This window comes from Streptomyces sp. NPDC018026 (assembly GCF_044327745.1).
GTDB lineage: Bacteria > Actinomycetota > Actinomycetes > Streptomycetales > Streptomycetaceae > Streptomyces > Streptomyces rubrogriseus.
Window position 1 is genome coordinate 111777 of record NZ_JBIRFY010000016.1, and the last position, 54849, is coordinate 166625.

Below are 54849 nucleotides of genomic sequence, written 5' to 3' on the forward strand. Positions count from 1 at the left end.
TCGTGGGTCATGATCAGGACGTGGGTGCCGGGCGGCAGCTCGGCCAGCACCTCCTCCGGCAGCAGCGGCGTGTGGTGCGTGTGCACCTGCGCCACCGAGTCCGCCAGCACGCCGAGCCGCTCCTCGGCCAGGAGCTCGGCGCGGCTGTCGATCAGGTGGAGGTCGAGGTCCTGACGGGCCAGGATGCGCGCCAGTTCCAGACCGACGTGCCCGACGCCGAAGACCGCCACCGCCCGGACCACCGGCAGCGGTTCGAGCAGCACGGCGACGGTGCCGCCGCAGCACTGCACGCCGTGCCGGTTGGTCACCTTGTCGTTGAGGGCGAAGTCCAGCATCTCCGGCTCCGGTGCGGCGGCGGCGATCATCTCCCGGGCCCGGTCGACGGCGACGGCCTCGACGTTGCCGCCGCCGATCGAGCCCCAGGTCCCGGTCCGCCCCACGACGAGTTTGGCACCGGCGTCCCGGGGGGCGTGGCCGCGCACGGTCGCGACGGTCACCAGCACGCCGGGCTCCCGGCGGGCCCGCAACCGCGCGACCGCGGCGATCCAGGTCATGTCAGGCACCGCTCAGCGCTTCCACGCCGGTGCGGACCGCGCCGTCGTCGTCGGATGCCGCCGCGCCGTGAGTGCGGCCGTTCCCCGCGGTGCCGCCCTGGCGGGCCGACTCGATCGCCCAGTACACCGCCTCCGGTGTGGCGGGCGAGGCCAGCTCGACGGCCGTCCCCCTCGGCCCGAACGCGGCGGCCGCCTGCCGCAGCGCCTCGCGCACCGAGAACGCCAGCATCAGCGGGGGTTCACCCACCGCCTTGGAGCCGAACACCGCCCCTTCCTCGGTGGCGTTCTCCAGGAGGGTGACGTTGAACTCCTCGGGCATCTCCGAGAAGCTCGGCAGCTTGTACGTGCTGGCGGCCTGGGTCAGCAGCCGGCCCCGGTGCGGGCCGTCACCGGTGTCCCAGCGCAGGTCCTCCAGGGTCAGCCAGCCCGCGCCCTGCACGAAACCGCCCTCGACCTGGCCGATGTCGATCAGCGGGGACAGGCTGTCGCCGACGTCGTGCACGATGTCCACCCGGCGGATGCGGTAGGCGCCGGTGAAGCCGTCCACCTCCACCTCGGTCGCGGCGGCGCCGATGGCGAAGTACTTGAACGGCGACCCCCGGAACGTCTGGGCGTCCCAGTGCAGCCCCTCGGTCCGGTAGTAGCCGGCCGCGGAGAGCTGGACCCGCTGGAAGTACGCGGTGCGCACCAGGTCGTCCCAGGCCAGCTCCCGGTCGCTGCCCAGGGTGCGCGCGACGCCCTCGACGATGCGCACGTCGGAGGCGTTCGTGCCGAGCTGCGAGGCGGCCACCCGCAGCAGCCGTTCGCGCAGTTGCTCGCAGGCGTTCTTCACCGCCCCGCCGTTCAGGTCGGCCCCGGAACTGGCCGCGGTGGCGGAGGTGTTGGGCACCTTGTCGGTCCGGGTCGGGGCGAGGCGCACCTTGTGCAGCGGGATGCCCAGCGTGGTCGCGGCCACCTGGAGCATCTTGGTGTGCAGGCCCTGGCCCATCTCGGTGCCGCCGTGGTTGATCAGGACGGAGCCGTCCTTGTAGATCAGCACCAGCGCGCCGCCCTGGTTGAAGGCGGTGAGGTTGAACGAGATGCCGAACTTCACGCCGGTGATCGCGAGGGCCCGTTTGGTGTGCGGGTGCGCGGCGTTGAAGGCGGCGATCTCGCGCTCGCGGTCGGCGAAGCCCGCCTTGTCCTGGACCTGCTGCCAGACGGCGGCGATCCGCTCGGGCTGGGTGACCGGCTGACCGTACGGGGTCGTCTGGCCCTGGCCCGGCCGGTAGAAGTTGCGTTCCCGCAGCTCCTTGGCGTCCACGCCGAGCCGGGGCGCGCAGCGGCCCAGGATGTCCTCGATCACCAGCATGCCCTGGGGTCCGCCGAAGCCGCGGAAGGCGGTGTTGGAGACCGTGTTGGTCTTCGCGATGCGCCCGGCGACACGGGCGTTGGGGATCCAGTAGGTGTTGTCGATGTGGCACAGTGCCCGGGCGAGCACCGGCTCGGACAGGTCCAGGCTCCAGCCGCCGTCCGCGGTGAGCGTGGCGTCGAGGGCCTGGATGCGGCCCTCGGCGTCGAAGCCGATCCGCCAGGTGGCGTGGAACCCGTGCCGCTTGCCGGACATGGTCAGGTCCTGGGTGCGGTTCAGCCGGAACCGCACCGGGCGGCCGGTCAGCCTGGCCCCGAGCGCGGCGACGGCAGCGAACCCGTGCGGCTGCATCTCCTTGCCGCCGAAGCCGCCGCCCATCCGCAGACACTGCACGGTCACCTCGTGGGCGGGCACCCCGAGCACGTGCGAGACGATCTCCTGGGTCTCGGACGGGTGCTGGGTGCTGCTCTGGATGAACACCTGCCCGTTCTCGTCGACCTGGGCGAGGGCCGCGTGGGTCTCCAGGTAGAAGTGCTCCTGGCCGGAGAACTGGAACTCGCCGGTGAACACGTGGGCCGAGTCGGCGAAGCCCGCGTCGACGTCGCCGTGCGTCATGACCGGCCGGGCGCCGTGGTAGCTGTCCGCCGCGATGGCGTCCTGGAGCGTGATCAGGGAGGGCAGTTCCTCGATGTCCACCTCCACGGCCGCCGCGCCGGTCCTGGCCGCCTCCAGCGTCTCGCCGAGCACCCAGGCGACCGCGTGGCCGTGGAACATGACCTCGTCGGGGAAGAGCGGTTCGTCGTGCTTCATGCCGGCGTCGTTGACGCCGGGCACGTCGGCGCCGGTCAGCACCCGTACGACGCCGGGCACCGCGAGAGCGGCCTCGGTGCGTACCGCGGTGACCCGGCCGTGGGCCTTCATCACCTGGACGGGGTAGGCGTGCAGCACGTCCTTGGTGCGCTGGACCAGGTCGTCGGTGTACAGCGCGGCACCGGTGACGTGCTGGACGGCACTCTCGTGCGGCATGGAGAGGCCGACGACGGGCTTCTCGGGACGCTCGGACAGGTGGCTCATGACGGCACCGCCTCGGTGGTCTGTGCGTGCAGCTTCAGCAGGCTCTGGCCGAGCATCGCGGCCCGGTAGCCGGCGCTGGCCCGGTGGTCGCTCATCGGCGTGCCCTCGCCCCGCAGCACCTCGGCCGCGGCCTCGGCGGTCCCGGTGGTCCAGGGCCGGCCCTCCAGGGCGGCCTCGGTGGCGAGCGCGCGGACCGGGGTGGCGGCCACGCCGCCGAGCCCGATGCGGGCCTTGCGGACGGTACCGCCCTCGACGTCGAGCGCGAAGGCGACCGCCACGCTGGAGATGTCGTCGAAGCGCCGCTTGGCGATCTTGTGGAAGGCGGTGACCGGCGACAGCGGCAGCGGCAGGCGCACGGCGCGGATCAGCTCGCCGGGACGGCGCACGCTCTGCCGGTAGCCGGTGAAGTAGTCGGCCAGCGGGACCTCGCGCTCCCCGTCGGCGTCGGCGAGCACCAGCGACGCCTCCAGCGCGAGCAGCACCGGCGGGCTGTCGCCGATGGGCGAGCCGGTGCCCAGGTTGCCGCCGAGGGTCGCGCCGTTTCGGATCAGCCGGGACGCGAACTGCGGGAACAGCTGCGCCAGCAGCGGGACGCTGCCGTCCAGGCGGCGTTCGATCTCGGTGAGCGTGAGCGCCGCCCCGATCTCGACATGGTCGGACTCCACCCGCAGCTCGCGCAGTTCGGGCAGCCAGTCGACGGCGACCACGCAATCGGCCCGCCGGGAGCGGATGTTGACCTCGACGCCCCAGTCGGTGCTGCCCGCGACCACCACCGCGTCGGGCCGCTCGCGCAGCAGCCGCAGGGTCTCGGCCAGGGTGCCGCGGCGCAGGAAGGCGCTGTCGTCCTGGCGGTATTCGGTGGCGACCGGCGCGGGCGGGTCCTGCTCGCGGCGCCGGGCCAGCGGGTCCTCGTCGGTGGGCGTGCCGACGGCGAAGGCGGCGTCGCGGATCGGCCGGTAGCCGGTGCAGCGGCACAGGTTGCCGCTGAGCGCGTGCAGGTCGAAGCCGTTCGGACCGTGCTCGGCGTCGCCGCCGCCGCGGCTGTCGCCGTTGTCGCCGCCGTCGGCACCGCTCGGGTTCGCGCCCCGGTCCCCGTGGGCGCAGCGGTCGGGCCGGTAGTACTCGGCCGCCATGCTGCAGACGAAGCCCGGCGTGCAGTAGCCGCACTGGGAGCCGCCGCGGACCGCCATCTCCTCCTGCACCGGGTGCAGGACGGGCGGCGTGCCGGGGGCCTCGACGGTGGCGAGGCCCTCGGAGGTGACGACCTCCTGTCCGTCGAGCGCCGCGACCGGGACCAGGCAGGCGTTGACCGGCACCCAGTCGGTGGGCTTGTTCACCCCCGGGCGGGCCACCAGGACCGAACAGGCGCCGCACTCGCCCTCCGCGCAGCCCTCCTTGGTGCCGGTGAGGCCGCGCTCGCGCAGGAAGTCGAGCACCGTGGTGTGCGGGGCGGCCGGTGCGATCGGTGCTTCTTTTCCATTGACGGTGATCCGTGCCGTCACCATGACAGACCTTCATTTCGACGCGGGGCGGGTCGATTCGGAACAGGTCGATTCATCATGTTCGCCAATTTCGGGCAGCCTTCTGTGTTCGGGCGCGCCGCGCAAGAAATAGCCGGCGCAGATCGGCACGCGACAGGGCATGCCGTGACGTGGTGAAAGTGAGGGAGAAACCCGGAATGTGCCGCGCGAGGGCACAGTGGAACGGCGTGTCAGCAGCCGTGCGCGACCCGACCCGAAACCCACACCGTGCGGCGGGCGAGGCGGCTCAGGTCAGAGTTGGTGTACATCTGCCGGTCGCCTCCTGTCGGTAGTCATGGGTCTGCTTCCCTCGCAAATTAGTGGGTGGGGCACCGGGGGTCAAGAGCGGAATTCGTCGTTTTCTCGGGCCGGTGCGAATCAGCCCTCCCCAGGTTCTCCTCGTCGCAGGACACTTGACCCACGCACAACCGGGGAAGGACCCGGGGACGGGCCGGAAGGCCCCTGGGACGCTTGGGGCCACCGGGGCGCCCGGGGCGACCCGGCAGGACACCGATGCCGCCGGAGGGGGCGCGACATGCGGGACAGTCATCGGGCGGAGGCCGAAGGGCTGCTCAAGCGGGCCGTGGAGGAGGAGGTACGGCGCTCGGGCGGACGCACGGACGGGAACGTCCTGCTCTCCCGGGCCCGCGCGGCGCTGGACGCGATGGCGGGGACGGCCGGCGAGGAGTACTCGGCCTACACGCACGCCCTCGACGAGGCGGCGGCCGGGCAGCTCACCTTCCGCCAGCGCTACGCCCGTGAGGGCGCCGGCACTCCCCTGCTGGTGGCCGCCGTGGCCGCGGTCGCCGCGGCGGTGGCCGACATGGCGCTGGGCACCGGCACCGGCACCGCGGTGGGCGCGGGCGTGACGGTCGGGGTCGTCGGCGCGGCGGCGACCGTGGTCAAGGTGGTCGGGGCGCATGTGCCGGCCGCCCACCACCGGGCCGGGGCGGTCAGCCAGCCCGGCGGGCCCGAGCAGCTGCGGCTGCAGTGGCTCACCGCGCTGGAGGTGCGCGGCATCCGGCCGTTCCTGGACCAGCAGCGGATGCTCGCCGCGTCCACCGGGCCGGCCAAGACCGGGCCGAAGCTGCGGGGTGCGGACAAGAGCGCGGCCGCCCGGGGACGCAGCGCGCTGGAGCAGTCTTTCGGCCAACTGCCCGAACCGGAGGGCGCGTTCGCGGGCCGTCGGGCGGAGATGGGACGGCTGCGGCAGTGGGTGCAGGCGGCCCGCGCGAGCACGGAGACCAAACCGACGGTGGTGGTGCTGCACGGGGCGCCCGGCAGCGGCCGTACGACGCTCGCGGTCCGGGCCGTCCACGAGCTGCGGGACTACTTCCGCGGGGCCTGCCTGGTCGACCTGCGCGGGGCCGGGTCCGGGTCCGCGGCGGGCGGCGGCGGGGCGGGCGGCGCGGGAGCCGGCGGACCGGGGTCGGCCGGATCCGTGGAGGGCGGGGAGTCGCCGCTGAGCACCCGGGACGCCCTGCTGCACCTGCTGAATCGGCTCGGGGCGCCGCGCGAGCAGCTGCTGTTCCGGGAGCGCTCCTCCGCGGACCAGCAGGTCAAGCGGCTCAGCGAGCTGTACCACCAGCATCTGACGGGCGTCCCGGTCACCGTCGTCCTCGACGACGCCTCGGACCCCGAGCAGGTGCGCACGCTGGTGCCGGAGCGGTCGGACAGCCTGGTGCTGGTCACCGCGCGCCAGGCGCTGCGGCTCCCGCCCGACCTGCCCGCCCGGGTGTACGACCTGCCCGTGGAGGCGCTGGACGCGGCGGGCGCGGAGGAGCTGCTGGGCTCCGCCGCCGAGGACGCGTCGGGGCCGTACGACGCCGAGTCCAGCGAGCAGATCCGGCAGCTGTGCGGCGGGCTGCCGCTGGCGCTGCGGATCGCCGGGTCGTCGCTGGGCCCGCGCTCGCCGCGCGCGCTGGCGACCGACCTGGCCGCCTACGGCCCGGTGGAGCCGGTCGAGCGGGCGCTGTGGCTGCGCTACACCGACCAGTCGGAGCCCGCCCGGCGGCTGCTGCGCCGGCTGGCGCTGGCGGGGCGCACCTCGCTGGGTGCCGCGGCCGCGGCCGCGCTGCTGGCCACGGACGAGACGGAGGCGAACCGGCAGCTCGCGGCGCTGTCGCGGGCGGGACTGATCGACCATGTCCGGGGCAGTCGCTACCGCCTGCACGACGTGGTGCGCGCCTTCGCCCGTGCCCGCCTCGCCGACGAGGAGGAGCCCGGCGAGCGGACGGCCGCGCAGGAACGGCTCATCGCCAACTACGCCGAGCTGGCCGACTCCGTGCTGCGCCTGGTCGACGGCAACATGTCGACCCGCTCCAACCAGTTCGGGCAGTACGGCTTCACATCCGTGGACGAGGCGCTGCGCTGGCTGGACGACGAGTCGAGCTTCATCACGGCGGCGCTCAGGCACGCGGAGGGCGTCGACCAGGGCGCGGTGCTGAACCTGCTGGGCGCGCTGTGCGACTACTGCCTGCTGCGGGGCGACCTGTACCGGCTGGGTGAGATCAGCGAGCTGGCGCAGTCCGTGGACCAGGGGCTGCTGGTGCGCTCGGTGCAGTGGCGCACCGGTATCGCGGCGCGGCAGCTGGGCGACCTGGACAAGGCGCGCACGACGCTGGCGTCCGTGGTCGACCTGTACCGGGACGCCCACCACGACGCCGGTGCGGCGCGGGCCCTGTGCTCGCTGGGGATCACACTGCACCACCAGGGCAACCTGACCGACGCGGCGGCCAAGCTCCAGGAGGCGCTGGACCTCCAGGCCGCGCCGGAGCTGGCCACGGACCGGGCGTGGACGCTGCACGCGCTGGCGGCGGTGCAGCGCGACCGGGCCCGGCTGGCCGAGGCGCTGGAGCTGCTCACCGAGTCACTGGTGCTGCACCGCGCGGGTGAGTCGGTGCACGGCCAGGCGTGGGCCCACTTCCAGCTCGGCCAGCTGCACCTGCGCATGGGTGACGTGCCGGGGGCGGAGACGGACCTGCGGGTGGCCCTCGACCTGTACGGCCGTACCCAGGACGCCCGCGGCGAGGCCTGGGCGCTGACCCAGCTGGCGCGGGCCCGGCTGGTGGACGGGGACGTGTCCGCGGCGGTGGAGGGGCTGCGACGGGCGGAGACCCGGCACCGGGAGAACGCGGACGCGCGCGGCAAGGCGTGGAGCATCTACTACCTGGGCCAGGCGCTGGAGGAGACGGGCGCCCTGGACCAGTCGGTGCGCGCACTGGAACGCTCGCGCACGATGTTCTCCCGGATGCGGGACGTGTACGGCTTGGCCTGCGCCCGGCACCACTCGGCGCGGGTCACCCGGGACCAGCGGGCCGCCCAGACCGGCTCGCTGCGCAACTCCGGCTTCGCCCGGCAGCTCCTGGTCGACGCGCGCGCCGACTTCCAGCGCATCGGCGTCGGGCACGGCGAGGCGTGGACGTGCCTGGAGCTGGCGGTCGTGGACGCGGGCAACGCCCGTACGCCGCAGGCGCTGGCCCTGTGCGACGAGGCCGCCGCGCTGTTCGCCGGGTACGGCGACCGGCGGGGCGAGGACTGGGCCCGCTTCCTGCGCTGCACGCTGCTGCCCTACGCCGCCCCGGGCGGGGTGGAGATCGGCACGGCGGTGGCGCAGGAGGAGCTGGCCCAGCTGTCCCGCGCCCGCCATCCCGCCCGTGACACCAAGCTGGACGACTACGTGGACGCCTACCAGCTCCTGCTGGAGCGCGGCGTACAGCTGGAGGCGGGCTGGCAGGCCTGGCGCCTGGGCATGGTCCCGGGCCGCCAGGCGCGGGAGGTGATGGGCGTGGCGGTCACGGCCTGAGGCCGGGGCCGCCCGCCCTTGGGCCGTGCCCGCCCTCGGGCCGGCCGACCGGGGTCAGCCCCGCTGGGGCTTCGCCTCGGGGCCGCCGGCGGCGTCCTGCTCCGCCGGCTCCTTGAAGTCCACCTTGCCCATGTGCCGGTTCATGGACTTCATCAGACCCCACACCGCCAGGGCCATCACCGCGAAGACGATGAAGCCGAGGACACCGGGGGTGACCTTGTCCTCGTCGAGCTCGGCGAGGGTGACGAGGTGCGTCATTGCCAGGCTTGCGCTTGCACTCATGTCAGGCATTGTCCCGGATGCCCGCGAAGAGGTCGTCCTCGGGGAGGGAGGTTGCCACGAGGGACTTGGCCAGCTCGTACTCCTCGGTCGGCCAGACCTCCTTCTGGATCTCCATCGGCACCCGGAACCAGCCCCCCTCGGGGTCGATCTGCGTGGCGTGCGCGATCAGCGCCTTGTCGCGGATCTCGAAGAAGTCCGCGCAGGGCACGTGCGTGGTGAGGGTGCGCTCCTTGCGCTCGAACTCCGACCAGCGCTTGAGCCAGTCCTCGTAGGGCGACTCCAGGCCGCGGTCCAGCAGCGCGTGGTGCAGCGCCTCGGTGCGGGGCCGGTTGAAGCCCTGGTTGTAGTAGACCTTCAGCGGCTGGTACGCCGTCCCGTACTCGGCCTCCGGGTACTTCTCGGTGTCCGCCGCGCCCTCGAACGCCACCATCGTGATCTTGTGGGTCATGATGTGGTCGGGGTGCGGGTAGCCGCCGTTCTCGTCGTAGGTGGTGATCACCTGGGGCCGGAAGGAGCGGATCTTCCGCACCAGCTCACCGGCCGCCTTGTCGACGTCCTCCAGGGCGAAGCAGCCCTCCGGCAGCGGCGGCAGCGGGTCGCCCTCGGGCAGCCCGGAGTCGACGAAGCCGAGCCACTCCTGCCCCACGCCCAGGATCTCCCGGGCCTCGTCCATCTCCTTCTTGCGCACCTCGTGGATGTTCTCCTCGATGTACGCGTCCCCCTGGAGCTTCGGGTTGAGGATGGAGCCGCGCTCCCCGCCCGTGCAGGTCACCACCAGCACGTCCACCCCCTCGGACACGTACTTCGCCATGGTGGCCGCGCCCTTGCTCGACTCGTCGTCGGGGTGGGCGTGAACGGCCATCAGTCGCAGCTGGTCAGTCAAGACTCAATCCTCGGTCAGTCGGCGCCCCGGCGTGCAGCGGCGCAATCGCAGGCTTCTATAGTGACCGAATCGGGAGCGGAATAATTCCGGGGCCCGAGAACCCGGACCCGCTCCCGCGGAGAGGACGATCATGAGTACGGCGAGCACGCGGACTCCCCAGGGCCGCTACGGCCGCTCCTCGGACGAGCAGGCCGACCGCACGCTCAAGATCGTCGGCGCCGTGCTCGGCGCGCTCCTGCTCGCGCTGATCGGCTGGTTCGGCTACCACTACGTCGGTCAGAACAAGATCAGCGGCGAGCTGATCGGCTTCGAGCTCGCCGAGGACTCGGTGCAGGTGCACCTGGAGGTCCGCAAGGACTCCGGCGTCACCGGCTACTGCACGGTGCGCTCCCAGGCGGAGGACGGCGACGAGGTGGGCCGGGCCGACTTCCGCTTCGACGGGGACGACACCCGCATCGACAAGGTCGTCACGCTGCGGACCAAGGCCGCCGGGACGACGGCCGAGCTGCTCGGCTGCCATCCGGAGTGATCCGGCGAGCCCCGGGCGAGCCTCACCGGTGCCAATACCTGCCACCTGACCTGCGGTGACAGGAATCTGGCGGCTTATGTCCTCCCCCTTTGGCCACTGAATTGTTAGGCTCGTGGTTTCGCCCTTCCGTGAAGGAACATCCTTCTGGGTAGGGCGTTGATTTGTATTCCCAGTACCAACGAGGAGCACCCGTGACCCAGACCAGCGAGAACGTCACCTGGCTGACCCAGGAGGCGTACAACAAGCTCAAGGAGGAGCTTGAATACCTTACTGGTCCTGCGCGCACCGAGATCTCTGCCAAGATCGCCGCGGCTCGCGAGGAGGGGGACCTGCGTGAGAACGGCGGGTACCACGCGGCGAAGGAGGAGCAGGGCAAGCAGGAGCTCCGCGTGCGCCAGCTGACCCAGCTGCTGGAGAGCGCCAAGGTGGGCGAGGCCCCGGCCGCCGACGGCGTCGTGGCGCCCGGCATGGTCGTCACGATCGCCTTCGACGGCGACGAGGACGACACGCTGACCTTCCTGCTCGCCTCGCGCGAGTACGCGAGCTCGGACATCGAGACGTACTCGCCGCAGTCCCCGCTCGGCTCGGGCGTCCTCGGCCACAAGGTCGGCGACGACGCGCAGTACGAGCTGCCCAACGGCAAGCCGGCCTCGGTGAAGATCCTCAAGGCCGAGCCGTACAACGGCTGACCCGCAGCCCAGCGCCGACGAGCCCCCGGTGTCCCCGTGACGCCGGGGGCTCGTCGGCGTCCTGCCGTCTTGCCGACTGGCCGTCCCTCTCGACTTCGCCGTCAGCCGGCCGCTCTGCGGTACTTGCGCACCGCCAGAGTCCTGAAGATCAGGACGATCACGATCGAGTAGGTGAGCGTCGCCCAGACCGGGTGCTGCATGGGCCAGGCGTCCGACTGCACGACGCCCGGGTTCCCGAACAGCTCACGGCACGCCTGGACGACCGCGCTGAACGGGTTCCACTCGGCGACATGGCGGAGCCACGGCGTCATCTGGGTGGGGTCGACGAAGGCGTTGGACACGAAGGTGACGGGGAACAGCCAGATGATCCCTCCGGAGGTCGCCGCCTCCGGCGTCCGGACGGACAGGCCGATCAGGGCACCGATCCACGTGAAGGCGTACCCCAGGAGCAGAAGCAGCCCGAAGCCCGCGAGCACCCTCCCGATGTTGGTCGGCTCCGCCGACCCGGTACGCCAGCCCACGAGCAGCGCGACGATCGCCAGGACGAGCAGGGTGATCGACGTCTGCACCAGGTCCGCGACCGTCCGCCCGGTCAGCACCGCGCCTCGCGCCATCGGCAGGGACCGGAAGCGGTCGACGAGTCCCTTCTGCATGTCGTCGGCGATACCGGCCGCCGATCCGGCGGTGGCGAAGGTGACGGTCTGCGCGAAGATGCCCGCCATCAGGAAGTCCTTGTAGACGTCCGAGTCGGTGGTGCTGCCGACCTTGATGGAACCGCCGAAGACGTACGTGAAGAGGATGACGAACATCACCGGCTGGATGATCCCGAACAGGACCATCTCCGGGATCCGGGTCATCCGGATCAGGTTTCTGCGGGCGATGACCAGCGAGTCCCGGACGGACTGGCCGATGGGGTGGGTGGACGCCGCGACCGGCGCGGCGTCGGTGGCGGCGCTCACTTGGCGGTCTCCTTCTCCTGCTCGTGGTCGGCGTCGTCCGCCGAGCCGTTCGCCTCGTCCGCCACCTCGGCCACGTGGCCGGTGAGGGAGAGGAAGACGTCGTCGAGGGTGGGGCGGCGCAGGCCGATGTCGTCGATCTCGATACCGCGGACGTCGAGCTCGCGGATGACCTCGGCGAGCAGCTTCGCGCCGCCCGTGACGGGGACGGTCAGCTTGCGGGTGTGCTCCTCGACCGTGGTCGAGCCCTTGCCGAATCCGGCGAGCACCTCGGAGGCGGTCGCTATGCGGCCGCGGTCGTGCACCACGACCTCGACGCGCTCTCCCCCGGTGCGGGCCTTGAGCTGGTCGGAGGTGCCCCGGGCGATGACGCGGCCGTGGTCGACGACCGCGATGTCGTGCGCGAGGTGATCGGCCTCTTCCAGGTACTGCGTGGTGAGCAGGAGGGTCGTACCGCCCGCGACCAGCTGCTTGATGACCTCCCACAGCTCCTGCCGGTTGCGCGGGTCGAGGCCGGTCGTGGGTTCGTCCATGAACATGACGGGCGGGGAGACGACCAGGGCGGCCGCCAGGTCGAGCCGGCGCCGCATGCCTCCCGAGTACGTCTTGGTGGGGCGGTCGGCGGCGTCCGAGAGGTGGAACTGGTCGAGCAGCTCGGCGGCCCGCGCCTTCGCGGCCTTGCTCTTCATCTGGTAGAGCTGGCCGACCATGTGCAGGTTCTCGCGGCCGGTCAGGTACTCGTCGACCGCGGCGAACTGGCCGGAGAGGCCGATGGAACGGCGTACCTCGTTGGGCTGCCTGAGGACGTCGATGCCCGCGACGACCGCCTTGCCGCTGTCGGGGCGCAGCAGGGTCGTGAGGCAGCGGACGGCGGTGGTCTTGCCCGCGCCGTTCGGCCCGAGCAGGCCCAGGACCGTGCCCTCGGGAACGTCGAGGTCGACGCCGTCCAGAGCCCTTACGTCACCGAAGGTCTTCACCAGGCCTTCGGCATAGATGGCGCCTGGCATATGAGTCTCCACGTCGTCGGGGATTCTTCGGAAAGCCTAGGTTTGTACGTTTCGCCGCGCTCAGCGAGCGATTTACGACACACCATAACGCGATGTATCGCGTCTCACAATGCAGTTGCTCGAACGAGTGACGAAGTGGCTGCCGGCGCCCCGCCCGGGCTCAGGCGATGACGGTGTAACCCGCTTCCCGCAGCGCGCGGCCGACCTCGGTGCAGTGCTCGGGACCCTTCGTCTCCAGGTGCAGTTCGACCTCCGCCTCCGTGAGCCCGAGCCGCGGATGGGTTCGGACGTGGCTCACATCGAGGACGTTAGCGTCGACCACTGACAACACCCCGAGCAGCGTGGCCAGGGCGCCGGGCCGGTCCGTCAGCCGCAGCCGGACCGCCAGGTAGCGGCCCTGCGCGGCCATGCCGTGCCGCAGCACGCCCTGCATCAGCACCGGGTCCACGTTGCCGCCGGACAGGACCGCCACCACCGGACCCTCGAAGGAGCCCGGCGCGCTCAGCAGCGCCGCCACCGGGCTCGCCCCGGCCGGTTCCACGACCAGCTTGGCCCGCTCCAGACACAGCAGCAGAGCGGTGGACAGCTCGTCCTCGGAGACCGTGCGGACCTCGTCCACCAGCTCGCCGACGATCCCGAACGGCACGTCGCCGGGCCGCCCCACCTTGATCCCGTCGGCCATCGTCGCCGGGTTCTCGACGGCGACCGGGCGCCCGGCGGCCAGCGAGGGCGGGTAGGCGGCCGCGCCCTCCGCCTGCACGCCGACGATCCGCACGTCCGGCCGCAGCGCCTTCACCGCGACCGCGATCCCGGCCGCCAGCCCGCCCCCGCCGATGCCGACCACGACGGTCCGCACCTCGGGGCACTGCTCCAGGATCTCCAGCCCGACCGTGCCCTGGCCCGCGATGACGTCGGGGTGGTCGAAGGGGTGGATGAAGACCGCGCCGGTCCGCTCCGCGTACTCCTGCGCGGCGGCCAGCGTCTCGTCCACCACCTGGCCGTGCAGCCGCACCTCGGCGCCGTAGTCCCGGGTCGCGCTGATCTTCGGCAGCGGCGCCCCCTGCGGCATGAACACCGTCGAGCGCACACCGAGGAGCGACGAGGCCAGCGCGACGCCCTGCGCGTGGTTGCCCGCGCTCGCCGCGACCACGCCCGCGGCCCGCTGCTCGGGCAGCAGCCCGGCGATCCGCACATAGGCGCCGCGCAGCTTGAACGAGCCCGTCCGCTGGAGGTTCTCGCACTTGAGGTGCACCGGGGAGCCGACCAGCTGGGACAGGTGCCTGCTGCCCTCCATGGCCGTCACCCGCGCCACGCCCGAGAGCATCTTCTGGGCTCCGCGCACGTCGTCGAGGGTGACGGGAGCGACGCGGGGGGCAGTGCTGTAGCTCATAGCCTCCAGCATCGCAGTCCACGGGCGCCGTGCGCCGTTGTGACCAAGCTCCGAGACCCGCTTTGCCCAGCGCCGGTACGCCTTGCCGCCCGGCCGCGTACCCTGTCCCCCAATTAGCAGCCCTCCACGAAGTGAGCCCCCGGCCATGCCCACAACACCTGAAATGTCGATGGACATGACGACCGCCGGTGACACCGGTCTTCTCGAGACGCTCCAGCACGAGGTCGCGCTCTTCGCCCGACGCGCCGAACAGACCCGGCTCGGCGGGGTCGGACAGGTGCGCAACTCCATGGACCGCGCCGCCTACCTGCTGCTCAACCGCCTCGACAAAGAAGGCCCGATGGGCGTGAAGGCGCTCGCGGCGAGCATGGGGATCGACTCCTCGACGGTCACCCGGCAGGTGGCCCCGCTCGTCGACACCGGACTCGTCAAGCGGACCTCGCACCCCGAGGACGGACGCGCGGTGGTCCTCCAGCTGTCGCCGCGCGGCGTGACGCGGCTGGAGGAGGTCCGCTCCTCCCGGCGTCAGCTCATGGCCGAGCTGACCCACGACTGGGCGCCGCAGGAGCGCGAGACGTTCTGCGCGCTCCTCGCGCGCTTCAACGGCGCCCTGTCCGCCCGTATGGCCCCGTCCGGCGTGTCGCCCGGCGACGCGCCCTCGGGTTCCTGAACGGCCCTGCACGCCCTCTCCGGAGCGTTCGCCAGCTTTCCAGAACTTTCCGAAGCTTTCCGGAACGGGGTTGGCACCGAACCCTTGACCGGCGGCCCGCCCCTGGCCTGATATGAGACCTCAGGGGTCGTCGCCGTCTGGGCGGGAGGCGCGGTGCGAGAACGGCATGCGTCCCGAAATGCTCGCCGGGCCCGCGAGTTCGAGGCGTTCGTCGCGGGCGCGGCCGGGCGGCTTCTGCACGCCGCCACGCTGCTCACCGCCGAGGCCCCCGACGCCAACCCGCGCGCGCGGCGCCTGCTGGCGCTGAGCCTGGCCCACACGTACGCGGACTGGGACCACCTGCACGGGGAGGACCCGTACGACCGCGCCCGCCAGCACCTGGCCACGCGCTTCGCCCGGGAGGCCTGGCACCGGTACGGCGTTCTCGGCCGGACCCGTCGGCAACCCGCGGGCCCCCTGATCGGGCTCGCCCCGCAGGAACGCCTGCTCCTGGTGCTGAGGCTGTACGAGGGCGTCGCCGAGGAACAGACGGCCGCGCTGCTGGGCCTGCCCGTGGAGCGGGTACGGACGATCTGCGACCGGGCGACCGCCGCTCTGCTGCGCCCGCCGCCGTCGCCCGCCCGCCCGGTGGCGGCGGACGCGAAGGCGGCGACGCCGTGACGGACCCGACGACCGCCACGCGCGCGTGGCGCCCGGGGAGGTGCCGGTGAACCGCCCCCGGCGCGAGGCCGCCGCACGGCAGATCATGGAGCAGTCGCCGCCGCGGGTGCCGCCCGACCTCTACGCGGAGGCCGTCCGCCGAGGCGCCCGCATGCTGCGGCGCAGGACCGCCGCCCGCCGCCTGATGTGGCTGCTGTTGGGCGCCGCGGCCGTGGCGTTCACGGTGTGGGCGCTGACCGTGCAGCCCTGGGTGGAGCCGCCCTCGGAGACAACCCCACCCGTGACCGGCTGGGAGGGCTGGTGAGAGCCCTCCCCCTCAGGGCCTAGCCCAGCGCCTGCTGGAGGTCGGCCAGCAGGTCGTCGGCGTTCTCGATGCCTACCGACAGCCGCACCAGGTCGGCGGGCACCTCCAGGGCGGAGCCCGCCGCGGAGGCGTGCGTCATCCGGCCCGGGTGCTCGATCAGCGACTCGACGCCGCCGAGGGACTCGCCGAGCGTGAAGACCTTCGCGCGGTTGCACACCTCGACGGCGGCCTGCTCGCCGCCCTCGACGCGGAACGACACCATGCCGCCGAACGCCTTCATCTGCTTGGCGGCGACCTCGTGCCCCGGGTGCTCGGGCAGCCCCGGGTACAGCACGCTCGTCACGCGCGCGTGCCGGGAGAGCATGTCGGCGACCTTGGTCGCGTTGTCGCTGTGCCGGTCCATGCGCACGGCGAGGGTCTTGGTGCCGCGCAGCACCAGCCAGGAGTCGAAGGGCCCGGCGACCGCGCCCATCGCGTTCTGGTGGAAGGCCAGCTCCTCGCCCAGCTCCTGGTCGCGCACGATCAACGCGCCGCCGACCACGTCCGAGTGCCCGCCCATGTACTTGGTCAGCGAGTGCACGACGACGTCGGCGCCGAGGGCCAGCGGCTGCTGGAGGTAGGGGGTGGCGAAGGTGTTGTCGACGACGAGCCGGGCGCCGGCGTCCCGGGCGACCTGCGCGATCTGCGCGATGTCGGTGATGCCGAGCAGCGGGTTGGAGGGCGTCTCCACCCACACCGCCTTGGTCTTCGGGGTGAGGGCGGCCCGCACGGCGGCGGCGTCGCTCGTGTCGGCCACGGACCACTCCACGCCCCACCGGGTGGCGACCTTGGCGAAGAGGCGGAAGGTGCCGCCGTACGCGTCGTTCGGGATCACCACGTGGTCGCCGGGGCGCAGCAGCGTACGCAACAGGCAGTCCTCGGCCGCCAGTCCGGACGCGAACGCGAGGCCGCGACGGCCGCCCTCCAGGGCGGCGAGGTTCTCCTCCAGCGCCGTGCGGGTCGGGTTGGCGCTGCGGCTGTACTCGTAGCCGCCGCGCAGCCCGCCGACGCCGTCCTGCTTGTAGGTCGACACCTGATAGATCGGCGGGACGACCGCGCCCGTCAGGGGATCGGCGGTGTTGCCCGCGTGAATCGCGAGCGTCTCGAAGTGCTGACTGATGTGCCTGTCGCTCATGGGCACCGAGGGTAGCCGTGCGGAACGCCACACGCGTTTTCCACAGGCCGGGGGACGGGTTGGCCAATTGTCGGCGGCGTCTGGTTCGCTTGAGGCATGGAGATTCTCTGGGTCCTGATGGCACTGGTCATGCTCGGCTTCGTGCTGCTCCAAATCTCGCGGCGCCGGCGCGGTGCGGTCGGCCTGGTCGAGCCGGGCCACCCGGACGCCGCCGACCCCGCGAACTACGGTTTCGCGCGCGAGGAGGAGCTGGACATCCGGATGCCCGGTCCCGACCAGGACCTGCTGGACGTCCTCGATCTGGTGCAGCGCACCCAGGACTACCGGGGGGCGCGACAGCTCCTGGCCGGCACGGAGGCGGAGGGCGAGCGGCGCTGGCAGCGTGTCCAGGCCTTCGCCGGCGCCGCGTCGCTGGAGCTGCGGCAGCGGCCGGGCGGGGTCGGGGAGACCCCGGGCGGGCAGTGGCTGCGGGTGTGGCGGGCCGAGGCGCCCAAGGACGCGGGCGGGGCGGCGGTGCACGCCGAGTTCCTGGTGCAGCAGGCGTGGCGGACGGCGACGCCGGGCTCGGACGACTTCCGGATCATCATGGAGGAGGCGAAGGCGGCCTGCGGCGAGGCGGCCCTTCTCGCGCCCGGGGACCCGATCCCGTACATCGTCGAGCTGTCGGTGGCCCGCGGTCTCGGCTACTCGCGCGAGGAGTTCGAGCAGCTCTGGCTGAAGATCCTCGACCGCGCCCCCAACCACATGGGCGCGCACCTGGCCGCCCTGCAGTACTGGTGCGAGAAGTGGCACGGCTCGCGCGAGCTGGCGTACTCCTTCGCGGAGGCGGCGGCCGCCAGAGCCCCGCGTGGCTCGCTGCTGGCGGCGATGCCGCTCTTCGCGGTCTTCGAGCACCTGCCCGAGGTCAATCTGGTCAGCGGCTTCTACCAGAGCGAGGTCGTCACCAAGGCCGTCCACGGCGCCCTGCACGCGGTCCACTCGGCCCGCCCGGACGACCCCATGCAGGCGCACGTCCGCCACCTTCTGGTGTTCTTCCTGGTCCGCGGCGAGCGCTGGGCGGAGGCCATGAACCAGCTGACGGTCATAGACGGCCACGTGGGCGCCCTGCCCTGGACGCTGTCCACCGACCCGGCGGCGGAGTTCGCGGTCTACCGCGCGCTGGCGGTCGCGGGGTACGAGGCGAACGGCGGCAGCCCGGCCACGCTGCCGCACTGAGTGCCGGGCGCGCTCACAGCGACGCGGTCCGGCCGTCACCGGCCGGACCGCGTCCCTTTGAGCCTCGTCCCGCCGAGCCCCGGAGGCTCAGCCCTCGCTGCGGGCGGGCAGTCGCCACCCGGGGCGCGGGAAGTGGCAGGTGTACCCGTCCGGGTAACGCTGCAGGTAGTCCTGGTGCTCCGGCTCCGCCTCCCAGAAGGGGCCGACCGGCTCCACCTCGGTGACGACCTTGCCGGGCCACAGTCCGGAGGCGTCCACGTCGGCGATCGTGTCCTCGGCGACCCGCTTCTGCTCGTCGTCCACGTAGTAGATCGCCGAGCGGTAGCTGAGGCCGATGTCGTTGCCCTGGCGGTTCTTGGTGCTCGGGTCGTGGATCTGGAAGAAGAACTCCAGGAGCGCGCGGTAGTCGGTCGCCTCGGGGTCGAAGAGGATCTCGATGGCCTCCGCGTGCGTGCCGTGATTGCGGTACGTCGCGTTCGGCACGTCACCCCCGGTGTATCCGACCCGGGTCGCGGTCACGCCCGGGAGCCGACGGATCAGCTCCTCCATCCCCCAGAAGCATCCGCCCGCCAGCACGGCCCTCTGTGTCTGCGCAGCCATCGCGGCCCTCCAAAATCTCTCGGCTCGGTCGTCCGGGCCCTCTCGGCCCACACGTCACCGGCCTCCGTGCCCACCCTGTGTGCAACACGCGGGGGTCCACAAGGATTCCAGATCACGCCGGCGGCGCTGCCCGCGTTCACACGCGAGCTTGATCAGGCGGCGGACCAGTCCCGGCAGGGCTCAGATCTGGCTCCCCTGCAACGGTTCATCGCCCAGTGGGCCGCCTATGTCTACATCCAGCGCCAGCCAGGCCTGTCGGCGGACCTGCGCAGCTGGGAGGAGCGCGCCGCGTCGGGCGACGCTGCCCAGGCTCGACAAGCCGCATCCGAGATCGGACGCATCCTCGACCAGGCGCACACCGCCGTCGGGCTGCACTCCCGGTGACCAGCGGGTGGCGGTGGGAGTACGACCCCGACCACGATCATGTGGCCGGCGGCATCCCGGCCCACGTCGTGGCGTAAGTGGAACGCCTGAGTGGCCGTCCATGGCGGGAGATCGGCCTCCCCGCCGCCCGGAAGCGGGACAGGATGACGTGGATCATCATGCCGCGTTCACAGACCTCAACCGGCCGTTGCAGGGGGCAGAGGTCGGTCGGCCGGAGTCGTGTGTGAGGCAAGCCTCCGGGGCATGTGCTGTCAGTCGAAGGCCACGACCAGGCGGACGCCGTCGTCGCCGAACCGGCCGGCCAGAGCCTTCATCACGGCGAACACGTGCGTCCAGTGAGTCTCCGACCCCAGCACAGCGCCCGCGGTCAGAGGTTCGTAGGCGCAGACCAAGTCACCGGTGGTCCACTCGACTGGTTCTGAGCCGCTGCCCGCCTCCACGGGTGGCACGCCGACCACAGACAGGACCTCCGACGGCCACTGATGGGATACGAGCCGGCGATGCAACATCCACGGACGCGATTTCTCGTGCCAGGCCACTCGGCCGACGAAGTACTCAGGCCGGGTCGCAGGATCGATGGAAGCGAGCTCCCGCCAACTGACCCAGCTCGCGCCGTCCAGCTCGCCCCGGGCAACCCAAGAGGCCAGGTGCGAGCGCATAGCGTTCGACAGGTCCACAGGAAGGCCACGACCGGGCGCAAGGGGCGGAAAGCCTGCGCAATTGCGCACTCCGAAGAGAAGACCGAAGGCCGTGTAGTCGGTCTCGTCGTACAGAGGCCACAGATCCATTGCGGTCACCCATGGTTCACCGTCGTAGTCCTCGGTGCCTGCATAAGGGTGATGAAACTCGACCCCGCCATAAATGTCCGTGCCCATGCTGGCGCACGCTAGCGGCCGTGGTTTGTCGCGCCGTGTCCGGACCGCCGGTCAGCCACTCAGGTGGGCCAGTAGTTCGTCACCGGCGGGGTAGTGCAGTTCCTTGGGGAGCAGTCGGGTTGCTGTGTCCAGTTCGCCGCTGTCGACGAGTGTGCGGATCTGGTGGGCGAGCGGGGTCACGTCGCGGATGGACACGATCCATTCGTTCGCGTAGCGCGACGATGCCTCGCCCGAGAGTCCCAGTTGCAGCGAGCGGTACGGCAGGGGACGCAGGTGCAGATCGCGTTCGGGATCCCACTGGACGCGCGCGGGTGAGCGTTTGAGGTCACGCTGCCAGGCGACGCGATCGGGATGCAGTTCGCGAACGTAGTGCGACAGGCACGCGTTGCGCAGCGCCCAGTCGAAGCCGTCGCGAGTGATCTCGACGGCGAGGACGGTCTCCTGACCCTCCTTCGCGCCCCAACCGGAGCGGTACATCATCCACATGAAACTGGGCTTGATCCACGTCATGCGGTCCGGTTTCCACGCGGCGGGGAAACGGCCCTCGCGGGCGGCGGGCCTGCCGATCTCCGGGCGGTACGCCTGGTAGACGGTGATCGTGGACGCAGTGTGGAGCGCGCGGATTCTGCGGAGCGGTTCTTCCATGGCGTACAGCGTGGAGTCGGCCAGGTCGGGAAGCCACCGATTTTGGAGCGCCTCCTGCGCCGGGATCCGACAACCCTTCACTCGAACTACTCCACACTCGGCGCGTCACAGCCCCTGTCCGTGGCAGGTCATCGAGCGGGCGAGAGATACGTCTAGCTCTGTGAGCCGGCGTGCCCGTCCTTCGAGGGAACGTGCGGGACGGCGGAGCGGGGGTCGAAGCCGGCGAAGGCCAAGCCGATCACGAAACCCGCCACCTCCTCCAACTGACGAACGCGATCCAGTGGTCCCAGAGTCAGCGGTACTCCGTTGACAGCACGGACCAGTTCACCGGCGACGTGCAGGGCGGTCGGGTCGTCGCCGCACATCGCCACCGTCACACGGGGCTGACCATCACGGGGTGGGCTCGTCCACTGGTCAGCGGGAAAGAGATGGAACGCCTTCACGACCAGGGATCCCGGGGCGAGTCCGGCGACCCTCCCCGCCATCGTCTCGCCGGGTTCGGTGAGCAGGGTGCCGACGCCGTGCGTCACGGCGTTCGTGGGGTCGATCAGCGGCACTCCTTCGAGTACGCCGTCGGACGCGCCCGCCATTCCCAGCATCTCTTCGACACCGGCCCAGGAGACGGCCAGGAGCACCGCGTCGCGCCCGGTGGCCGCTTCACGCGGTGCGACAGCGAGCAGTTGGTGGTCCAGCCGCTCAGCGAGTTTCTCCGCCTTGACCCGCGACCGTCCGCCGATCACCACCTCATGTCCCGCACGTGCCCAACCCTCACCCAGGGCCGCCGCCAGTGTGCCTGTTCCCAGGATTCCGATGCGCATGTGTCCGTGCCTCTTCCCCAGTGGTCGGTCGAGTGGTCACGGTAGGGAAGGCGTTACGCACCGATCGGTGCGCGACCGGCGCGCGATGATGGACGGTGAGATGACTGATCATGAGGCTCACTGCTACGAGTTGGTCGCCGATTGCCGTTTACGCGCGGCCACCGACCTCTTCGCCCATACCTGGGATCCCGTCGTGCTGGCGGCGCTGCGTTCGGGACCGCGGCGACGGCGCGAGTTGCGTGCCGCCATCGGCGGCCTCAGCGACAAGGTTCTGACCGACTCCTTGCACCGCCTGCTCACGAGCGGGCTGATCGAGCGCCATGCCCACGCCGAGGCACCGCCACGTGTCGACTACGCCCTGACCGGCTTGGGGCGGAGCTTGGTCGAGGGCCCGATGCTGGCGCTGGGACACTGGGTGGTCGAGCACGGTGACGAACTTCTTGAGGCACAGGAGTGCGGCCGCAAGCGGTCTGTGAGCGAGGCTTGACGTGGGTCATCAAGCCGCGTTCACAGACTTCACAGGGGGCGTCATACGCCTTGCGAGGAGTCGTCTCGTTGGGCTTGCCAGAGAGATCGCAGTGTGGCGACCGCTCGCCGCGCTCGAAGCCGGTGTGTCTCGCGGTCTCAGCCGTCGAACCGGTCCCACTCGACCAGGTTGGCCAAGGGGGCGAGGGCACTGCGGTGGGTGGCGCCGGCCCAGGCGCTGAACCCGTTGCCGATTCCTTCGTCTGTGACATGCAGGACGAGGCCCGGAGCCACGTAGAAGCGCGTGGGAGCCGCAGGCCAGAACGGGCGCAACGGCACGAGAAGGAGTGCCTCGGCGAGCCGGTCGACCTGCTCTGCGGCGAGCCGATGGGACAGCGCGACGTAGTCGGCGCCCATGGAGGCCTCGAAGAGCGAGAACTGGATGAGGAAGCCACTGAGTGGTTCCTGCTCGGCGATCGCCGGTTGGTCGTCCTCACTGAACCAGACGGTCGGATCCGCTTCGGGGCCGTCGAGCGTCCACGGCAGCGACCAGAAGAAGCCTCCCTGATTCTCTTCGCCGAAGACGAGCATCTCCCCGGTGGCGTCGGTATGAAGCTTGGAAGGGCGAAAGAGTCGGTTCTGCACTCCCAGGCAGCGTGGGCGGTGCTGTGCCAGCCGGTAGAACTTCCTCAATCCGTCGGGCAGATCCCGGGGAGGCTCCAAATTCGACGGTGACTCGTCCGTCTCGGACTCAATGGGGTACCAGCCGGTGACGAACTGTTCGAGCGCACTGGCTCGCTGACCGTCCACATGCCGGAGCCACTCAAGGGTCGGGAGGCCCGATGGGGGGAGATCGGGACGCACCCGGGCCAAGTCGAGCTTGCTCAGGGGCGAATGGAGCCGAAGGGAGCAGTCGGAGAGAACGTGTACGCCGCTACCCGGTCGAACGACCGTTCCGGCCTCAGTCACGGATCCGGTGCCGAGATAGACGAGCCCCTCCGAGTTGCGCGCCGCCAGGTGAACAGGCAACTGCGCTTCACCTGCGCCTCGCTCCCAGGGCTCTTCCAGGAGCCGTTGCCCTACCGGAGTCGGAGCAGGGCCGAGAAGGCGGACCTCATCAGCGTTCCAGACGCAGCTTCTGTCGAGGGCATCCCCAGCTGCCACAATGATCAGTGTCCCGGCGTCGCCGATGCCAACAGTGGCGCTCCCGAAGGTAAAGCTCTCCGTGGCCGCCGTGTCACCGCAGAGCGTGTATGCCCGCTCCTCGTCCACGAGGGACATGGGCGATATACCGCGAGAGTGATCAACCATGGCAACATCTTCCTCTGCTGCGGGTGGGCGGCCAAGGCGGGTCAGGAGACCGTTCTTCCAGCGCCTGCTGCCCCCGGAGCGGCCGTATGCCGCCGCGGAGGTAGTGCTGAGCAGCCTGCGGTCGTGATGGCGCCGGCGCCGTGGACGCGTCGTCAGTCCACTTCGACGCCGAAGTCGCGCAGCAGCTCCTCCAGGCCGCCCGAGTAGCCCCTCCCGCCCACGACGAAGTCCCAGTCGCCGTTGGACCTGCGGCGGAAGGAGCCCAGGACCAGGGCGGTCTCGTGCGGGCGGCCGTCGGAGACCTGGAGTTGCCCCAGTTCCGTCAGCGCCGGGTCGAGCAGGCGGATGCGGGCGTCCGTGAAACCGGACAGGTCGGCGTCCGGGTTCGCCTCCGGGTCGACGGCGGCCACCAGCACGAGGCGGTCGGCGTCGTCCGGCAGGGTGTCGAACGAGGCACAGAGCGCGGCTTTGTCGGGTGCCGTGGCGGACAGCGTCCGTACCGAGCCGTCCGGGGTCCGCGGGTTGTTGTAGAAGACGAAGTGGTCGTCGGTCAGGATCCGGCTGCCCCGGCACACCAGGGCGCACACGTCCAGGGCGACGCTCCCGGACCAGGACATGCCGAGGATGTTGTAGTCGTCGGGCACCGACGGGTCCGGGGCGGGCGGCGGGGTGGAGTCCGGGCGGCCGCCGTCGCCCAGCCGGCCACGCAGGCCGTGGCGGTGCAGCAGGTCGACGAGTTCGGCCCCCGAGACCAGCTCCAGCGGCTTGCCGTTGGCGAAGGTGTGCGAGCCGGGGCCGAACCCCGACGTGGTGACGAGGACGCCCTTGTTCGCCCCGGCGTCCTGCACGGTCCCGTACAGGTCGCGGACCGCGGTGGGCGGCACCGTGCTGCGGTACCGCTTCACCTGGACGACGATCTGTCCGCCCCGGATCGGGGTCGGATCCAGCGCGCGGACGTCCACCCCGCCGTCGTTGGAGCGTTGCGTGGTGACCGCCCGCATCCCCATGGCCTCGAACAGCTCGGCCACGAGGCCCTCGAAGGCGATCGGGTCCATCTCGTACAGATCGGGTTCCTCGCCGTCGCCGTGGGTGGTGACCCGGTGGCCGACCTCCTCGGGCCGGCGGCCCGGCCTGACCGCGACGAGCTGGTCGGGGCGGGCCGACACCTGCCCGCGCAGCGCGTCGGCCAGGCAGCTCTCCGCGTCCACCTGGGCCAGGTGCAGTTCGCGGAAGGAGGAGCGCTCGGCCATGACGGTGGCCAGGAAGATGCGGTCCGGCCGGCCCGTCGTGGGGTCGTGTCCGTCGACGAAGCCGTTGAGGGCCACCGACTCCAGGGCGCCGGACTCGTCGGCGGCGAACAGTTCGTGCAGCACGAGGAGCACGCACTGCGCGATGACTTCCTTGTAGAGGGCCCTGCGCTGTCCCACCGGGCGGGGGGTTTCCCGGTACTGGTCGGCCGCGTACATGTAGCGCACGTACTTGGACTGCGGGACGACATCGCCCGCGGGCAGCTCCCAGTCGAGCACCAGCTGCCGGGCCACGGGGTCGTAGGTCATGGCGACCTGGCGGGGGAACCCCTCGGGCCAGGCCGTCGAGGTGTAGAGCGCCGCGGAGAAGTACTCGACGACGGCGTCGGGCTCACGGCGTCCGACTCCGTCGATCACCGCGGCCAGGGACGGCAGCTCTTCGGCGCGCATGAACGCGGAGGGCAGGAAGACCGATGCCCGGCACCCCGAGGCCAGCAGGTCCTGGAGCGCCGCGACCCGTGCGTCCAGCTCCTCGGTGCGGCGGATCGCGTCGGCCTGCTTGTACTCGCGATAGCTCTGAGCGGCTCGCCGCTCGTAGGCCCGCGCCTGCCGGGCCTCCTGTCTGCGCTGCCGTTCCTCGGCCTCCAGCCGGCGCTGTCGCTGCCGCTGCATCTCGGCCCAGAGCCCCAAGGGCCCCGTGGTGCGACGACTCATGGGTTGTCAGCCCTCCCCCCAGCACCGGTTGTCCCCACAACCAGTTGTAGCGGGTCGACTTTATCCAGCAATCGCTGCCGCGCACATCCACTCGCCGCCCTTCGCGACCGGGCCCGGGATCAGTCCCGTCGGCGCAGTCCCGCGATCAGGATGCGCACCAATTGCCGTGCGTCGTAACTCGGGTTGGGGGTCTCCGCGCCGATGCAGAGGTTGCCGACACCGCGCATGAGCGCCAGGGCCGGTACGTCGGTGTCGATCTCGCCCGAGTCGGTGGCGGCGGCGAGGAGGTCGGTGCAGACGGGGACGAGGCGGTCGAGGAAGTACGCGTGGAGGGTCTCGAAGCCCGCGCTGTCGGACTGCAGGACCGCGGCGAGGCCGTGCTTGGTGACCAGGAAGTCGACGAACAGGTCGATCCAGCCCGCGAGCGCGGCGTACGGGGTCGGGCTGCTCGCCAGCAGGGCGGGACCGGCCTCGGCGCAGGCCTCCACCTGGTGCCGGTAGACGCCGATGATGAGGTCGGCCCGGGTCGGGAAGTGGCGGTAGATCGTGGCCGTGCCGACGCCGGCCTCGGCCGCGATGTCGCGCACGGGGGCCTCCACGCCCGATCTGACGAACACCGCGGCGGCCGCGTCGAGCAGGGTCTTCTCGTTGCGCCGGGCGTCCGCGCGCTTGGGCCGGGAGGCCGCCTGTCCCGTTGCCGCTCCGCCGTCCTTCACCGTGCCGTTCCCTTCACCGATTGATAAACGGGACACCGTTCCGTATTGTTGACCGAGTAAACGGGACGGTGTTCCGCTTGGTGTCCTCATGATGCCAGAGCACCGGGCCCGCCACCAAGTCATGCCCCCCCCCAACGGAGGAACCGTCATGCAGTACCGCACCTTGGGCCGCACCGGTGTGCAGGTCAGCTCGCTCGCCCTCGGCGCCATGAACTTCGGCAGCATCGGACGCACCACCCAGGACGAGGCCACCGCCATCGTCGACGCCGCCCTGGAGGGCGGGATCAACCTCATCGACACCGCCGACATGTACGGCGGCGGCGAGTCCGAGGAGATGGTCGGCAAGGCGATCGCCGGGCGCCGCGACGACATCGTGCTGGCCACGAAGGCGAACATGCCGATGAGCGACGAACCCAACCACCAGGGCTCCTCACGCCGCTGGCTGGTCACCGCGCTGGACAACAGCCTGCGCCGCCTCGGCGTCGACCACGTCGACCTGTACCAGATCCACCGGTGGGACCCGGCCACGAGCGACGAGGAGACGCTGTCGGCCCTCACCGACCTGCAGCGGGCCGGGAAGATCCGGTACTTCGGTTCCTCGACCTTCCCCGCCCACCGCATCGTCGAGGCCCAGTGGGCCGCCCGTGAGCACCGGCTGAGCAGGTACGTCACCGAGCAGCCCAGCTACTCCCTCCTCCAGCGCGGGGCCGAGAGCCATGTGCTGCCCGTGACCGAGCAGTACGGGCTCGGCGTGCTGGTGTGGAGCCCGCTGGCCTCGGGCTGGCTGTCCGGCGCGGTGCGCGCGGGGCGGGAGATCGCCACGCACCGGTCCGAGATCCTGCCCGAGCGCTTCGACACCGCGCTGCCCGCCAACCGGGCCCGGCTCGACGCCGTCGAGAAGCTCGCCGCGGTGGCCGACGAGGCCGGGCTCAGCCTGATCCAGCTCGCGCTCGGCTTCGTCACCGCGCACCCGGCCGTCACCGCCGCGCTCGTCGGGCCCCGCACCCTGGACCACCTCCACTCCCAGCTCGCCGCCGCCGACACCGTGCTCTCCGACGACGTCCTCGACGCGGTCGACGCCGTCGTCGTGCCGGGGACCGACCTCGCCGCACACGAGAAGTTCGACGCCACGCCCGCGCTGCTCGACCCGGCGCTGCGCCGGCGGCGCCACCCGGCGACCGCCCGCTGAGCTGCGGACGCTGAACGGCAGACGCTGAACGGCGGGCGCTGAACGACGGACGCCGATCCGTCAGCGCCCCGGCCGCCCCGCTCCCACCTCGCCGCGCCCCCGGTGGCGGTACACGACGTACGGCCGCACCAGGTAGCCGAGCGGTGCCGTGAAGGCGTGGATCAGGCGGGTGCAGGGCCACAGGGCGAACAGGGCCATGGCGAGGAGTGCGTGCAGGCGGTAGACCAGCGGCGCCTCGGCCATGGCGGTCACGTCCGGGTCCAGTGCGAACAGGCTGCGGAACCAGACGGAGACGCCGAGCCGGTAGTCGTACGTGGACGCCGCCGTCGCGCCGGACGCGGTGGCCGTCAGTCCGGCGAGGACGACCGTGATCAGCAGGGGGTAGACCACTCGGTCGCTCCGGCCGGTCGCGGCCCGGATCGCGGGGGTGCGCAGGCGGCGGTACAGGAGGAGGGCGAGGCCCGCCAGGGTCGCCAGCCCCGCGGTGCCGCCCGCGATCAGGGCGTTGGCGTGGTAGAGGTGCTCGCTGACGTGGAGGCGGTCGGTCAGCGACTCGGGGACCAGGAGCCCGGCCACGTGACCGGCGATCACGAACAGCAGGCCGTAGTGGAAGAGCGGGCCCGCGATGCGCAGCAGCCTGCTCTCGTGCAGCTGGCTGGACCGGGTGGTGAAGCCGAAGCGGTCGTAGCGGTAGCGCCAGGCCGTCCCCGCCACCAGCACCACCAGGGTCAGGTAGGGCAGCACGCCCCACAGGGCGGTGTGCAGGTGCTTCATCGGCGTTCTCCGTCGTCGTGCGGCCGGGGCTGGGCGGGGAAGGGTCCCAGGACGTCGAGGCCCACCGCCTCGGTCGGCGGACCGGTACGGGTCAGGCGCAGGGCCTCCTCGCGGCTGGCCGGTGCCCGGCCCGGCAGGCACCGGCCGACGGCCCGGAGGAGGGCGGCGTAGGGGCTGCGGTGGGCTTCGAGGGCGTAGCGCAGGACCTCGATCGCCGCGCGGTGTTCGGTCAGCAGTGCGGTGCCCGCCTCGGGGGTGCGGGCGGCGAACTCCAGCATCAGCGGCAGGAAGTCGGGCAGTTCGTCGTCCGGCGGCAGCCACCCGTGGGTGCGGTACACGGACTTGATGCGGGCCAGTGCGGCGCCCCGGCGGCGGGTGTCGCCGTCGGTGTAGTAGGTGAGGTAGAGGCAGCGTCGGCGGCTGCGGTCGAAGGTGGCGACGTAGCGGGCGGCCACGGCGAGGGGGTCCTCCCGTTCCGCCCGGTCGCAGAAGGAGAGCAGGAGCTGGACCTCGGGGCCGGGGAGCTCGGCGACCGTCTCGCGGACGGTGCGCGGGCGGCGGGGCCAGTCCCGGTCCGGGTAGGCCAGCAGCAGGGCGGCGGCCTGGAATACGACCGGTGCGGTGGTGGTCGTCGCGGCACGGCTGAGGCTGCGGCTGCGGCTGCGGCTATGGCTCACAGCTCGGGCTCCGTCCGCACGGTGCCGCGGGCGCGCGGGAAAAGGCCGTCCGGGCGTCCCGTCCCGTTCCAGTTCAGGAGGTTGACCCGGCCGCGCAGCGCGGACGACGTGCCGGACCCGGCGGTCGGCGGCGCGTGGAAGGCGCCGGGGTCGAACTCGCCGGAGCCGAAGCCGGAGCCGGAGCCGAAGCCGGAGCCGCCGCCCGCGCCCTCCGGCATCATCCCCGGCCCGCCCACGCCGTCCAGGCTGCAGCCCGCCCCGGTGCCGCCGGGGTCGGGGACCGAGCCGGTGTAGGCGGTCGGGATGACGTACCGCTCGTCGTACTTGGCCAGCGCGAGCAGCCGGTACAGCTCCAGGATGCCGGGCTCGTCGAGACCTACCGACTCGGCGATCCGCGGGTCCTGTTCCTCGCCGAGGTTGACGCGCCGCATGTGGGAGCGCATCGCGGCCAGCCGGCACAGGGCGGCCTCGACGGGCCCCGGGTCGCCCGCGGTGAAGAGTTCGGCGAGGTAGCCGAGGGGGATGCGCAGCGTGTCGATCGCACCGAACAGCGCGGCCGGGTCCTCCCCGTCGTGGCCGCTGCCGGTGAGGGCGTCGACGACCGGGGAGAGCGGCGGCACGTACCAGACCATCGGCATCGTGCGGTACTCCGGGTGCAGCGGGAGCGCGACGCGGTACCGGCTGATGAGGGCGCCCACCGGGGAGCGGCGCGCGGCCTCGACCCAGTCGTGCGGGATGCCGGAGGCTTCCGCCGCGCGGGCCACCTCGGGGTCGTCGGGGTCGAGGAAGCAGCCGAGCTGGGCCTCGTACAGGTCCTTCTCGTCGGTGACGGAGGCGGCGGCGCCGACCTTGTCGGGGTCGTAGAGCATGACGCCGAGGTAGCGCAGCCGGCCGACGCAGGTCTCGGAGCAGACGGTCGGGTCACCGGCCTCGATGCGCGGGTAGCAGAAGGTGCACTTCTCGGCCTTGCCGGTGGCGTGGTTGAAGTAGACCTTCTTGTACGGGCAGCCGCTGACGCACATCCGCCAGCCCCGGCAGCGGTCCTGGTCGACCAGGACGATGCCGTCCTCGACGCGCTTGTAGAGGGCGCCGGAGGGGCAGACGGCGACGCAGGACGGGTTGAGGCAGTGCTCGCAGATGCGGGGCAGGTAGAACATGAACGCCCGCTCGTAGTCGAGGCGGACCTGCTCGCTCATCCGGGCCAGCAGCGGGTCGGCGGCGAGCTGGTCGGGGCCGCCGCCGAGGTCGTCGTCCCAGTTGGGGCCCCAGGTGATCGCGGTGGGGCGGCCGTCGATCGCCGAGCGGGGCGGGGCGGTGGGGATGTCGTCGCCCAGGGGCGCGGTGGTGAGGTTCTCGTAGTCGTAGGTCCAGGGCTGGTAGTAGTCGTCGAGGGTGGGGAGTTCGGGGTTGGCGAAGAGGCGGGCGAGGCGGCGGGCGCGGCCGCCGGTGCGCGGGACGAGGCGCCCGCCCTTGAGATGCCAGCCGCCCTTCCACTTCTCCTGGTCCTCGTGGCCGCGGGGGTAGCCCTGGCCGGGGCGGGTCTCGACGTTGTTGAACCAGACGTACTCGGTGCCGGTGCGGTTGGTCCAGGTCTGTTTGCAGGTGACCGAGCAGGTGTGGCAGCCGATGCACTTGTCGAGGTTCATGACCATCGCCACCTGTGCCATGACGCGCATCAGTAGGTGACCTCCTGGGAGCGGCGCCGGATCGTGGTAACGGCGTCGCGCTGGTTGCCGGTGGGGCCGTAGTAGTTGGGGGCGAAGGAGAGCTGGCCGTAGCCGCCGATCAGGTGAGTGGGCTTGACCAGCAGCTTGGTGAGGGAGTTGTGGACGCCGCCGCGGCGGCCGTTCGCCTCCGACTTCGGCACGTTCACCAGGCGTTCCTGAACGTGGTACATGAGCACGGTGCCGTCCGGGACGCGGTGCGAGACGATCGCGCGGGCGACGACGACGCCGTGCGCGTTGACGGCCTCCACCCAGTCGTTGTCGGCGGCGCCGATCGCGTCGGCGTCGGCGGGGCTCATCCAGATGACGGGGCCGCCGCGGGCCAGGGTCTGCATCAGCAGGTTCTCCTGGTACTCGGAGTGGATGGACCACTTGGCGTGCGGGGTGAGGTAGCGGACGGTCACCGCGCGGCCGTCGCCCTCGCCTGCCGTCGTCGGGGCGTCGCCCAGCTCGGCCAGGTTCAGCGGGGGCCGGTAGACCGGGAGTTGCTCGCCCAGCTCGGCCATCCAGTCGTGGTCGACGTAGAAGTGCTGGCGGCCGGTGAGGGTGTGCCAGGGCTTCTTGTGCTCGGTGTTGACGGTGAAGGGCGAGTAGCGCCGGTCGGGCGCCTCCTTGCCGGACCACTCGAAGCTCGCGCCGACCTGGACGGGCCGTTCCTGGGTGTCCGAGAAGACCACGCGCCGCTCCGCCACCGAGGCGGCCAGCTCGGCGAGCCCGGCGCCCGGGCCGACGCGGTCGGCGAGGCGGTCGAAGCCCTCGGCGGCGAGGCGGCCGTTGGTGGTGCCGGACAGGGCGAGGATCGCCTCGCAGAACTTGACGTCGGTGTCGAGCAGGGGGCGCCCGTGAGCCGGTCCGGCGGGGGCGGTGCCGCAGCGGGCGGCGAGCCAGCGGGCCTCCTCGTGCGGGTTGACGGTGACGCCCTTGACGGTCATGCCGTGCTCCTCGGCCAGCGGCCCGAAGGCGGCGAGCCGGTCGGCGACGGCCGTGTAGTCCCGTTCGACCAGGTGGACCTGAGGGGCGTTGCGGCCCGGCTCGACGGGGGTGCGGCCGTCGCGCCAGTCGGTGACCCGGCCGCCGGGCTGCGCGGTCTCGCCGGGGGTGTCGTGCTGGAGGGCGGTGGCGATCAGGTCGTACGCCGTGTCGAGGCGGCCGGCGGCGAGTTCGCTCAGCCGGCGGGCGAGGGAGTGGAAGATCTCGAAGTCGGTGCGGGCCTGCCACGGCGGGTTGATCGCGGGGCTGAAGGCGTGCACGAAGGGGTGCATGTCCGTGGAGGACAGGTCGTGCTTCTCGTACCAGGTGGCGGCGGGCAGCACGAGGTCGGAGAAGAGCGTCGTGGAGGTCATCCGGAAGTCGAGGCTCAGCAGCAGGTCGAGCTTGCCCTCGGGGGCGTCGTCCCGCCAGGCCACGGAGCGCGGCCGGTGCTCGGGCGGGGCTTCGTCGGCGGTGGCGCCGTCGCGGGCGCCGAGCAGGTGGCGCAGGAAGTACTCGTTGCCCTTGGCGGAGGAGCCGATCAGGTTGGCCCGCCACACGGTCAGGACGCGCGGCCAGTTGCGGGGCGCGTCGGGGTCCTCGCAGGCGAAGTCGACGGCGCCCGAGCCGAGTTGCTCCGCGATCCAGTCACCGGGCTCCTGGCCGCTCTCGCGGGCGCGGCGGCCGAGGTCGAGCGGGTTGGCGTCGAAGGTCGGGTAGGACGGCATCCAGCCGAGCCGGGCGGACTGGGCGACCAGGTCGGCGGTGTGGCGCCCGGCGAGGGTGCCGGGCGCGGTGGGCGGGGCGAGGGCGTCGGCGGCGTGCGACTCGTACCGCCACTGGCCGGTGTGCAGGTACCAGTACGGGGTGCCCGCCATCTGCCGCGAGGGCCGGACCCAGTCGGCGGCCGTGGACAGCTGCTGCCAGCCGGTGTACGGGCGGACCTTCTCCTGGCCGACGTAGTGCGCCCAGCCGCCGCCGTTGACGCCCTGGCAGCCGGTGAGGATGAGCAGGGAGAGGAAGGAGCGGTAGATGGTGTCGGAGTGGAACCAGTGGTTCGTCCCGGCGCCCATGACGATCATGCAGCGGCCCCGGGTCTGCTCGGCGGTGCGCGCGAACTCCCGGGCGGTGCGGACCGCCGCGTCCGCCGGGACGGAGGTGATGCGCTCCTGCCAGGCGGGGGTGCAGGGTTCCTCGGCGTCGTCGTAGCCGGTGGGCCACCGGCCGGCGAGTCCGGGCCGGGCCACGGCGTACTGGGCGAGCAGCAGGTCGTAGACGGTGGTGACGAGCCGGCCGCCGATCTCCCGGGCCGGTACGCCGCGCACGACGGTGGCGCCGGGTTCGTCGAAGCGGGGCAGCACCACCTCGACACCGTTGTCGGAGCGGCCGCCCGTGTGCCCGTGCAGGGTCAGCAGCGGGTCGGTCCCGCCCAGGTCGAGGTTCCAGCGGCCCGCGCCGCCCTTGCCCCACCGGTCGCCGAGGGTGCCGTTCGGGACGACGACGTCGTCGGTGTCGGCGTCGATCAGCACCGGCATCCAGGCCCGTGCCTCGGCGTCGGCGTGCCGGCCGAGCCCGAGGTCGGCGGCGGTGACGAACTTGCCGGGCGTGTACCTCCCCGCCGCGTGTTCGTCGAGGGCGACCAGGAAGGGCAGGTCGGTGAAGCGCTTCACGTAGTCGGTGAAGTACGGCACCTGCCGCCGCACGAAGAACTCGGTGAGCAGCACGTGCCCCATGGCCATCGCGAGCGCCCCGTCGGTGCCGGGGTGCGGGTGCAGCCACTCGTCGGCGAACTTGGTGGCGTCCGCGTAGTCGGGCGAGACGACGACCTTCTGGCCCCGGTAGCGGGCCTCCGCCATCCAGTGGGCGTCCGGGGTGCGGGTGACGGGGACGTTGGAACCCCACAGCATCAGGTGGGCGGCGTCCCACCAGTCCCCCGACTCCGGTACGTCGGTCTGGTCGCCGAAGACCTGCGGCGAGGCGATCGGCAGGTCGGCGTACCAGTCGTAGAAGGAGATCATCGGGGCGCCGATGAGGGAGTGGTAGCGGGCGCCGACCGCGTGCGAGGCCATGGACATGGCGGGGATCGGGGAGAACCCGGCGACCCGGTCGGGGCCGTACTCGGCGATGGTGTGCACCTGGGCGGCGGCGGCGATCTCCAGCGCCTCGTCCCAGTCGACGCGGACGAAGCCGCCGTGGCCGCGGGCGCGCTGGTAGCGGCGGCGCTTGTCGGGGTCACCGGTCAGCTCGGCCCAGGCGGCCACGGGATCGCCGCCGTGCCGGCGTTTGGCGTCCCGGTACATTTCCACGAGGACACCGCGGGCCAACGGATGGCGAACACGGGTGGGCGAGTAGGTGTACCAGGAAAAGGAGGCGCCGCGCGGGCAGCCGCGCGGCTCGTACTCCGGCCGGTCGGGACCGACGCTCGGATAATCCGTCTGCTGGGTCTCCCAGGTGATCAGACCGTCCTTGACGTACACCTTCCACGAGCAGGAACCCGTGCAGTTGACGCCGTGCGTGGAGCGCACGACTTTGTCATGCGCCCACCGCTCCCGATAAGGACTGTCATTGACTTTCTGGTCCGTGCGGTACACGGCCCTCAGGTCGAGGGTGGTCGGGGACTTCCGCAGCAGCTGACCGGCCTTCAGCAGCCGGTCGGCGGCGTCGGCCGCGGCCTTCGCCCTGCTTCGCACCACGTTGCCATCTCCTTGCGAACGCGACGGAGCAATGCCCGTCGGGTTCCGGCGGGCATGCTGTGTGCCGCATTCAGCATCTCGCCGAAATTCGCTTGCAGAAACGGTAATTCAGCACCCTTTGCGGAGGTGGGGGCGAAGGTTTTCATTCGCTTTGCAATAGTTGTCATGCGCATATTCTTCGAGTGCGCCGACTTTCGGCCAGAAATACCGGGAGAACTCATACGGTCATCCTCTCCGCCAGGAATTCGGCCCACGTCACCTTGCCGACCAGTGCGTCTTCCAGGGTGAGGTTCTCGCCAGAACGGTACGCGCGCCCCGCTTTCCCGGGAATGCGCACCGGCAGCCTCGGACGCCGGCGTCCGCCGCGCGCATCGAGGTAGGAACGGGCCAGCGCGGCCAGATCGTGGACCTCGGGGCCGGTCATGTCGGGCACCCGGCCGGACGGCTCGGCCAGCGTCAGCTCGGCCAGCCGCGCGGCGACCTCGCGGGCGGCGACCGGTTGCAGACGCAGCCCGCCCGGGGCCGGGAGGACCGGCAGCCGGGTCATCTTCTCGATCACCGTCAGCGTCAGCTCGTGGAACTGGGCCGCCCGCAGCACCGTCCAGCCGATCCCCGAGCCGGCGATCGCCCGCTCGGACTCCAGCTTGGTGCGCAGCCAGGCCAGCGGGACGCGGTCGGCGCCCACGACCGAGATGTACGCGAGGTGCCGTACGTCCGCGCCGACCGCGGCGCGCACCAGGGTGCGGGTCGCCTCGTCGTCGCCCTTGGGGCCGCCGGCCAGGTGCAGGACGGTGTGCACGCCGTCGACGGCGGCCTCGACGCCCTCGCCGGTGCGCAGGTCACCGGTGACGTACGTGATGCCGTCCGCGTCGGGGCGGGGGCGCCGGGTGAGGACGCGGATGTCCCGACCGGCCGCCCGCAGCAGCGGGAGGACGTGGCCGCCGAGGGTTCCGGTGCCGCCGGTGACCAGGAGGGGCGTCGTGGAGGTCGAGGGGTGGGTCATGGCTGCTGCTCCCGGTGTCCGTGGCGTCCGGGAGGCGGGGTGGGGGCCGATGTGGGACCGCCCCGCCCGGACGTCCGCCGTGTGTGGTGGCGGTATGACCCGGGGCGGGGCGGCCGTGTGACAGGGAGGGCGAAGAATCCGAAAAGATCTTCCCGGGGGATCAGATCGTCGCGGTGTCGATCACGAAGCGGTACCGCACGTCACTCGCGAGCACCCGCTCGTAGGCCTCGTTGACCTCGGACGCGGCGATCAGCTCGATCTCGGCGCCGATGCCGTGCGCCGCGCAGAAGTCCAGCATCTCCTGGGTCTCGGCGATGGAGCCGATCATCGACCCGGAGAGGGACTTGCCGCCGCCGAGCAGCGCGAACAGGTTGAGGGAGACCGGCTCCTCGGGGGCGCCGACGTTGGCCAGGGCGCCTTCCGTCTTCAGCAGCCCCAGGTAGGCGCCGAAGTCGAGCGGCGCGGAGACCGTGGAGACGATCAGGTCGAAGGTGCCGGCCAGCTCCTCGAAGGTGGCCGGGTCGCTGGTGGCGTAGTAGTGGTCGGCGCCGAGCTTCAGTCCGTCGTCCTTCTTGCGCAGGGACTGCGACAGCACGGTCACCTCGGCGCCCAGGGCGTGCGCGAGCTTGACGGCCATGTGGCCGAGACCGCCCAGGCCGACGACGGCGACCTTCTTGCCGGGGCCCGCGTTCCAGCGCCTGAGCGGGGAGTACGTGGTGATGCCGGCGCACAGCAGGGGCGCGGCCTCGTCCAGGGAGATGCCCTCGGGGATGCCGAGGACGAAGTTCTCGTCGACGACGACCTTCTCGGAGTAGCCGCCGTAGGTGGGCTCGCCGTCCTTGCCGATGCCGTTGTACGTCATCACGTTGCCGCCGGTGCAGTACTGCTCGCGGCCGGCCTTGCAGTTCTCGCACTCGCGGCAGGAGTCGACCATGCAGCCGACGCCGACGCGGTCGCCGACGGCGAACCGGGTGACGCCGGGGCCGACGGCGGAGACGACGCCCGCGATCTCGTGGCCGGGGACCATCGGGAAGATGGCCTCGCCCCAGCCCTCGCGGACCTGGTGGATGTCGGAGTGGCAGATGCCGGCGAACTTGATGTCGATCAGGACGTCGTGCTCACGCACCTCGCGCCGCTCGATGGTGGTGCGCTCCAGCGGTGCCTTGGCGGCGGGTGCTGCGTACGCGGCGACAGTGGTCATGCCGGGTTCTCCGGGATTCTCTTGGCGTGACTGGGTGATGCTGCCACCCTGCCTGCGACCTGCGGATCCACCCAGACCACGGCTTTGCGTACGACCGGCGTGCGTACCACTGACGGGGACAGGCTCAGGTGCGTACGACCGGGAATACGTCCGGCAATACTGGAAGCATGGACGGACAGCTTGACCGGCGGGCCGAACTGAGCGAGTTCCTGCGCACCCGGCGGGCTCGGCTGAAGCCGGAGGACGTGGGCCTGGAGTCGTACGGGCGGCAGCGCAGGGTGCCCGGACTGCGGCGCGAGGAGCTGGCGCAGCTGGCCGGGGTGTCGGTGGCGTACTACACCCGTCTTGAGCAGGGAAACGGGCAGAACGTGTCGGCCGAGGTCCTGGACGCGATCGCCCGGGCGCTGCGGCTGACCGACGCCGAGCAGGCGCACCTGACCCACCTGGCGAAGCCGAAGCAGCAGCGCAGGCGGGCCGGGGCCCCGCGGGGCAGGCAGCCGGTGCGGGTGGCGCTGCTCCAGCTGCTGGAGTCGATCGACACGGTGCCCGCGTACGTGACCGGCCGCCGCTCCGAGATCCTCGCCTGGAACCGGATGGCCGCGGCGCTCTTCGGCGACTGGGGCAAGCTGCCGCCCGCCGAGCGGAACTGGGCGCGGCTGGTCTTCCTGAACCCGGACTACCGCGAGCTGTTCGTCGACTGGGACCAGAAGGCCTACGACATGGTCAGCTTCCTGCGCATGGACGCGGGCCGGCACCCGGACGACCCGAGGCTGTCCGCGCTGGTGGGCGAACTCTCCGTGAAGAGCGAGGAGTTCCGCCGCCTGTGGGCCACCCACGACGTCAAGGAGAAGAGCTACGGCGTCAAGCGGGTGCGGCACCCGCTGGTCGGTGACCTGACCCTGTCCTTCGAGACGTTCCGCCTGGTCGACGACGACGAGCAGGCCTTCATCACGTACCACGCCGAGCCCGGGTCCCCGTCGGCGGACGGGCTCCGCCTGCTGGCGAGCTGGGGGACGGACGCGGCGGCTTCACTGCCGGCGTGACGGGGCCGTAGACACAGGGCCGGCGTCAGGAGTCCGGTCCGGCCTGGTCCAGGGCCCGTTCGATCGCGCGGCGGGCCCGGTCCGCGGCCGTCCGGTCGTGCTGGAGCTGCATGGCCGCGTTGAGCGCCAGCCCGGCGGCGACGATCTCGAACAGCGCCTGGTCGACGTCGAACCCGGCGGGCAGCTCGCCGTTGTCCACCGCCGCGGCCAGGTCCGCCCGCAGCTGTTCCCGCCAGCGCGACCACACCTCGGCCACCGCGTCGCGGACCCGCCCGGGGCGGCCGTCGTACTCGCTGAGTGCCGCGGTCATCAGGCAGCCGCCGGGCAGCAGCGGTTCTTCCAGGTAGCCCACGGAGTTGGCGCACACCGCCCGCAGCCTCCGCAGGCCCGGCGGCTCGCCCAGCACCGGCTCGACCACCCGGTGCCAGAAGTCCACGAAGGCCTTGTCCAGGGTGGAGATCTGCAGCGTCTCCTTGGTGCCGAAGTGCTTGTGCACCCCGGACTTGCTCATCTCCAGCTCCTCGGCGAGCCGGCCGATGGTGATGCCGTCCAGCCCTTCCTCGGAGGCGATCTCGGCGGCACGGCCGAGGATCCGGCCCCGGGTGGCCTGCGCTTCGGCCGCTGAGCGACGTGGTGACATGCGACGACTATAGCGTACGGGCGTTCGCTATTGATTTAGCGAACGCTCGTACGCTAACGTCCGGAGCTCCACCGACCGAAGGAGTGCGACATGCGGGTGCGACGGCTGGGCTGGGCCGGAGTGGAGATCGAGGCGGGCGGCGAGCGACTGCTGATCGACTACGTGCGGGACCTCTCGCCGCTGTTCACGGGATGGAAGCCCGGCGAGAACGTGGCGGCGCCGGGCGCAAGGGCGTCCGCCGCACTCGTCACCCACCTGCACCGGGACCACACCGACGCGTCCGCCCTCGCGGACGTGCTGACGCCCGGTGCGCCGGTGCTGCGGCCGGGGCCCGGTCACGGCGACGACGTGGACAACGTGACGACGCTCCTGGCCGAGCGCGAGCTGGTCCGGCACCGGCTGGCGGCCGAGGTCGTGGACGTCTGGTCCACGCGCGACCTCGGGCCGTTCCGCGTCACGGCGGTCCCCGCCGTGGACGGGCTGGGCGACCCGCAGGTGAACTGGGTGGTGCAGGCCGACGGACAGCGGATCTTCCACGGCGGCGACACGATGTTCCACGGCTTCTGGTGGCTGGTCGCGCGCCGGTTCAGCCCGTTCGACGCGGTGTTCCTGCCCGCCAACGGCGCCGTGGTCGACGCACCGCACCTGCAGCCCCCGAGCCCGGTGCCCGCCGCGCTGGACCCGAGGCAGGCCGCCGCGGTGGCGGAGATCCTCGACGCCCGGTACGCGGTGCCGATCCACTACGAGCCGGAGCAGCCGGACAAGATCCCGGGCTATGTCGAGGTCGCCGACCCGGCGGCCGAGTTCCGCGGGCACGCCGGACGGCGCGCACACGCGTTGGCCGTCGGGCAGTGGCTGGACCTCGCCGGCTGACCGGAGCCCCGGCCGCCCGGCCTCCCCCGGCTCATGCGGCCGGGGCCGTCGCCCAGGAGCGGAGCTTCTCGGGGTTGCGCATGGCCCACAGGTGGCGGACGCGGTGGTCCGCGACGCCGAAGGAGTACACCGTCACGACGGCGCCGTCCTGGCAGCCGACCAGGCCGGGCCGCCCGTTGACCGTGCGTTCGAGCAGCGTCTGCCCGGACTGCCGCGGGCCGAAGCGGAGCAGGCCGCGCACGATCGGCTCGCTGCCCCGCAGCGGGTGCTCCAGGGCGCGCACCACGCCGCCCCCGTCGCCGACCGCGGTCACCTCGGGGTCGAGGAGCCGGATGAGCGCGTCGACGTCGCTGGTCTCCCAGGCCCGCTTGAGCGCGCGTACGACGGCCGCGTCCTGCGCCGTCGACGTGGCGGCGGACTCCTGCGCGGTGCGGACCGCCCGGCGCGCCGTGGACGCCAGCCGGCGGCAGGCGGCCGGCGTACGGCCGACGATCCGGGCCACCTCGGGGAACGGATAGCGGAAGACGTCGTGGAGGACGAAGGCGACCCGCTGGGCGGGGGACATCGAGTCCAGGACGATCAGGAAGGCCATGCCGACCGACTCGTCGAGGGTGATCAGATCGGCCGGGTCGGCGGCGAGTCCGGGCGGCCGGGCGCCGTTCCGTTCGGCCGGGTCGGCGAGCGGTTCGGGCAGCCACTGGCCGACGTAGTGCTCCCGGCGGGTCCGGGCGGACCGGAGGTGGTTGAGGCAGACCCGGCTGACGACCGTCGTGAGCCAGGCCCCCGGGGTCCCGACGGCCTCCCGCCGGTCCGCGGGCATCGCGTACCAGCGGGCGTACGCCTCCTGGACGGCGTCCTCCGCGTCGGCCAGCGAGCCGAGCATCCGGTAGGCCACGTTGATCAGTTGCCGCCGCTCGCCGGTGACCGGCGCGGATCGGGTGGTCATTGCTTCCGACGCTCCTTCTGCCGCGTGCGCGCGTGTCCTCACTCCCCTACGACGCGACAGCGCGGCCGTGTGTGACATGCGGGCCGGGGCCCCGGCCCGGGGCGCGGGCTCACACTTCGGGGCGCCACGGTGTCGGAGAGGTGGAACGACGTCCGAACCGACCCGAGGAGCGACTTCGCCATGACCACCACCGAGGACACGACCAGCACCGAGGACACGGCCGGCACCGCGGGGCAGGACGGGGTACGGTCCCGCCTGCCCGACCCCACCGGGCTCTTCCCGGAGTTGGGGGCCCTGTCCGGGGCCGTGCAGAAGGCCCTCCGCGCCGGGCCGGTCCCGCAGTCCACCCTCACTCTGATGCGCCTGCGCACCGCACAGCTGATCGGCAGCACCTACCACGGCGTCGCGGCGACCGACGCCCTGCGCAAGGCCGGCGAGGAGGAGCGGCGCGTCACGGCCGTGGCGACCTGGCAGAGCGCCCCCTGCTTCACCGGTCCCGAGCGTGCCGCGCTGGAACTCGCGGAGGCCGTCCTCACCCCGAACCCGTTCGGGGACCGGGTGAGTGACGACCTGTTCGCCCGGCTTTCCCGGCACTACGACACCGACGAGATCTGGCACCTCACCATGGCCCTGAGCCACTTCAGCCTGTTCACCCCGGTCGCCCTCGTCGGCAAGCCGGTGCCCGGCCGGCCTCCGGGGAAGAACTACACCGACTGACGGCCCGTCACCGTCCGCACACCGTCAGGCCGAGGCGTTCTCCTTGACGGTGATGCGGCCCTTGCGGATGGTGGCCACGCGGGGGGCCTTCCTGGCGATCGCCGAGTCGTGGGTGACCATGACGAAGGTGAGGCCCAGCTCCTTCCACATGCGGTCGAGCACGTCCATGATCTCGTCGCGGGTCGACTCGTCGAGGTTTCCGGTGGGTTCGTCGGCGAGGAGCACCTTCGGCTGCTTCACCAGGGCGCGGGCGATGGCGACACGCTGCTGCTGGCCGCCGGACATCTCGCCGGGTAGGTGGCCGAGTCGTTCGCCGAGGCCGACGGAGGCCAGGGCCTCGGCGGCCTTCTCGCGCCGGTCCTTCGCCCGTACACCGAGCGGGACCAGAGCGGTCTCGACGTTCTCCTGGGCGGTCAGGGTCGGGATCAGGTTGAAGGACTGGAAGACGAAGCCGATGCTTTCGCTGCGCACCCGGGTCAGCCTGGCCTCGGGGAGCGTGGCGAGGTCGGTGCCGTCGAGGACGATCTGGCCCGAGCTGGGCCGGTCGAGGGCGCCCAGCATCTGGAGCAGGGTGGACTTGCCGCCGCCGGTGGGGCCCTGGATGACCAGCCGGTCGCCGTCGGCGATGGTCAGGTCGACGCCGTCGAGGGCGTGCACGGCGGCCTTGCCGCGGGTGTAGCGCTTGGTGACGCCGCTGAGTTCGTACATGGTGCGACTCCTGGAGTACGGGGGAAGGGGGGCGCTACTCGACGCGGCGCAGGGCGTCCGCCGGGCGCAACCGCGAGGCGCGCCAGCCGCCGAAGCCGCCGGCGACGAGCCCGCCGGTCACGGCGAGGGCGACCGCGAGGGCGATGGTGGTGAGGCTGACGGGTGCGGTCAGCGCGATGTCGAGGGTCTTGGCCGCGGCCTGTCCGCCGGGGCCGCCCGGGCCGCCGCCGAAGCCGCCGCCGGGACCGCCCGCGCCCCCGCCACCGCCCGCGCCGCCGCCCAGCTGGGCCTGCAGCGTCGGGCTGGCGGCGGTGACGGCGTACGCGCCCGCGAGCCCCAGCGCGATGCCGAGGGCGCCGCCGACCAGGCCGTTGACGACGGCTTCGCCGATCACCTGCCGGGTGACCCGGCCCGAGCGCCAGCCGAGCGCCTTGAGCGTGCCGAACTCGCGCACCCGGCGGGAGACGGCGGAGGAGGTGAGCAGACCGGCGACCAGGAAGGCGGCCACGAGGACGAGGACCGACAGCCACTTGCCGACGCCGGTGGCGAGCGAGGAGGCGGTGGACAGGGAGCCGGAGACGGTGTCGGCGAGGTCGGCGGAGGTGGTGACCGTGGTACCGGGGACGTTCTGCTGGATCGCGGACTTGACGCCGTCGATCCGCTGCGAGTCGGTCGCCTTGACGTAGATGGTGGTGACCTTGTCCTTGGCGTCGCCCAGCGTCTGGGCCTGCTTCAGCGGCAGGTAGAGGTCGGCCGCCGCGTCGCCGCTGTCGGCGGTGGCGATGCCGACGATCTCGAACTTCGTGTCCTTGACGGTGACCGTACTGCCGGTCTTGAGCTTCTTCTCCTTGGCGTACGCCGAGTCGGCCACGGCGACCTTCGCGTCGGTCTCGGACTCCTTGAAGGTGCGGCCGCTGGTGATGGTGGACGTGTTCAGCGGGCCGAGGGCGGGCTCGGTGACGTCGGTGCCGTAGACGGAGTAGCTGTTGACGTCGAAGTCGGCGCCGCCGCCCTGGACGCGGCCCTGCGGGGACTGCCCGCCGCCCGGTCCGCCGCCCTGGCCCTCACCCTGGCCCTGGGCCGTGCCGCCGCCGGAGGTGTCCTGCTCGAACCGGCCGCGGGAGAACTCGCCGCTGACCTTGACGACTTGCAGGCTCAGGCCGCCCACCGCGTCGGCGACGCCGCTCTGCCCGGCGACCTCGCCGACGGTCGTGCTCGCCAGCGACTGGAAGCCCTGCACCATGACGCGGTCGGTGCTCTGCTCCGCCTCGGAGCCGTCGTCCTGCGCGTCGAAGCGGAACCGCGGCCGTTCGGCGGTGCCGCCGGAGGAGGCCTCGGCGGCCTTGGTGACCGTCATGTCCGTGCCCAGCCCGTACAGGGACTGCAGGACCTTGTCCTGGGCCCGGCTCATCCCGGAGGAGACGGAGTCGACGACGATGACCAGCGCGATGCCCAGCGCCAGGCCCGAGGCGACGACGAGGGCCGCCTTCCGGCGGCGGCGCAGCTCGCGCCTCAGGTACGTGAAGAACATGGCCGCAACGTAAGGACGGCCCGTGATGAAGGGATAAGGCCTGCGTAAGAGAAGGATGAGAAGCCGGGAAAGGCGCGGGCGCCCGCCGCTCCCGTGCGGGGAGTGGCGGGCGCCCGTGCGAAGTGGCCCCGGCCCGGCAGCAGTTCGGCGTCAGACCGCCGAACCCGCCTTCCACTGGGCCCAGTCCATGTTCCAGCCGTTGAGGCCGTTGTCCGGGGCGATGGTCTTGTCGCCGGTGTTCTGGACGACGACCACGTCACCGATGATCGAGTTGTCGTAGAACCAGGAGCCCGGCGTGTTCGGGTCGTTGGCGCCCTTGGCGTCCTCCAGGCCCACGCAGCCGTGGCTGGTGTTGACGCTGCCGAAGATGCCCTTGCCCCAGTAGTTGCCGTGGATGAAGGTGCCGGAGGTGCTCAGGCGCATGGCGTGCGGCACGTCCTTGATGTCGTACTCGCCCTTGCCGTCGTCGTCGGTGAAGCCGACGGTCGAGCCGTCCATCCGGGTCTCCTTGAACTTCTCGGAGATCACCATCTGGCCTTCGTAGGTCTTGTTCTCCGGGGAGCCGGCCGAGATCGGGATGGTCTTGACCGTCTTGCCGTCCTGCGTGACCTTCATCTGCTTGGTCTTCGCGTCGACGTAGGAGACCTGGTTGCGGCCGATCTTGAAGGTGACCGACTTCTGCTGGACGCCGTAGACGCCCTCGGCGCCCTCGACCCCGTCGAGCGCCAGCTTGAGGGTCACGGTCGAGCCCTCCTGCCAGTAGTTCTCGGGGCGGCAGTCCATGCGCTGGGTGGAGAACCAGTGACAGGCGACCTCCTGGCCGCTGCTGCTGTTGACCGTGATGCCCTTCTGGACGGCGGCCTTGTCGGTGATCTGCTTGTCGAAGTTGATCGACACGGGCATCCCGACGCCGACGGTCTTGCCGTCGTCCGGGGTGAAGGTCCCGATGAAGCTGTTCTCGGGGGAGACCGTGGTGAACGACGCGTTCTCGTGGGCGGCGCGGCCCTCGGAGTCCTGCGCGGTCGCCGTGATCTGGTACTTGGTGGCGCGCTCCAGCTGGCCGCCGGGCTTCCAGCTGGTCTTGTCGGCGGATATCTCGCCCTTGACCTCGGTGCCGTCCGAGGCGGTCATCTTCACCTCGGTGAGCGTGCCCTTGCTCACGGTGACGCCGGCGGAGTTGTTGATGGAGGCGTTGTCCGAGCCGCCCTTGGGTGTGATCTTGATCTGGGCCTCGGAGGTCTTCTTGGCCGCCGCCTCGTCGACCTCGGCCTGCGAGGTCTTGCCGTCCCCGCCCCCGGAGGTGTCGGCGTCGCTACTGGAACATGCCGAGAGCACCAGCACACCGCCGAGCAGTGCGGACGCGGCCGCCAGGCCCTTGCGCCGCTTACCGTCCGTCATCACACGCTTCTCCATCGTTGCCGATTCCCGAAACCCCGAGATACCCCGTCAATAACTTTCAACGCTACGACCGGTTCGTCCCGTTCCACATCGCTCACGGATGTGGGGCATACCACGTTTGCCCCGGGGGGCGGACGCCATGCGGAGAGGTGTCGGTCAGTGCGCACCGTGAGACGACGAAACCCCGGGCGGCGGTTGCCGCCCGGGGTCAGGAATTTCCCCACACCGCGTCAGCCGACCGTCATTTCCTCGTCTTCCGGGTCGTTCTCGCCGCCATCATCCTCGTCGAGGTCCCACTCGGGCGAGTCGGGGTCGTAGTCGATCTGCTCACTGCTCCAGGAGGCCTGCTGGAGCTCGACCCCGGGCACCACACTGACCAGGTCGAACGGGTCCACGAGATGCGCCAGGGCCTCGGCGGTGTCCTCCGTCACAGCGCGCTCGGAGTCGGCCCGCTCCGCGTCGGACAGGTCGGTGTCGTCGGCGAGGGACTGCAGGGCCGCCCCGGTGACGGCCTCCTCGTCGTCGATCTCTAGCACCAGCTCGACGCGAATACGTACAAACCGTGATGTCTCTGGAGTACTCATGCCCGGAGCGTAAGGCCGACCGCTCCCGTGACTTTCCTGTGACCCGCGCCTTTCACTAACATCTGCCCACACGGCCAATTCGCCAGCGCCACAAGGGGATCGATATTCCGTGTCATCCGCTCGCCGTTCGTTGCTGACCGCCGCCGCCGCGGGCGGCCTGCTCTGTGCCCTGTGGTTCGTCCCGTCGGCGAACGCGACACCGGAGACACCGGTGCTCGAATCCGCCGCCGCGACGCCGTCTCCGCAGGTCACCGCCCAGGCGAGAGCCGCCTCCGCCGACGCGTCCACAAACACGGCGGCCGTCGGCGAGGGCACGACCCGGCTGGCCGACACCGGCAGCTTCGACAGCACCCCGTACGTGGTCGGCGGCGCCCTCTGCCTCGGCCTCGGCGCCGGCTTCGTGGGCTACTCGGTCCGCCGGGAACGCCTCGGCCTTTGAGAGAACTTGACGTTCTTTTGGCTCTCTTGACCGCCGGAAGGCCTCTTGGAGGATCCGTCCGGCCGTCCGGTACGCCCGGCGGACGGTCCGAGGGGGCCCGGCACCGCGCCGGGCCCCCTCGGACCTGTCACCACCACCCATCGGCCGCCGGCCGCTAGCGCAGCGGCCCCGTGACGGTCTCCGCCGCCGCGACCAGGTGCCCGGCGCGCACGAACGCGTCCGCCGCGGCGAGGTCGGGCGCCAGGTGGCGGTCCGGTCCCGGACCCTCCACGCCGGCCGCCCGTACGGCCTCGACGACGGCCTGCGACGCGGGCGCCGGGGTCAGGCCCTCGCGGAGCTGGATCGCGCGCGTGGCGGCGTACAGCTCGACGGCGATCACGCGGGACAGGTTGTCGACGGCCGTGCGCAGCTTGCGCGCCGCCGACCAGCCCATCGACACGTGGTCCTCCTGCATCGCGGAGGACGGGATGGAGTCCGCCGAGGCCGGTACGGCGAGCCGCTTCAGCTCGCCGACCAGGGCCGCCTGGGTGTACTGGGCGATCATCAGGCCGGAGTCGACGCCCGGGTCGTCGGCGAGGAACGGCGGCAGGCCGTGGCTGCGGTTCTTGTCCAGGAGCCGGTCGGTGCGCCGCTCGGCGATGGAGCCGAGGTCGGCGACGGCGACGGCGAGGAAGTCCAGGACGTAGGCGACCGGGGCGCCGTGGAAGTTGCCGTTGGACTCCACCCGCCCGTCGGGCAGGACGACCGGGTTGTCGACGGCCGCGGCCAGCTCCCGCTCGGCGACGAGACCGGCGTGGGCCATGGTGTCGCGTCCGGCACCGGCGACCTGCGGGGCACAGCGCACGGAGTAGGCGTCCTGGACGCGGGGGGCGTCGTCCTGGTGGTGGCCGGTCAGGCCGGAGCCCTTGAGCACGGCGGCCATGTTGGCGGCGCTGGCGGCCTGCCCGGGGTGCGGGCGGATGGCGTGCAGCTCCGGGGCCAGCACGCGGTCGGTGCCGAGCAGGGCCTCCATGGTCAGCGCGGCGGTGATGTCGGCCGACTTGTAGAGGGTGTCGAGGTCGGCGAGGGCCATGACCAGCATGCCGAGCATGCCGTCGGTGCCGTTGAGGAGGGCGAGGCCCTCCTTCTCGCGCAGCTCGACCGGGGTGATCCCGTGCGCGGCGAGCAGCTCACCGGCCGGCCGCACGGTGCCGTCGGGGCCCTCGGCGTCGCCCTCGCCCATGAGGGTGAGCGCGCAGTGCGACAGCGGGGCGAGGTCGCCGGAGCAGCCGAGGGAGCCGTACTCGTGCACGACCGGGGTGATCCCGGCGTTGAGCACGTCGGCCATGGTCTGGGCGACCTCCGGGCGGACGCCGGTGCGACCGGAGCAGACGGTCTTCAGCCGCAGGAACATCAGCGCGCGGACCACCTCGCGCTCGACGCGCGGGCCCATCCCGGCGGCGTGCGAGCGGACGATGTTGCGCTGCAGCTGAGCCCGCAGGTCGGGGCTGATGTGCCGGGTCGCCAGGGCGCCGAAGCCGGTGCTCACGCCGTACACGGGGTCCGGCTTGGCGGCCAGGGCGTCCACGATGCCGCGGGCCGCGGCGAGGGCCGCCACCGCCTCCTCGGAAAGCTCGATCCGGGCGCCCGCGCGCGCCACGGCGAGAACGTCGGACGCGGTGACCCCCGCCGTCCCCACCACCACAGTGTGCATATCCATATTCAGGAGCGTACGCAGTGAATTCGATGATGTCACGAGGGGATGCGTCACGGATGGGCACCGTCTGCGCCCCTTACCGGACCGGCGTCACGGCGAGTGCCGACCGCGGAAGCGCCGACGCTCCCCGCCCTCCTCCCGGGAGGGCTCGTCCGCGAGCCGTACGACGGGGTCGTCGGGCCCCTCGCGCCCCGCGACGACCGGCCCGGCCGCCCGCTCGGCCTTGGCCCGGTACTGGGCGGCGTCGGCGAGCCGGAACAGCCGGCGGGCGGAGCGCACCGACCCGACCTGGTCCTCGGTGGACGCGACCCCGCAGGCCACGCCGTCCCCCAGCTCCAGCTCGGCCGCCCGGCGGCACAGCTCCTCGGCCGCCTTGACCACGGCGTCGGCGGGCGGCCCGACCGCGAGCAGACAGAACTCGTCCCCGCCGAGCCGCGCGGCCAGCGCCCCCGGCAGCATCGCCCCGCACAGCGACAGCACCGAGCCGAACCGCTCCAGGAGCCGGTCCCCGACGGCGTGGCCGTGCGTGTCGTTCACCCGCTTGAGGCCGTTCAGGTCGCAGACGACGAGGCTGACGGCGACGCCCTCCTCGCGGTGCCGCTCCACGGCCTCGTCCAGCGCGGCGTCGACCGCGCGGCGGTTGGCCAGCCCGGTGAGCGCGTCGGTGTACGCGAGCCGCCTGACCTCCTCCAGCCGCTCGGTCTGCGCGATCCCGGCGGCGACGACGGAGGCCAGTACGGTGGCGAAGTCGGCGTCGCCCCGCTCGAAGACCCGCTCCCCCACCGGCCGGGCCACGTACAGCTCGCCCCACGCCCGCCCGTGCAGCACGATCGGCGCGACCACGCAGCAGCCCCGGCCCCGGCGGCGCAGGGCGGCGACCCGCTGGTGGACGTAGCCGGGACGCCCGGCGGCGGGCCCCGCGGCCGTCTCGACCCAGGCGTCGGGCTCCCCGCCGCCGGCCCAGCGCTCGTGCAGGAACTCGGTGATCTCCGCGAACTGGTGCACCGGGTAGGACTCGTCCTCCGGGAACTCCTCCTCGTCCTCGGCCCGCCGGCCGACGTTCACGAGGACCCGCAGCCGCCCCAGCTCCCGCTCCCACACCGACAGCGCGGCGAAGCTGCCGCCCAGCGCCAGGCACCCGCCGACGGCCGCCGCCCGCCACGCCTCCCGCGCACTGTGCGCGGCGGCCATCCCCTGCGCAAGCGCCACCACGGCCGCGAGCCGCCTGTCGTCACCCATCACTCCAGGTTAGGGAGATTTATGAAGAAACGTTACTCAAACGGGCCGAACCGGGCGATTGCCTCCGGCTCGCGCGGTCGTGTCACTCGCGCGGTCGCCTCACTCGCCGGGCCACCGCGGCGCCCGCTTCTCGTTGAACGCCGCCACGCCCTCGGCGCGGTCCCCCGAGAACGCCACCGAACGCCACGCCGCGTCCTCGACCTCGAGTCCCGCGCGCAGGTCCAGCCCGTGCCCGAGGCGCAGCGCACGCTTGGCCGCGCGCAGGCCCACGGGCGAGTTCGCGGCCATCCGGGCGGCCAGCTCCAGCGCCTCCTCCCGGTCCCGCCCCTCCTCCACCAGCTGGTCCACGAGCCCCAGCGCGCGCGCCTCCTCGGCCGCCACCCGCCGCGCCGTGAACACCAGCTCGGCGGCCCGCGCCGCCCCCACCCGGCGCGGCAGCAACTGCGTACCGCCGCCGCCCGGGATCACCCCCACCGACACCTCCGGCAGCCCCACCACGGCCGTGGGGTCGGCCACGATCACGTCGCACGACAGCGCCAGCTCGAACCCGCCGCCCAGCGCGAACCCGTGCACGGCGGCGACCGTCGGCACCGGCAGCTCCAGCACCGCGGTGTACGCCCCGCGCGTCACCGGCCGCTGGCGCAGCAGATCGGCGTCGGTGAAGGAGTTGCGCTCCTTCAGGTCCGCCCCCACGCAGAACGCCCGCTCGTGCGACGAGGTCAGCACCACCACCCGCACGCTCCGGTCCTCGCCCAGCGCCGCGCAGGCCGCGCTCACGGACCGGGCCATCGCGGTCGACACGGCGTTCATGGCCTTCGGCCGGTCGAGCACGAGCTCCGCGACATGCCCCTCCCCGTGCCGGCGCACCAGGACGAACTCTCCGAACCGCTCCTCGCTCATGACACCCTCCGGTTAACGCGTGTTAACAAGTAGACCGCCCGATCATCGCAGCCCCGCTCGCCCGGGGGAAGGCCGGGCACGCCCGGCCCCGACCGACCCCGCTTACCCGTTCGAGTGACATACGGCCGACCGTCGTACCCCGGCCCGCACCGGCCCGTAGCCTCGCTCCGCCATGGCGCAGCGGGGGCGCGTGCGCACCGGGGAGGGATCATGACGACGACCGGCACACCGACAGAGCCGCGGTACGCGTGGGGCCGCCGCGGCCGGCACCGCAGGCCCCGCCCCCGCAAGGTGCTGCTGGCCGCGGGCGGCCTAGCCCTGGCGGCGGGTGCCCTGAGCGTCGTACGGCTGCTGCCCGAGCCCGGCGGCGACGTCGGCGGCTTCCGCGCCGGGGCGGACCCGCGCCTGGAGGGCGGCGGACGGGGCACGGCCTCGGACCGGGCGACGGCCCCCGCCGCCGGCACCGTCGGCGAACCATCCGGAGCCGGTCCTTCCGCGACGTCCGCCATGGGCGGCCTGAGCGGCTCCCCCGGACCGGGCCTCATACCCGGTCCGGTGCCCGGCCCCTCCGCGAGCGGTCCGGCGGTCCCGCTCCCCACCGCCATACCCGTGCGCACCCCGGGCGCCCCCGAGACCCGGAGGCCGGGGGAAGGAGACGGGGAAGGGGCGGCGGAACGGGAACGGGAGCAGGAGGAAGACACCGGCGAGCGAGCCCCGGCCCCGGGGACTCCGCAGCCGTCGCGGTCCGACCGCCCCGTACCGCCCCCCGCGCCGACCCCGCCACCGGGCCGCGGCACGCCCCCGCCGTCCGACCCGGCGCCGGAACCGGCGGATCCCGGCCTGTGCGTGCCGGTCATCGGCCTCTGCGTGGACCTGCTCGGCGACTGAGGAGCCACGCACGACGGCCGCGGGCCACAACCGCCGGGCAGCCGGGGCAGGAAGCAGGGGGCAGGGCCGCCCGGCGGCCCGGGTCTACGACTCCCCGCCGCCGCCGTTCCGGCGCGTGAGCAGCCACGGCTCGACCACGCCGAGACCGCGCACCGGCCGCTGCCACATCGGCTGGAGCGCGAAGCGGTACACCGGCGGCTCCTCGCCCTCCTTCTCCGCCGCGGCGGCCTCCTCCGCCGCCGCAGCCTCCGAGGCGGGGGCGTCCCGGGTGCGGATCAGCTCCTCCGCGAAGGCGGTGTCGACGAGGACCGCGTCCTTGGGGGCTATCGAGGTGAGCCGGGAGGCCAGGTTGACGGTGGTGCCGAAGACGTCGCCCATCCGGGTGGTGACGGTGCCGAAGGCGATGCCGACGCGCAGTTCCGGCATGGTCTCGTCGTGGGCCATCGTCTCGACCAGGAGCAGCGCGATCTCGGCGGCCGTACCGGCGTCGTCGGCGGCGTAGAGCACCTCGTCGCCGAGGGTCTTGACCAGCCGTCCGCCGCGCGCGGCCACCAGGTCGGCGGAGGTGGTCTCGAAGGCCTCGACCAGCTCGCCGAGCTCCTCCTCCTCCATCCGCCGGGTCAGCCGCGTGAAGCCGACCAGGTCCGCGAAGCCGACGGCGAGCCGCCGGTCCACCATCTCCTCGTCGTCCCCGGCCTGGATGACCCGCCCCGCCGAGGCGGCGAGCTGGCGCCGCCAGACGTAGACGAGGAACTCCTGCAGCTCGGGCAGGAGCAGTTCGACGATGGGGTACGTCACCTCGGTGCGCGTCATCCCCGGCTCGGGAGGCTCGGTAAGGCCCTCCAGGAAGGAGTCGATCTGCCACTCGGCCAACCGGGCGGTGGTCTGCCCCGTGGACCGCGCGACCTGGACGGCCATCGCCTCGCTGAGCAGCCCCGCCTCCACCAGACCGGCCAGCCGCCTGAGGGCCAGGACGTCGGCCTCGGTGAGCGCCTTGGCCTGGCCGATGTCGGCGAATCCCATGGCCCGCCAGAAACGGGAGGCCAGCTCCATGGAGACGCCCGCGCTGCGGGCGGCCTGGAAGGGGGTGTAGCGGCGCTCGGCACCCAGGATGAGCCCCTCGAGGCGCAGCGCGAGCGGGTCCTCGCCGGGGTCGGCGGAGTCCGGGGCGGGCTCGGGGTCCACCCGGCCGTCCCCGTCCGCGCCGGAGCCGGTGTCGTCGACGGTCACGCCTGCTGCCTTTCCGATCTGCCGCGGTCAGGTTCGACCGGCCCCAACTTTACGTCAGGTGTGCCCCAGCTCACTCCCGTGCGGTCCGCACTCCGAGAGTGCCCCGGGGACGCGCTCACGCCAACCGCAGGTGCACGATGTCCCCGGCGCCCACCGGCTCCTGCACCCCCGCCCCGGTCGCGAGCACCAGCCGCCCGTCGCCGTCCACGGCCACCGCCTCCCCGACGAGCGACCGGTCCCCCGGCAGCTCCGCGCGCACCATGCGCCCGAGCGTCGCGCAACCCGCCGCGTACGTCTCCTGCAACCCGCTGGCCGCCGGGTCGCCCCCGGCCTCGCGCCAGCGCCCGTACCAGTCCTCCAGCGACCGCAGCACGCCGCGCAGCAGCGGGTCCCGGTCGGTGTTCACGGCCCCGGCCAGCGCCAGCGACCCGGCCCGCGGGACCGGCAGCTCGTCGGCGCGGAGCGAAACGTTGATGCCGACGCCGATGACGACGCCGTCGTCCCCGGCCCGCTCGGCGAGGATGCCGCCGGCCTTGCGCTCCTCGTCGCCGACGGTCACCAGCAGGTCGTTGGGCCACTTCAGGGCGGTGTCGACCCCGGCCACCCGGGACAGTCCGGTGGCCACGGCGACGCCGGTGAGCAGCGGCAGCCAGCCCCAGCGGGGCACGGGGACCTCGGCGGGGCGCAGCAGCACGGAGAAGAACAGCCCGGAGCGGGCGGGTGCCGTCCACTGCCGGTCGAGCCGCCCCCGCGCGGCACTCTGCTCCTCGGCGACGAGGACGACCCCCTCCGCCAGGTCGCCCTCGGCGGCCAGGGCCACGAGGTCGGAGTTGGTGGACCCGGTGCGCTGCACGACGTCGACCCGCCGCCACAGCCCGCCGTCCCGCACCAGCCCCCGGCGCAGGGCCGTGCTGCTGAGGGGAGGCCGGTCCAGGTCGGACCACCTGTTGCGCGGGGCGTCGTTCGGGGAGTCGGAGGAGTCACGGGGCGTCATGCAACCCACCCTAGGTGTGGGAAACACCGCACTGCCGATCGGAAGGGCCCCTACTACTCTACGAACGAGTAACCGTCCCCCCTTTTGAGCAGGCAGGGAGCCGCATCCCGATGTCCGAGCCGGAAGAGCAGCAGCCCGACATCCACACGACCGCGGGCAAGCTCGCGGATCTCAGGCGCCGTATCGAGGAAGCGACGCACGCCGGTTCCGCACGGGCCGTCGAGAAGCAGCACGCCAAGGGCAAGCTGACGGCTCGTGAACGCATCGATCTCCTCCTCGACGAGGGTTCCTTCGTCGAGCTGGACGAGTTCGCCCGGCACCGCTCCACCAACTTCGGCCTCGACGCCAACCGCCCCTACGGCGACGGCGTCGTCACCGGCTACGGCACCGTCGACGGCCGCCCGGTCGCCGTCTTCTCCCAGGACTTCACCGTCTTCGGCGGCGCGCTGGGCGAGGTCTACGGCCAGAAGATCGTCAAGGTTATGGACTTCGCCCTCAAGACCGGCTGCCCGGTCGTCGGCATCAACGACTCCGGCGGCGCCCGCATCCAGGAGGGCGTCGCCTCCCTCGGCGCCTACGGGGAGATCTTCCGCCGCAACACCCACGCCTCCGGCGTGATCCCGCAGATCAGCCTGGTCGTCGGCCCGTGCGCGGGCGGCGCGGTCTACTCCCCCGCGATCACCGACTTCACGGTGATGGTCGACCAGACCAGCCACATGTTCATCACCGGCCCCGACGTCATCAAGACGGTCACCGGTGAGGACGTCGGCTTCGAGGAGCTGGGCGGCGCCCGCACCCACAACTCCACCTCGGGCGTGGCCCACCACATGGCCGGCGACGAGAAGGACGCGGTCGAGTACGTCAAGCAGTTGCTGTCGTACCTGCCGTCCAACAACCTCTCCGAGCCGCCCGCCTTCCCGGAGGAGGCGGACCTGGCGGTCACGGACGAGGACGCCGAGCTGGACACGATCGTCCCCGACTCGGCGAACCAGCCCTACGACATGCACAGCGTCATCGAGCACGTCCTGGACGACGGCGAGTTCTTCGAGACCCAGCCCCTGTTCGCACCGAACATCCTCACCGGCTTCGGCCGCGTGGAGGGCCGCCCGGTCGGCATCGTCGCCAACCAGCCCATGCAGTTCGCCGGGTGCCTGGACATCACCGCCTCCGAGAAGGCGGCCCGCTTCGTGCGCACCTGCGACGCCTTCAACGTCCCCGTCCTCACCTTCGTGGACGTCCCCGGCTTCCTGCCCGGCGTCGACCAGGAGCACGACGGCATCATCCGCCGCGGCGCCAAGCTGATCTTCGCCTACGCCGAGGCCACGGTGCCGCTCATCACGGTCATCACCCGCAAGGCCTTCGGCGGCGCCTACGACGTCATGGGCTCCAAGCACCTGGGCGCCGACCTCAACCTGGCCTGGCCCACCGCCCAGATCGCCGTCATGGGCGCCCAGGGCGCGGTCAACATCCTGCACCGCCGCACCATCGCCGCCGCCGGTAACGACGCCGAGGCCACCCGGGCCCGCCTGATCCAGGAGTACGAGGACACCCTCCTCAACCCCTACACCGCCGCCGAACGCGGCTACGTCGACGCCGTGATCATGCCGTCCGACACCCGCCGCCACATCGTCCGCGGCCTGCGCCAGCTGCGCACCAAGCGCGAGTCCCTGCCCCCGAAGAAGCACGGCAACATCCCCCTGTAAGGAGCCGCTGTGACCATCAAGGTCGTCCGGGGCAACCCCACCCCGGAGGAACTCGCCGCAGCCCTGACGGTGGTCAGGGCCCGCGCGGCAGCGACGGAAGCGGAACCGTCCACGCCCGACCGCCCCCGCGACGCGTGGTCCGACCCGTCCCGCATCGCAACCCACCACATGCCCCACCCGGGCCCGGCGTCCTGGACCCGCACGTACTGGCCGAGCTGAGGACATCCGCCCCAGGGGCGCGGGGAACCGCGCACAGAAGAGGAACGCCGCGCCCCAATTTTAAGTACCCGTACTCAAGCCCCGCCCCACGGCCAAGCCCCACGCTAGTGACATGCTGTGGTCCGACCCCGAGAACGAGCCGCCCAAGGAACTGCGCGACACGCAGGACATGCTGCGGCGGCTGAGCGTGTTCCTGGCGCTGGCCATGGTCCTCGCGATGGTCGTCCTCGGCCTGGGGTGAGCCGCCCCCACGCCCGGTGGCTAGTCTGACCCCATGACTGCTCAGTCCCGCCGCCGACTCGTCCTCGCCTCCCGGTCCCCGGCCCGGCTCGGCCTGCTGCGCCAGGCGGGGCTCGCCCCGGAGGTCCTGGTGAGCGGTGTCGACGAGGACGCCGTCACCGCCCCCACCCCCGCCGAGCTGGCCCTCGCCCTGGCCGAGGCCAAGGCGTCCGTGGTGGCCGCGAAGCCGGAGGTGCACGGCGCCCTGGTGATCGGCTGCGACTCGGTGCTCGACCTGGACGGCCAGGCGCTCGGCAAGCCGGCCGACGCGGAGGAGGCCACCGCCCGCTGGAAGGCGATGCGCGGCCGGGCGGGCACGCTGCAGACCGGCCACTGCGTCTGGGACACCGCCTCCGGCCGCCACGTCTCGGCGACCGCGTCCACGGTCGTCCGCTTCGGCGAGCCGACCGACGACGAGATCGCCTCCTACGTGGCCTCCGGGGAGCCCCTCCACGTCGCCGGGGCGTTCACCCTGGACGGCCGCTCGGCCCCGTTCATCGACGGCATCGACGGCGACCACGGGAACGTCATCGGCCTCAGCCTGCCCCTGCTGCGCCGCCTGCTCGCCGACCTCGGGACGGGTATCACGGAGTTGTGGGCGCCGGCGGAGGACTGACCGGGGAGCCGTCACCGCCCTTGCCGTCCTCGGTCCGCTGCCCGGCGGCGGGCTCCTCCCGGCCGTCGTACGTCATCAGCAGCAGCACGATCAGGCCCAGTACGACGATCATGAAGATGAAGGCGCCGGGTCCGACCA

The 54849-nt window shown here is 72.2% G+C and carries 53 protein-coding genes (2 of these 53 running past the window's edge); 19 read left to right on the plus strand and 34 right to left on the minus strand.

Features of this window, described 5'->3' with window-relative positions; translation table 11 throughout:
- The 3 genes in view from xdhC to ACH4D3_RS35050 are tightly spaced (at most 1 nt apart) and all read right to left on the minus strand, a layout consistent with a single transcriptional unit that may run on beyond the window.
- Positions 1-554 carry the 5' portion of a xanthine dehydrogenase accessory protein XdhC gene (xdhC, locus tag ACH4D3_RS35040; protein ID WP_398330899.1) on the minus strand. It extends 256 nt beyond the left edge of the window, so 554 of the gene's 810 nt are visible here — the first part of the coding sequence; it begins with the start codon at positions 552-554; the stop codon falls past the left edge of the window.
- A gap of 1 nt (position 555) precedes the next feature.
- On the minus strand, positions 556-2979 hold the full coding sequence (gene xdhB, locus ACH4D3_RS35045; RefSeq protein ID WP_398330902.1) for a xanthine dehydrogenase molybdopterin binding subunit: 2424 nt from the start codon (positions 2977-2979) through the stop codon (positions 556-558).
- Positions 2976-4484: a xanthine dehydrogenase small subunit gene (locus tag ACH4D3_RS35050; RefSeq protein ID WP_398330905.1), complete on the minus strand. Its 1509-nt coding sequence runs from the start codon at positions 4482-4484 to the stop codon at positions 2976-2978. Before ACH4D3_RS35050 ends, xdhB begins: the two co-directional genes overlap by 4 nt.
- 550 nt (positions 4485-5034) lie before the next feature.
- Between ACH4D3_RS35050 and ACH4D3_RS35055 the strand changes: the two genes are divergently transcribed.
- Positions 5035-8304 (plus strand): tetratricopeptide repeat protein, encoded by a 3270-nt coding sequence (locus tag ACH4D3_RS35055; RefSeq protein WP_398330908.1) that lies wholly within the window; start codon positions 5035-5037, stop codon positions 8302-8304.
- A 54-nt stretch (positions 8305-8358) separates the two neighbouring features.
- On the opposite strand, the gene ACH4D3_RS35060 is transcribed toward ACH4D3_RS35055, so the two are convergent.
- A complete protein-coding gene (locus tag ACH4D3_RS35060; RefSeq protein ID WP_398330910.1) occupies positions 8359-8595 on the minus strand; it encodes a hypothetical protein in 237 nt (78 codons plus the stop codon).
- Positions 8588-9448, minus strand: a complete 861-nt coding sequence (mca, locus tag ACH4D3_RS35065) for a mycothiol conjugate amidase Mca (protein ID WP_398331041.1) — start codon at positions 9446-9448, stop codon at positions 8588-8590. Before mca ends, ACH4D3_RS35060 begins: the two co-directional genes overlap by 8 nt.
- A gap of 151 nt (positions 9449-9599) precedes the next feature.
- Here mca and ACH4D3_RS35070 point away from each other — a divergent pair, with 151 nt between their 5' ends.
- Both ACH4D3_RS35070 and greA read left to right on the plus strand, forming a co-directional pair.
- Complete coding sequence (locus tag ACH4D3_RS35070) at positions 9600-9998, plus strand: DUF4307 domain-containing protein (RefSeq protein ID WP_398330913.1); 399 nt, start codon at positions 9600-9602, stop codon at positions 9996-9998.
- A 191-nt stretch (positions 9999-10189) separates the two neighbouring features.
- On the plus strand, positions 10190-10687 hold the full coding sequence (gene greA / locus ACH4D3_RS35075; RefSeq protein ID WP_115743918.1) for a transcription elongation factor GreA: 498 nt from the start codon (positions 10190-10192) through the stop codon (positions 10685-10687).
- Positions 10688-10788: 101 nt separating this feature from the next.
- On the opposite strand, the gene ACH4D3_RS35080 is transcribed toward greA, so the two are convergent.
- The 3 genes from ACH4D3_RS35080 to ilvA all read right to left on the minus strand — a co-directional run bounded on the left by ACH4D3_RS35080 (position 10789) and on the right by ilvA (position 14040).
- A complete protein-coding gene (locus ACH4D3_RS35080) occupies positions 10789-11646 on the minus strand; it encodes an ABC transporter permease (protein WP_398330916.1) in 858 nt (285 codons plus the stop codon).
- Positions 11643-12650 (minus strand): ATP-binding cassette domain-containing protein, encoded by a 1008-nt coding sequence (locus ACH4D3_RS35085; RefSeq protein WP_398330919.1) that lies wholly within the window; start codon positions 12648-12650, stop codon positions 11643-11645. Before ACH4D3_RS35085 ends, ACH4D3_RS35080 begins: the two co-directional genes overlap by 4 nt.
- 160 nt (positions 12651-12810) lie before the next feature.
- A complete protein-coding gene (gene ilvA, locus ACH4D3_RS35090) occupies positions 12811-14040 on the minus strand; it encodes a threonine ammonia-lyase (protein ID WP_398330922.1) in 1230 nt (409 codons plus the stop codon).
- Between the two features lie 163 nt (positions 14041-14203).
- On the opposite strand from ilvA, the gene ACH4D3_RS35095 reads away from it, so the two are divergent.
- From ACH4D3_RS35095 to ACH4D3_RS35105, 3 genes are all read left to right on the plus strand, one after another.
- On the plus strand, positions 14204-14710 hold the full coding sequence (locus tag ACH4D3_RS35095) for a MarR family winged helix-turn-helix transcriptional regulator (RefSeq protein WP_398331044.1): 507 nt from the start codon (positions 14204-14206) through the stop codon (positions 14708-14710).
- Positions 14711-14863: 153 nt separating this feature from the next.
- On the plus strand, positions 14864-15370 hold the full coding sequence (locus tag ACH4D3_RS35100; protein ID WP_398330924.1) for a sigma factor-like helix-turn-helix DNA-binding protein: 507 nt from the start codon (positions 14864-14866) through the stop codon (positions 15368-15370).
- Between the two features lie 46 nt (positions 15371-15416).
- Complete coding sequence (locus ACH4D3_RS35105; RefSeq protein ID WP_356860379.1) at positions 15417-15674, plus strand: hypothetical protein; 258 nt, start codon at positions 15417-15419, stop codon at positions 15672-15674.
- 19 nt (positions 15675-15693) lie between these two features.
- Here ACH4D3_RS35105 and ACH4D3_RS35110 read toward each other — a convergent pair whose 3' ends face one another.
- Positions 15694-16848 carry a cystathionine gamma-synthase gene (locus tag ACH4D3_RS35110; RefSeq protein WP_398330927.1) on the minus strand — a complete coding sequence of 385 codons (1155 nt, stop codon included), beginning with the start codon at positions 16846-16848 and terminating at the stop codon, positions 15694-15696.
- 96 nt (positions 16849-16944) lie between these two features.
- Here ACH4D3_RS35110 and ACH4D3_RS35115 point away from each other — a divergent pair, with 96 nt between their 5' ends.
- The gene (locus tag ACH4D3_RS35115) at positions 16945-18063 is read left to right on the plus strand and encodes a hypothetical protein (RefSeq protein WP_398330930.1); all 1119 of its coding nucleotides are present in this window, start codon (positions 16945-16947) and stop codon (positions 18061-18063) included.
- An 87-nt stretch (positions 18064-18150) separates the two neighbouring features.
- Here the strand turns inward: ACH4D3_RS35115 and msrA are convergent, their stop codons facing one another.
- A complete protein-coding gene (gene msrA, locus ACH4D3_RS35120) occupies positions 18151-18663 on the minus strand; it encodes a peptide-methionine (S)-S-oxide reductase MsrA (RefSeq protein ID WP_398330933.1) in 513 nt (170 codons plus the stop codon).
- 66 nt (positions 18664-18729) lie between these two features.
- On the opposite strand from msrA, the gene ACH4D3_RS35125 reads away from it, so the two are divergent.
- Complete coding sequence (locus tag ACH4D3_RS35125) at positions 18730-19047, plus strand: DUF6247 family protein (protein WP_398330936.1); 318 nt, start codon at positions 18730-18732, stop codon at positions 19045-19047.
- 251 nt (positions 19048-19298) lie between these two features.
- On the opposite strand, the gene ACH4D3_RS35130 is transcribed toward ACH4D3_RS35125, so the two are convergent.
- The 3 genes from ACH4D3_RS35130 to ACH4D3_RS35140 all read right to left on the minus strand — a co-directional run bounded on the left by ACH4D3_RS35130 (position 19299) and on the right by ACH4D3_RS35140 (position 21385).
- Entirely contained in the window at positions 19299-19922 is a 624-nt protein-coding gene (locus tag ACH4D3_RS35130; protein WP_398330939.1) for a hypothetical protein, read from the minus strand.
- Positions 19923-19973: 51 nt separating this feature from the next.
- Complete coding sequence (locus ACH4D3_RS35135) at positions 19974-20567, minus strand: DUF4291 domain-containing protein (protein WP_398330942.1); 594 nt, start codon at positions 20565-20567, stop codon at positions 19974-19976.
- Positions 20568-20719: 152 nt separating this feature from the next.
- On the minus strand, positions 20720-21385 hold the full coding sequence (locus tag ACH4D3_RS35140; RefSeq protein ID WP_398330945.1) for an NADPH-dependent F420 reductase: 666 nt from the start codon (positions 21383-21385) through the stop codon (positions 20720-20722).
- Positions 21386-21452: 67 nt separating this feature from the next.
- Between ACH4D3_RS35140 and ACH4D3_RS35145 the strand changes: the two genes are divergently transcribed.
- A complete protein-coding gene (locus ACH4D3_RS35145; RefSeq protein ID WP_398330948.1) occupies positions 21453-21872 on the plus strand; it encodes a winged helix-turn-helix transcriptional regulator in 420 nt (139 codons plus the stop codon).
- 137 nt (positions 21873-22009) lie between these two features.
- Here the strand turns inward: ACH4D3_RS35145 and ACH4D3_RS35150 are convergent, their stop codons facing one another.
- From ACH4D3_RS35150 to ACH4D3_RS35160, 3 genes are all read right to left on the minus strand, one after another.
- A complete protein-coding gene (locus ACH4D3_RS35150; protein ID WP_398330951.1) occupies positions 22010-23122 on the minus strand; it encodes a hypothetical protein in 1113 nt (370 codons plus the stop codon).
- A gap of 191 nt (positions 23123-23313) precedes the next feature.
- Complete coding sequence (locus ACH4D3_RS35155; protein WP_398330954.1) at positions 23314-25122, minus strand: restriction endonuclease; 1809 nt, start codon at positions 25120-25122, stop codon at positions 23314-23316.
- Between the two features lie 119 nt (positions 25123-25241).
- Positions 25242-25838, minus strand: a complete 597-nt coding sequence (locus tag ACH4D3_RS35160; RefSeq protein WP_398330957.1) for a TetR/AcrR family transcriptional regulator — start codon at positions 25836-25838, stop codon at positions 25242-25244.
- Positions 25839-25986: 148 nt separating this feature from the next.
- Here ACH4D3_RS35160 and ACH4D3_RS35165 point away from each other — a divergent pair, with 148 nt between their 5' ends.
- On the plus strand, positions 25987-27027 hold the full coding sequence (locus ACH4D3_RS35165; protein ID WP_398330960.1) for an aldo/keto reductase: 1041 nt from the start codon (positions 25987-25989) through the stop codon (positions 27025-27027).
- A gap of 60 nt (positions 27028-27087) precedes the next feature.
- Here the strand turns inward: ACH4D3_RS35165 and narI are convergent, their stop codons facing one another.
- From narI to ACH4D3_RS35195, 6 genes are all read right to left on the minus strand, one after another.
- The gene (narI, locus tag ACH4D3_RS35170; RefSeq protein ID WP_398330963.1) at positions 27088-27801 is read right to left on the minus strand and encodes a respiratory nitrate reductase subunit gamma; all 714 of its coding nucleotides are present in this window, start codon (positions 27799-27801) and stop codon (positions 27088-27090) included.
- Positions 27798-28478 carry a nitrate reductase molybdenum cofactor assembly chaperone gene (gene narJ / locus ACH4D3_RS35175; RefSeq protein WP_398330966.1) on the minus strand — a complete coding sequence of 227 codons (681 nt, stop codon included), beginning with the start codon at positions 28476-28478 and terminating at the stop codon, positions 27798-27800. Before narJ ends, narI begins: the two co-directional genes overlap by 4 nt.
- Positions 28475-30154, minus strand: coding sequence for a nitrate reductase subunit beta (gene narH, locus ACH4D3_RS35180; protein ID WP_398330969.1), 1680 nt, complete (start codon positions 30152-30154; stop codon positions 28475-28477). The genes narJ and narH overlap by 4 nt, the downstream gene beginning before the upstream one ends.
- Positions 30154-33864 carry a nitrate reductase subunit alpha gene (locus tag ACH4D3_RS35185; protein WP_398330972.1) on the minus strand — a complete coding sequence of 1237 codons (3711 nt, stop codon included), beginning with the start codon at positions 33862-33864 and terminating at the stop codon, positions 30154-30156. The genes narH and ACH4D3_RS35185 overlap by 1 nt, the downstream gene beginning before the upstream one ends.
- A 217-nt stretch (positions 33865-34081) precedes the next feature.
- Complete coding sequence (locus ACH4D3_RS35190) at positions 34082-34867, minus strand: SDR family oxidoreductase (protein WP_398330975.1); 786 nt, start codon at positions 34865-34867, stop codon at positions 34082-34084.
- 160 nt (positions 34868-35027) lie between these two features.
- Positions 35028-36068: an NAD(P)-dependent alcohol dehydrogenase gene (locus ACH4D3_RS35195; protein ID WP_398330978.1), complete on the minus strand. Its 1041-nt coding sequence runs from the start codon at positions 36066-36068 to the stop codon at positions 35028-35030.
- 167 nt (positions 36069-36235) lie between these two features.
- Here ACH4D3_RS35195 and ACH4D3_RS35200 point away from each other — a divergent pair, with 167 nt between their 5' ends.
- Positions 36236-37111: a helix-turn-helix domain-containing protein gene (locus ACH4D3_RS35200; RefSeq protein ID WP_398330980.1), complete on the plus strand. Its 876-nt coding sequence runs from the start codon at positions 36236-36238 to the stop codon at positions 37109-37111.
- Positions 37112-37136: 25 nt separating this feature from the next.
- Here ACH4D3_RS35200 and ACH4D3_RS35205 read toward each other — a convergent pair whose 3' ends face one another.
- Positions 37137-37751: a TetR family transcriptional regulator C-terminal domain-containing protein gene (locus tag ACH4D3_RS35205; protein WP_398330983.1), complete on the minus strand. Its 615-nt coding sequence runs from the start codon at positions 37749-37751 to the stop codon at positions 37137-37139.
- A gap of 90 nt (positions 37752-37841) precedes the next feature.
- Between ACH4D3_RS35205 and ACH4D3_RS35210 the strand changes: the two genes are divergently transcribed.
- On the plus strand, positions 37842-38624 hold the full coding sequence (locus ACH4D3_RS35210; protein WP_398330986.1) for an MBL fold metallo-hydrolase: 783 nt from the start codon (positions 37842-37844) through the stop codon (positions 38622-38624).
- A 31-nt stretch (positions 38625-38655) separates the two neighbouring features.
- Here ACH4D3_RS35210 and sigJ read toward each other — a convergent pair whose 3' ends face one another.
- Positions 38656-39570: an RNA polymerase sigma factor SigJ gene (gene sigJ / locus ACH4D3_RS35215; protein WP_398330989.1), complete on the minus strand. Its 915-nt coding sequence runs from the start codon at positions 39568-39570 to the stop codon at positions 38656-38658.
- A 180-nt stretch (positions 39571-39750) separates the two neighbouring features.
- On the opposite strand from sigJ, the gene ACH4D3_RS35220 reads away from it, so the two are divergent.
- Entirely contained in the window at positions 39751-40287 is a 537-nt protein-coding gene (locus tag ACH4D3_RS35220; RefSeq protein WP_398330991.1) for a carboxymuconolactone decarboxylase family protein, read from the plus strand.
- A gap of 24 nt (positions 40288-40311) precedes the next feature.
- On the opposite strand, the gene ACH4D3_RS35225 is transcribed toward ACH4D3_RS35220, so the two are convergent.
- The 4 genes from ACH4D3_RS35225 to ACH4D3_RS35240 form a co-directional block, all read right to left on the minus strand.
- Positions 40312-40995 carry an ABC transporter ATP-binding protein gene (locus tag ACH4D3_RS35225; RefSeq protein ID WP_398330993.1) on the minus strand — a complete coding sequence of 228 codons (684 nt, stop codon included), beginning with the start codon at positions 40993-40995 and terminating at the stop codon, positions 40312-40314.
- A gap of 34 nt (positions 40996-41029) precedes the next feature.
- Entirely contained in the window at positions 41030-42526 is a 1497-nt protein-coding gene (locus tag ACH4D3_RS35230) for an ABC transporter permease (RefSeq protein ID WP_398330996.1), read from the minus strand.
- A 150-nt stretch (positions 42527-42676) separates the two neighbouring features.
- Complete coding sequence (locus ACH4D3_RS35235; protein ID WP_398330997.1) at positions 42677-43924, minus strand: Ig-like domain-containing protein; 1248 nt, start codon at positions 43922-43924, stop codon at positions 42677-42679.
- A gap of 230 nt (positions 43925-44154) precedes the next feature.
- Positions 44155-44508, minus strand: a complete 354-nt coding sequence (locus ACH4D3_RS35240; RefSeq protein WP_398331000.1) for a hypothetical protein — start codon at positions 44506-44508, stop codon at positions 44155-44157.
- 109 nt (positions 44509-44617) lie between these two features.
- Between ACH4D3_RS35240 and ACH4D3_RS35245 the strand changes: the two genes are divergently transcribed.
- Positions 44618-44947 carry a hypothetical protein gene (locus ACH4D3_RS35245; RefSeq protein ID WP_398331003.1) on the plus strand — a complete coding sequence of 110 codons (330 nt, stop codon included), beginning with the start codon at positions 44618-44620 and terminating at the stop codon, positions 44945-44947.
- Between the two features lie 154 nt (positions 44948-45101).
- Here ACH4D3_RS35245 and hutH read toward each other — a convergent pair whose 3' ends face one another.
- From hutH to ACH4D3_RS35260, 3 genes are all read right to left on the minus strand, one after another.
- Complete coding sequence (hutH, locus tag ACH4D3_RS35250; protein WP_398331047.1) at positions 45102-46640, minus strand: histidine ammonia-lyase; 1539 nt, start codon at positions 46638-46640, stop codon at positions 45102-45104.
- Positions 46641-46733: 93 nt separating this feature from the next.
- Complete coding sequence (locus tag ACH4D3_RS35255) at positions 46734-47882, minus strand: diguanylate cyclase domain-containing protein (RefSeq protein WP_398331006.1); 1149 nt, start codon at positions 47880-47882, stop codon at positions 46734-46736.
- A 99-nt stretch (positions 47883-47981) separates the two neighbouring features.
- Positions 47982-48782 carry an enoyl-CoA hydratase/isomerase family protein gene (locus tag ACH4D3_RS35260; RefSeq protein ID WP_398331009.1) on the minus strand — a complete coding sequence of 267 codons (801 nt, stop codon included), beginning with the start codon at positions 48780-48782 and terminating at the stop codon, positions 47982-47984.
- Positions 48783-48992: 210 nt separating this feature from the next.
- On the opposite strand from ACH4D3_RS35260, the gene ACH4D3_RS35265 reads away from it, so the two are divergent.
- Positions 48993-49670, plus strand: a complete 678-nt coding sequence (locus ACH4D3_RS35265; RefSeq protein WP_398331011.1) for a hypothetical protein — start codon at positions 48993-48995, stop codon at positions 49668-49670.
- Positions 49671-49754: 84 nt separating this feature from the next.
- Here the strand turns inward: ACH4D3_RS35265 and ACH4D3_RS35270 are convergent, their stop codons facing one another.
- Together ACH4D3_RS35270 and ACH4D3_RS35275 are read right to left on the minus strand one after the other, a co-directional pair.
- Positions 49755-50900 (minus strand): adenylate/guanylate cyclase domain-containing protein, encoded by a 1146-nt coding sequence (locus tag ACH4D3_RS35270; protein ID WP_398331014.1) that lies wholly within the window; start codon positions 50898-50900, stop codon positions 49755-49757.
- Positions 50901-51015: 115 nt separating this feature from the next.
- Positions 51016-51894, minus strand: a complete 879-nt coding sequence (locus ACH4D3_RS35275; protein ID WP_398331017.1) for a biotin--[acetyl-CoA-carboxylase] ligase — start codon at positions 51892-51894, stop codon at positions 51016-51018.
- 110 nt (positions 51895-52004) lie between these two features.
- On the opposite strand from ACH4D3_RS35275, the gene ACH4D3_RS35280 reads away from it, so the two are divergent.
- The 4 genes from ACH4D3_RS35280 to ACH4D3_RS35295 all read left to right on the plus strand — a co-directional run bounded on the left by ACH4D3_RS35280 (position 52005) and on the right by ACH4D3_RS35295 (position 54711).
- Positions 52005-53597: an acyl-CoA carboxylase subunit beta gene (locus tag ACH4D3_RS35280; RefSeq protein WP_398331020.1), complete on the plus strand. Its 1593-nt coding sequence runs from the start codon at positions 52005-52007 to the stop codon at positions 53595-53597.
- A 9-nt stretch (positions 53598-53606) separates the two neighbouring features.
- Positions 53607-53816 (plus strand): acyl-CoA carboxylase subunit epsilon, encoded by a 210-nt coding sequence (locus ACH4D3_RS35285; RefSeq protein ID WP_398331023.1) that lies wholly within the window; start codon positions 53607-53609, stop codon positions 53814-53816.
- A 112-nt stretch (positions 53817-53928) separates the two neighbouring features.
- On the plus strand, positions 53929-54057 hold the full coding sequence (gene mmpB / locus ACH4D3_RS35290; protein ID WP_003974049.1) for a morphogenic membrane protein MmpB: 129 nt from the start codon (positions 53929-53931) through the stop codon (positions 54055-54057).
- A 33-nt stretch (positions 54058-54090) separates the two neighbouring features.
- Positions 54091-54711 carry a nucleoside triphosphate pyrophosphatase gene (locus ACH4D3_RS35295; RefSeq protein ID WP_398331026.1) on the plus strand — a complete coding sequence of 207 codons (621 nt, stop codon included), beginning with the start codon at positions 54091-54093 and terminating at the stop codon, positions 54709-54711.
- Here ACH4D3_RS35295 and ACH4D3_RS35300 read toward each other — a convergent pair.
- A protein-coding gene (locus tag ACH4D3_RS35300; RefSeq protein WP_398331029.1) for a hypothetical protein crosses the window boundary here: on the minus strand, positions 54680-54849 show its 3' portion. The gene runs 313 nt beyond the window's last position; only the last 170 of its 483 coding nucleotides appear in the window; its start codon lies beyond the right edge, outside the window — the gene reads right to left on this strand; it ends in the stop codon at positions 54680-54682. The genes ACH4D3_RS35295 and ACH4D3_RS35300 overlap by 32 nt on opposite strands.

What these genes read in the sequence shown, in the direction of transcription:
- xdhB (WP_398330902.1), bottom strand. Translation starts at nt 2,979, where the DNA reads ATGAGCCACCTGTCCGAGCGTCCCGAGAAGCCCGTCGTCGGCCTCTCC.
- ACH4D3_RS35050 (WP_398330905.1), bottom strand. Translation starts at nt 4,484, where the DNA reads ATGGTGACGGCACGGATCACCGTCAATGGAAAAGAAGCACCGATCGCA.
- ACH4D3_RS35055 (WP_398330908.1), top strand. Translation starts at nt 5,035, where the DNA reads ATGCGGGACAGTCATCGGGCGGAGGCCGAAGGGCTGCTCAAGCGGGCC.
- ACH4D3_RS35060 (WP_398330910.1), bottom strand. Translation starts at nt 8,595, where the DNA reads ATGCCTGACATGAGTGCAAGCGCAAGCCTGGCAATGACGCACCTCGTC.
- mca (WP_398331041.1), bottom strand. Translation starts at nt 9,448, where the DNA reads ATGGCCGTTCACGCCCACCCCGACGACGAGTCGAGCAAGGGCGCGGCC.
- ACH4D3_RS35070 (WP_398330913.1), top strand. Translation starts at nt 9,600, where the DNA reads ATGAGTACGGCGAGCACGCGGACTCCCCAGGGCCGCTACGGCCGCTCC.
- ACH4D3_RS35085 (WP_398330919.1), bottom strand. Translation starts at nt 12,650, where the DNA reads ATGCCAGGCGCCATCTATGCCGAAGGCCTGGTGAAGACCTTCGGTGAC.
- ilvA (WP_398330922.1), bottom strand. Translation starts at nt 14,040, where the DNA reads ATGAGCTACAGCACTGCCCCCCGCGTCGCTCCCGTCACCCTCGACGAC.
- ACH4D3_RS35095 (WP_398331044.1), top strand. Translation starts at nt 14,204, where the DNA reads ATGTCGATGGACATGACGACCGCCGGTGACACCGGTCTTCTCGAGACG.
- ACH4D3_RS35110 (WP_398330927.1), bottom strand. Translation starts at nt 16,848, where the DNA reads ATGAGCGACAGGCACATCAGTCAGCACTTCGAGACGCTCGCGATTCAC.
- ACH4D3_RS35115 (WP_398330930.1), top strand. Translation starts at nt 16,945, where the DNA reads ATGGAGATTCTCTGGGTCCTGATGGCACTGGTCATGCTCGGCTTCGTG.
- msrA (WP_398330933.1), bottom strand. Translation starts at nt 18,663, where the DNA reads ATGGCTGCGCAGACACAGAGGGCCGTGCTGGCGGGCGGATGCTTCTGG.
- ACH4D3_RS35130 (WP_398330939.1), bottom strand. Translation starts at nt 19,922, where the DNA reads ATGGGCACGGACATTTATGGCGGGGTCGAGTTTCATCACCCTTATGCA.
- ACH4D3_RS35135 (WP_398330942.1), bottom strand. Translation starts at nt 20,567, where the DNA reads ATGGAAGAACCGCTCCGCAGAATCCGCGCGCTCCACACTGCGTCCACG.
- ACH4D3_RS35140 (WP_398330945.1), bottom strand. Translation starts at nt 21,385, where the DNA reads ATGCGCATCGGAATCCTGGGAACAGGCACACTGGCGGCGGCCCTGGGT.
- ACH4D3_RS35155 (WP_398330954.1), bottom strand. Translation starts at nt 25,122, where the DNA reads ATGAGTCGTCGCACCACGGGGCCCTTGGGGCTCTGGGCCGAGATGCAG.
- ACH4D3_RS35165 (WP_398330960.1), top strand. Translation starts at nt 25,987, where the DNA reads ATGCAGTACCGCACCTTGGGCCGCACCGGTGTGCAGGTCAGCTCGCTC.
- narI (WP_398330963.1), bottom strand. Translation starts at nt 27,801, where the DNA reads ATGAAGCACCTGCACACCGCCCTGTGGGGCGTGCTGCCCTACCTGACC.
- narH (WP_398330969.1), bottom strand. Translation starts at nt 30,154, where the DNA reads ATGCGCGTCATGGCACAGGTGGCGATGGTCATGAACCTCGACAAGTGC.
- ACH4D3_RS35190 (WP_398330975.1), bottom strand. Translation starts at nt 34,867, where the DNA reads ATGACCCACCCCTCGACCTCCACGACGCCCCTCCTGGTCACCGGCGGC.
- ACH4D3_RS35195 (WP_398330978.1), bottom strand. Translation starts at nt 36,068, where the DNA reads ATGACCACTGTCGCCGCGTACGCAGCACCCGCCGCCAAGGCACCGCTG.
- ACH4D3_RS35200 (WP_398330980.1), top strand. Translation starts at nt 36,236, where the DNA reads ATGGACGGACAGCTTGACCGGCGGGCCGAACTGAGCGAGTTCCTGCGC.
- ACH4D3_RS35205 (WP_398330983.1), bottom strand. Translation starts at nt 37,751, where the DNA reads ATGTCACCACGTCGCTCAGCGGCCGAAGCGCAGGCCACCCGGGGCCGG.
- ACH4D3_RS35210 (WP_398330986.1), top strand. Translation starts at nt 37,842, where the DNA reads ATGCGGGTGCGACGGCTGGGCTGGGCCGGAGTGGAGATCGAGGCGGGC.
- sigJ (WP_398330989.1), bottom strand. Translation starts at nt 39,570, where the DNA reads ATGACCACCCGATCCGCGCCGGTCACCGGCGAGCGGCGGCAACTGATC.
- ACH4D3_RS35220 (WP_398330991.1), top strand. Translation starts at nt 39,751, where the DNA reads ATGACCACCACCGAGGACACGACCAGCACCGAGGACACGGCCGGCACC.
- ACH4D3_RS35225 (WP_398330993.1), bottom strand. Translation starts at nt 40,995, where the DNA reads ATGTACGAACTCAGCGGCGTCACCAAGCGCTACACCCGCGGCAAGGCC.
- ACH4D3_RS35230 (WP_398330996.1), bottom strand. Translation starts at nt 42,526, where the DNA reads ATGTTCTTCACGTACCTGAGGCGCGAGCTGCGCCGCCGCCGGAAGGCG.
- ACH4D3_RS35235 (WP_398330997.1), bottom strand. Translation starts at nt 43,924, where the DNA reads ATGACGGACGGTAAGCGGCGCAAGGGCCTGGCGGCCGCGTCCGCACTG.
- ACH4D3_RS35240 (WP_398331000.1), bottom strand. Translation starts at nt 44,508, where the DNA reads ATGAGTACTCCAGAGACATCACGGTTTGTACGTATTCGCGTCGAGCTG.
- hutH (WP_398331047.1), bottom strand. Translation starts at nt 46,640, where the DNA reads ATGCACACTGTGGTGGTGGGGACGGCGGGGGTCACCGCGTCCGACGTT.
- ACH4D3_RS35255 (WP_398331006.1), bottom strand. Translation starts at nt 47,882, where the DNA reads ATGGGTGACGACAGGCGGCTCGCGGCCGTGGTGGCGCTTGCGCAGGGG.
- ACH4D3_RS35260 (WP_398331009.1), bottom strand. Translation starts at nt 48,782, where the DNA reads ATGAGCGAGGAGCGGTTCGGAGAGTTCGTCCTGGTGCGCCGGCACGGG.
- ACH4D3_RS35265 (WP_398331011.1), top strand. Translation starts at nt 48,993, where the DNA reads ATGACGACGACCGGCACACCGACAGAGCCGCGGTACGCGTGGGGCCGC.
- ACH4D3_RS35275 (WP_398331017.1), bottom strand. Translation starts at nt 51,894, where the DNA reads ATGACGCCCCGTGACTCCTCCGACTCCCCGAACGACGCCCCGCGCAAC.
- ACH4D3_RS35280 (WP_398331020.1), top strand. Translation starts at nt 52,005, where the DNA reads ATGTCCGAGCCGGAAGAGCAGCAGCCCGACATCCACACGACCGCGGGC.
- mmpB (WP_003974049.1), top strand. Translation starts at nt 53,929, where the DNA reads ATGCTGTGGTCCGACCCCGAGAACGAGCCGCCCAAGGAACTGCGCGAC.
- ACH4D3_RS35295 (WP_398331026.1), top strand. Translation starts at nt 54,091, where the DNA reads ATGACTGCTCAGTCCCGCCGCCGACTCGTCCTCGCCTCCCGGTCCCCG.